Here is a 57,671-nt window from a genome sequence, read left to right on the forward strand (position 1 = left end):
TGCCTGCTTACTCTTCATCCGGTAAGCCGCTTCCTGGTGTTTACACCCTCGTGGAGAATATCGGAGTCGAACCGATGACCTCTTGAATGCAAATCAAGCGCTCTAGCCAACTGAGCTAATCCCCCGTCTGTGCAATTAGTAATGAACAATGTGTAATGAACAATATTGCTAATTGTTCACTGCTCATTTTTCATTGCCTGTGTAGTCCCGCCCAGACTTGAACTGGGGACCTCTACATTATCAGTGTAGCGCTCTAACCAGCTGAGCTACGGGACTGTAAGTACTTATAAGGCTTTGCTTCAAGCTTTAAGCCATAAGCTAACAGCCTTCCGCTTTGCTCCAGTATTATTTTAAAAAGGAAGAAGTAAGCATCCTCTGCTCTAATTTCCTCTCAGAAACCTCTCGTGTCGGCTCCAGAAAGGAGGTGTTCCAGCCACACCTTCCGGTACGGCTACCTTGTTACGACTTAACCCCAGTCATTGGTTTTACCCTAGGCCGCTCCTTACGGTTGCAGACTTCAGGTACCCCCAACTTCCATGGTTTGACGGGCGGTGTGTACAAGGCCCGGGAACGTATTCACCGCGCCATGGCTGATGCGCGATTACTAGCGAATCCAGCTTCATGGAGTCGGGTTGCAGACTCCAATCCGAACTGAGACCGGCTTTTGGGATTAGCATCCTGTTACCAGGTAGCTGCCCTTTGTACCGACCATTGTAACACGTGTGTAGCCCTGGACATAAGGGCCGTGCTGATTTGACGTCATCCCCACCTTCCTCTCACCTTACGGTGGCAGTCTCGCCAGAGTCCTCAGCTTTACCTGCTAGCAACTGACGATAAGGGTTGCGCTCGTTATGGGACTTAACCCGACACCTCACGGCACGAGCTGACGACAACCATGCAGCACCTTGTAAAACGCCCCGAAGGGAAGTCACCTTTCGGCAACGGTCATTCTACATTTAAGCCCAGGTAAGGTTCCTCGCGTATCATCGAATTAAACCACATGTTCCTCCGCTTGTGCGGGCCCCCGTCAATTCCTTTGAGTTTCAACCTTGCGATCGTACTCCCCAGGTGGATAACTTAATGCTTTCGCTAAGCCGCTGACTGTGTATCGCCAACAGCGAGTTATCATCGTTTACGGCGTGGACTACCAGGGTATCTAATCCTGTTCGCTCCCCACGCTTTCGTGCATCAGCGTCAGTTACGCTTTAGTAAGCTGCCTTCGCAATCGGTGTTCTGAGTAATATCTAAGCATTTCACCGCTACACTACTCATTCCGCCTACCTCAGGCGCACTCAAGCTATACAGTTTCAATGGCAGTTCTACAGTTGAGCTGCAGCATTTCACCACTGACTTATATAGCCGCCTACGCACCCTTTAAACCCAATGAATCCGGATAACGCTTGCATCCTCCGTATTACCGCGGCTGCTGGCACGGAGTTAGCCGATGCTTATTCCTGCAATACCGTCAAATCACTACACGTAGTGACCATTCTTCTTGCAGAAAAGCAGTTTACAACCCGTAGGGCCGTCATCCTGCACGCGGGATGGCTGGTTCAGGCTCTCGCCCATTGACCAATATTCCTCACTGCTGCCTCCCGTAGGAGTCTGGGCCGTGTCTCAGTCCCAGTGTGGGGGATCATCCTCTCAGAACCCCTAGGCATCGTCGCCTTGGTAAGCCGTTACCTTACCAACAAGCTAATGCCACGCATGCCCATCCTGTACCGCCGAAACTTTAATCCATAAACCATGCGATTCACGGAAACTATGGGGTATTAATCCGGATTTCTCCGGGCTATCCCCCTGTACAGGGCAGGTTGCATACGCGTTACTCACCCGTGCGCCACTCGTCAGCGTCCCGAAGGACCTGTTACCGTTCGACTTGCATGTGTTAAGCCTCCCGCTAGCGTTCATCCTGAGCCAGGATCAAACTCTTCGTTGTAATCAAAAAGTTTAAATGTCTATTTGCCTGGCACGATCAGTTTTTCCTCTAAAAGAAAATTGAACTTCTGGTGCTTATCTTCTTTCCTTTTCAATATTTTCAATGAACTTGTTTTTCTTTCTCTTCGCTTCCCCGGCCCAACCCTCGGTTGCCGTCGGACGGGCCGAAAAAAGCGTTGCAAAGATAGAAATCTTTTCGCGTTATCTCCAAATCTTTTTTACCTTTTTTCTTAAGGCTTCAGTACCCGGAAATCAACGCCCGTTTTTCAAAAACGTGGCGGCAAATATAAAACCTTTTATCCCGATTCTCCAAATACTTTTTCAAAAAACTTTGCGGGGTGATTTTTACGGGTAAAAACCGAACAAATCCGGCCTCTCTGTTTCCCTTTTCAACCTCCCACTGAACGCTGCTCCCCTTTCGGAAAGCGGATGCAAAGAAAGCGTATTTTTTCGTATTACTCCAAACTGGAACGCGACTTTTTTAACAAAAGAATCAAAAGTCGCTCATTTACAAGAGTAAAAATTTTCTAATACGTCAATGGATTACATGCCTTTTTCGTTAGAGGGCGAATTGTTAAACGAGATCGAAGGGCAAAAGGTTTACAGATTTCAGAAAAAATTCACCTCTGAGAAGGAAATTTTACAAAACGACTCACCACGGCATAGCTAAGTAAGTTCGGAAACCCGAACAGACATCGACTTGAAAAGACAAAATACCTTCATTCCAACTTCAAGCCTCAACCTTTCCGTTGAACTCCGGGTCAACTCGACCAATAACGGAAATCCTACATCCACCAGACAAACAACCTGACCATTCTCGTGGAGCAAACGCTTAATGTTTCCCTCCAGCTGATTTTGAATAGAAATTTCCGGAACAGGATGCAACGAGATGGCAATATCGCCTGGCGGAACCGAAACTTTTACTTCTCTCCCCAAGGCAACACCTTCATTGCAAGCTTCGCAATGCACCTTTACCTTTTTCTCCCCTTTCTCACCGGTAAGTGTTGTTATTCCCCGCTCTTCGTCGACTTCATCGACATAGAGAGAAATCACATTCAGCAATCCCTCTCCGGAACTTCGGGGCAACATTTTTCGTGATAAAACCAGATCGAGATATTTGCCGAATGCCTCCACGCGACCATCCCGAACCATGAGAATTTCATCGGTCAGGCGAAGAATATCGGGCAAGTCGTGACTCACGACCAACATAGGGATTCTGTATTTCCGGTGGATACGAACCAGGTAAATCAGGATTTGTTCCCGTAAGGCGACATCGACTGCAGAGAATGGTTCGTCCATCAGCAGTAACTGTGGTGAACGTAGCAAAGCCCTTCCCATTGCAATCCGCTGCTGCTCACCACCCGAACATTGCTCTGGCTTCTTCTTCAGAAGATGTCCAATTTCCAAAGTAGAAACCACATCATCGAATTGAATGTGTCGCTGCGACTTGGACAAAAGCTTTTCACCATACCGGAGATTCTCTTCTACCGAAAGGTGTGGAAAAAGCCGCCCCTCCTGGAAAACAACCCCCAACTTCCGGTTACGGGAAGGAATGTCTATTTTCTTTTCTTTATCAAGAACAACCTCGTCGCCGATGCGGATAAAACCGTTATCCGGACTCAGCAAACCACTGATTAACTGAAGTAACGTTGTTTTTCCATGTCCCGACGGACCATAAATCCCGGTAATACCTTCTCCAAAGACACATTCCATATCGAACTGAAACTGCCCACGTGATAAAGTTGCCTGGAATTCAATAACGTTCTTCATCCGAATAACTCTTCTTTTGATTGACTATTTTTTTGACCGCTTGATGGCTCTTCGGTTCAGGAATTCTGCCACAATCATGGCCAACAACGACAACAGAACCGAAATCATTACCAAACGGAAAGTTGCGGTGTCCTGTCCGGGAACCTGCATATAGGAAAAAACGGCCAGTGGCAGTGTTTGTGTCTCTCCTTCTATGTTTCCCGCAAAAGTGATGGTCGCTCCGAATTCACCCAGGCTTCGGGCAAATCCCAAAACAAACCCGCTGATAATGCCCGGCGAAGCCATCGGTAGTGTCACCGAAAGAAACGTCTTTAATCGCGAGGCACCTAATGTGCGGGCGGCCTCTTCATATCTTTCGTCGACCAATTCGATAGCCAGCCTGATGGAGCGAGTAATTAACGGAAAAGAAACAACCACACTGGCCAACAACGCTGCATAAAAACTGAACGCGATGCGAATTCCGGTGAGGTCATAAAGCCATTTTCCTATGACTCCGTTCGTGCCAAGGATGATGAGTAAAAGATAACCTGTTACGACCGGCGGTAAGACCAAAGGTAGATGTATCATCCCTTCCAGCAGCGCTTTCCCACGAAAGTGATTCCGCGCCAAAAACCAGCCTATAGCAATAGCAAAAGGCAGTGCAATAACCGAAGACCAGATTGCCACTTTCAGCGAAAGTGAAATGGCCGATAAATCAGAAGCAGTAAAATGAAACAGGTCGGTCATTTGTTAGTGTTGGATTTTCCCGGCTCAGCAATGGCTTTGAAACCGAACTTTTTCCAAATATAATCAGCTTCAGCGGAATGCAAATAATTCAGCAATGAATCAGCAGCGAAACCACCAAATTTTCCTTTTGCAGCCCAATATTCAACTGGTTGATGAGAGCTTTCCGGAAAAACTCCCACTGCCCTGACTTTTTTTGACTTCATGGCATCGGTTGCATACACAATCGCCATTTCACATTCGCCCAACTCGACCACCATCAAAGCAGAACGCACATCTTTCGTCTTCAGGAAACGAGACTTCAGTGTTTCATACCATCCTAATGATTTCAATGCTTCGGCGGCATATTGTCCCGCCGGAACATGAGCCGGATCGCCAATTGCCAATCGTCCTGCAAATACTTTAGGGAAATCCAGTGATGAAGAAATATTCAATGTATCGATTGGGCTGTTTTTAGGAACGACGGCAACCAACCCATTCCGGGCCACCGGAAAACAGACAGTTGAATCAGCTGAGCCATTTTCAGTGGCAAACTTCATCCATCTCGGACTGGCCGACAAATAGATGCCTGGCGTAGCTCCTTCCTGCATTTGTCTCGCCAACGTTCCGGAAGAAGCAAAATTCAATGTAACCTTCATTCCCGATTTTGCCTGATATTCTTTAGCCAGTGTTGTCATTACATCGGCTAAACTAGCTGCCGCGAAAACGCTAACCGTCTTACTCTCCTTTTCCGATGAAGTATCCTTCTTCGAATGACAGGAAAAAGCAAATATCAGCATGAGGCTAATTAGTCCGGTTTTAATGCGCATACAATCACAATTTTTACAAATATAGAAAGCTAACTGAGAAGGTTTTCTGCTCGTAAACATTTACGGCAAAATGATCGCATATTTTACATATCGAAGCAAAATCAGATTACTCTTCAGGCATTATTTATGATTAATTTTTATTATTTTTACTGTTACACGAATAATATTTTCACTGTATTTGAAGCCATTTTATTGCGATTTAAAATTCGAAAAAATGGGCTGCTAAGCCAATACAGGCCGCCGGAATTTCTTCGTGATACAGAACTCAATTAAACTTTTCCCAGATGAGCCAGATTATTCAATGTAACCTAACCACACATTCGCACCAACTAGCTTTTATTGATTTGCTGAACCACTATATTTCGGACGATATGGGGGGCGGCGATACTTTGAGCCGTTCAAAAGCTGAAGAACTTTATGAGCAATTGAATAACCAACCCAATTTCCGGGCTTTTTTCGTTTTGTACGAAGGAGAGGTGGCCGGAATGATTACCACATTCAAAAACATGTCCACTTTCCAGGTAAGGCCACTTATTAACATTCACGATGTGATTGTGAAGAAAAGCTACCGGAACAAAGGATTAGGGCATAAACTGGTAGGTTATGTGCTTGAGTTGGCACGAAACGAGAATTGCTGTCGGGTTAATCTCGAAGTACGGGAGGATAATCACCGCGCAATGGAGGTTTACCGAGACTTTGATTTTGGGCCTACCAATCCCAAAATGCTTTTCTGGGAACGCATACTTGACGACACTGAAGAGCATGAAAAATCGACAGCTACCGAAGAAGACCTGTTAAACGATTAAAATAAGAAGAGGCCCCGAATGAGGCCTCTTTCCTTTTATGCTTCGTATTTATAATGTCCGATATCTTCGAGTGATGAAGCGCGGATAAATTCAGCTCTTGAACGAACTTCAGCCTTGGCAATTTTATTGAATACGGCTGCCGAACGCAGGAAGGAATTGTCGCGGTTGGTATCGAGAACCAACAGGTAACTCATGACGATGTAACCTGCCATCTCTACCAAACGACGTGCGTGGAAATCGAGGAATTCATTATCCTCTGCATCATGCACTTTTTTCACTGCTTCTTCGTAATCTTCGGTAAGCGAAATGAGTGTACGACGGAATTTTTCAAGTTCCGGCTTTAGATCCGCCTTTTCGTATTCACGTATTTTCTTCAGATAACCGCCAGTTGTCACACCACGAATAGCAGCGACAACCTGCAACTGCGTAGTTCCTTCATAAATGGAAGTAATACGGGCATCGCGGTAGATACGCTCCACAGGATAATCCTTCATAAAACCGGAACCGCCATGAATCTGAACGGCATCGTAAGCATTCTGGTTACAATACTCAGAACTGATACCTTTAGCCAGCGGCGTAAAGAAATCTGCCCAACGCTGATATTCTTTCATTTCGTCGCGCTCTTCTTTCTCCAGTTTGCGCTCTTCGGCAATATGCTGATAAGTCTTGTAGACATCTACAAAACGGGCAGTTTCATACAACAAAGTACGCGAAGCATCGAGTTTGGCCTTCATTACCGAAAGCATTTCGTATACGGCCGGGAACTCGATAATGGCTTTGCCGAACTGCTGACGCTCACGGGCATAATCCAAAGCTTCCCGGTAGGCAGCCTCTGATACACCAACCGACTGTGCAGCAATACCCAGACGGGCACCGTTCATCAACGCCATTACGTACTTGATAAGTCCCATGCGACGGGTACCCACCAACTCGGCCGGAGCATTTTTGAATACCAATTCACAGGTTGGAGAACCGATGATACCCATTTTATGCTCGATACGGCGAACGGTTACGCCTCCCTGCTGCTTATCGTATACAAACATAGAAAGACCGCGGCCATCCTTGGTGCCTTCTTCCGAACGAGCCAGAACCAACGAAATATCGCCGTCGCCGTTGGTGATGAAACGCTTCACCCCATTCAACAACCAAACGTCTTTCTTCTCGTCGTAAGTTGCTTTCAGTTGAACAGACTGCAAATCGGAACCGGCATCCGGCTCGGTCAAATCCATTGCCATGGTCTCCCCTTTGCAAACCCGCGGCAGATAATGTTCTTTCTGCTCAGGAGAAGCGAACTCATTCAGAGTTTCAGCACAATCCTGAAGTCCCCAGATGTTTACAAAACCAGCATCGGCGCGCGAAACAATGTCGGCTGCCATGATGTAAGGAACAATCGGGAAATTGAGACCGCTATATTTCCGCGGAAGCGTGATTCCCATCAAGCCGGCATCCACCAATGCTTTGATGTTTTCAGCTGTTCCGCTCGCATAATTCACATGACCATCGACAACCTCGGGACCTTCCTGGTCGACACCTTCAGCATTTGGAGCAATGATGTCGCCACAGATTTCGCCCACCACTTCCAGTACACGATCGTAGCTATCCATCGCGTCCTCGAAGTCGATTGGTGCGTAATCAAATTTTTCCTTATCGGTGAAATTCCGCTCTTTGAGAGCCACAATCTTTTGCATCAGCGGATGCGAAAGATGGAATTTCAAATCTTTATTATCGCTATAATAATTTGCCATTTCTCTTGTTTTTTCGGGACAGACCCGGTTCAACCCTCAATTACTTGGTGTTCTTTTTATAAAACCTGATCATCTTGGGAATCACTTCGCCCACATCACCGTGAATTACATAATCGGCAATGCTGTTGATCGGCGCATCGGGATCGGTGTTGATAGAGATAATCTGAGCCGATTCTTCCATTCCTGCGCGGTGCTGAACCTGTCCCGAAATACCACAAGCGATGTACAACTTCGGCCGAACGGTTACACCGGTTTGTCCAATCTGGCGCTCATGCTCAGCATAACCGGAGTCAACGGCAGCACGTGAAGCACCGACTTCGCCACCCAGCACTTCGGCCAACTCGTATAACATTTTGAAGTTTTCTTTCGAACCAACGCCATATCCGCCGGCCACGATGATAGGTGCGCCTTTAATGTTCACCTTCTTTTTCTCCATGTGGCGCTCGATAACTGCTACCACAAAGTCTTCATCGGATACGTACTGCGCGACATCCAGCTTCTTCACCTTGCCTTTGTATTCCGGATTGAAAACTTCTTTTTTCATCACGCCTTCGCGGACAGTCGCCATCTGTGGGCGACACTCCGGATTGATGATGGTAGCAATGATGTTTCCACCGAATGCGGGGCGAATCTGATACAACAGATTTTCGTAAGTTTTACCGGCTTTCTTGTCCTCATGCGGGCCAATTTCCAGGCTGGTGCAATCGGCAGTTAATCCACTATGAAGAGCAGAAGAGACACGCGGTCCCAAATCGCGACCGATTGGCGTGGCTCCCATGAGGGCAATTTGTGGCTTTTCTTTGTCGAAAAGCTTATTCAGAATAGTTGCGTGAGGCAATGTGGTAAACGGCTCCAAACGAGGATCGTCGGCTATATGCACCACATCGGCACCATATGGAAATATCTGACTTTCGACGCCATCCAGTCCTTTACCGATGACGACCGCTTCCAGCTTGCATTTGAGTTGATTGGCCAGGCTTCGTCCTTTGGTCAGCAATTCCTGACTCACTTCGGCCACAACACCTTCCTCAACTTCGCAATATACAAATACGTTATTCATGATTTTCCGTTTTTAAATCATCAGTTTGAGCATTAACCGATGGTGTGGCTCAAAATCAATTCTTTCATTAACAAATCGATATCGTTGTCGATCGGCTCGAGAATCTTGGCATCCTTTGCTTGCAATACCACGTTCTCAATTTTTTTCACCTTCGTGGGCGAACCGCTCAGTCCAAGCTGTTCCTGCTCGGCCTTGATATCGTTCACTGTCATTTCACGAATATTGAGGTAAGGACGCGAATCATACAGGTAGAGATAATCCTCGCTGGCTTCCTGACGCTCGGTTACCGTGCGCGCGTGTTTGTATTTCATCAGCAATGTAGCATTCCGGGTACGACAGGGAGCAGCACTGCTGTTCACCGTTACCACCAGCGGCAGCGGCGCTTTAACGGTCTCGACACCGTTCTCGAGGCGACGAAGAGCCGTCACATGTTTCCCTGTGGAATCGATAATTTTCTCGACGTATGTTACTTGCGGAAATCCCAATTTCTCAGCTACCTGCGGACCAACCTGCGCTGTATCGCCATCGATAGCCTGACGGCCGGCGATAATTAAATCGACTTCACCCATCTCTCTGATAGCCTGAGCTAATGCATATGAGGTAGCCAGCGTATCCGAACCGGCAAAAGCCCTGTCTGTCAACAAAACACCGCCATCAGCCCCACGATACAATCCTTCGCGGATAATCTCAGCAGCACGGCCAGGGCCCATGGTTAATAACGAAACGGTTGTTCCCGGATAACGGTCTTTTAATTGCAAAGCCTGCTCCAGCGCGTTCAAATCCTCGGGGTTGAAGATAGCGGGCAAGGCTGCCCGATTCACTGTCCCGTCGGCTTTCATGGCATCTTTCCCAACATTTCGGGTATCGGGAACCTGTTTTGCCAAAACTATAATTTTTAAACCCTTCATAGTGATTTTGTATGAGTTTTATATTCACGGAAGTGAGCAAATATAGAATTTCAACCATATGTTATCAAGATGAATTTAAGACACTTAGGTCCGAATTAGGATTTCGTTTTGAAAAAAGGATAAAAGCACATCGGGTTCAGTACGCTCCACATCCCATGGGCCAAGAGATTAAAACAAATTAATCTTCCGGTCGAAAGTTTATAATACAGGGGAGGTCCTTCTCAATTTAGAATAATTTTATTTTTGGAAAGACTCTAAACAGGCCGAAACAGCGCGAATAGCCGTTGTGCAGCGGAAACTACTTACACTATATTATATGTCACTTTAGCTATCGGTTTTCGGAAAGTTAGTTCAAAACCGGCTTCTCACCTTTTCGCTTTATCGTTATCAGTTTATTCTCCGCCATGTAATTGGCAAACTTCTCGTAACCATGTTCCTGAATAAGTGAAATGGCTGCCGGGCGGTCGCTGTTAAACAATACCGACATTATTTTCGACATAAAACTGTTGTGGTATCGACATTCTCTTACATCGGAAAATTCATCGCAGTCGGCACAACTTTTAATGCCTTTTTCCCGGCAGCAAGCCCTGATTTTACACCAGGTCGCTTTTTCGTATCCTTCACATCCGGGACATTTTCCTTTTAAATATTTCGGACAGGAGCCACAATAAAGGCCACAATACGAAATGAGTTCGGTGTTTCCTTCCATAAATAATTGATTTAGTTGGTTTGCTGATTTGAAGTTAAGAAAACTCTTTCTAATGGTAGCAATTAAACGTGGCCCGATTGTTTACTGTCTGGAAGGGGCGGATAACCCGAAAATTGATCAGACAGAAGTGACCGATAATACCCAACTCACAGCCAGTTTCCAACCGAATCTGCTGAATGGAGTGGAAGTAATTTCAGGAAAAGACCCGTCGGTTGGTGAACAATTCACCGCTATCCCCTACTATGTTTGGAACAACCGTGGAGCCGATAAGATGAAAGTCTGGGTTCCTCAAAAATAACATCGACTATTTACAAAAAGGCTTCCCGGCAAAAACGGGAAGCCTTTTACTATCCCGGCTACGTCACCATTACCATTCTGTCCTCCTGAAAAAGACATTTGTCCACATCACTTTTCTTCGAGCGTAATATCTTGCTAACTTTAAACCAAGGAAGAATCCATACCAATGAAAAAGAAATTACTATTGATAGCTGCACTTGGTAGCATGGTGATGGCCTGCGAGAAAAACTCGACTCCGGGTGGCGGTGGAATTCAAGTTGACACAACAGCTACAGCCTCAACTGATACATTTAATATTCTTGATATAAAAGATACCTACGCCGATTTGGCTGACTATAGTCATTGGCGCGATTGGGGACCATACAATTTGCATGATCCATCGATTATGTATACCGGAGACTATTATTATTGCTATTCAACCGATGTAGCCTACGGACAAGATATCCAGCGAAGCAGTATCATGGTTCGTCGTTCCAAAGATTTAGTCGACTGGGAATATCAAGGCTGGGCTGTGGACGGTCTTCCTTCCCAGGCGGTTCAGTACATTAAGGACAACGGAGGTACCCCGTTCGATGGAGTTTGGGCTCCATACATCATGAAAGTAGGCAACCAATATCGTCTCTACTATTCCTTGTCGTCTCCCACACCGAAGTTGAGTGCCATCGGACTGCTCACCAGCACTTCTCCTGATGGTCCCTGGACCGAAAGTGGTCTCGTGGTTACCTCAAAAGAGTCGATTCAGATGACCAATGCCATCGACCCGACGGTTTTGGTTACACCCAGTGGTGACCAATATATGTACTACGGCTCAGCCTGGGATGGCATTTACATCCTGCAGCTTGACCCGGCAACCGGTTTACCCAAGAAAGCGAACGATAAAGGTGTTCGTATCGCAGCCCGTGGCTGGACCGGAAATACCGTCAATGGAAACATCGAGGGACCGGAGATTATTTATAACCAGGAACAGCAAAAATATTACCTGTTCATCTCGTATGACTGGCTCGAAACGAAATACAATGTCCGGGTAGGACGCTCCGACTCTCCCACTGGTCCGTTTGTCGATTACAACGGAGTGAACATGAATGAAAAGTCGGACAACATCCCGATGATTGAAGCGCCCTACAAGTTTATGGGACACGCCGGATGGCAGGGAACAGCTCATTGCTCCGTGTTCAAAAACAATGGCGTATACTACATGGCGAATCAAGGCAGACCCGTAGTGAACAAATACTTCATGGATATGATGGTTCGCCGCATCTTCTGGACCGACGATGGCTGGCCGGTGGTTTCGCCCGAACGATATGCCAACATCGAACAGTCGACAATCACAAAAGATGAGCTGACCGGCCAATGGGAACGGATTGTTTTAGGTTACCAGGTGGTACCCGGCTATGGAGATCAACAAACTTCCCCTGATTTGCAAGAATCTGTTTACATGAAAGTAGGAGCTGATGGCTCGTTAGATGACGACTCAGCTAATTCGTGGACATTCTCCGGCAACCAACTAACGCTTAACTGGAGCGACGGAACGACCGACAAAGTGATTGTGAGCCGTGGCTACGACTGGGAAAATCATAAAAAATGTTTGGTTTTCACCGGATTAAATAACCAGGGAACAGCCATTTGGGGCAAAAAATAAACTAACTTGATTATTCTTTCCCGGGGAAAATATGGATTCATTTTCCCCGAACAACAACCTTATAATTACCAGGGAAGTGTGTCTTTCAACGCACCCCATATGACTGAATAACTTATGAAAAATGTAATTGAGATGAAAAAAAGTCGCATTCTGCTTCTTGCTTTGATGTTCCTTTTCGGGATAAACGCTCAGGGACAAAACACCCTAACGTTACACACCGACCAGGCCAAAACCAAAATCAACAAAGAGATTTATGGCCATTTTGCCGAGCACTTAGGTCACTGTATTTACGGTGGTATCTATGTGGGAGTTGATTCGGATATTCCCAACATTCGCGGTTTTCGCGAAGATGTGGTTGGCGCCCTTCAGGATATGAAAATTCCGTTGCTTCGCTGGCCGGGTGGTTGCTTTGCCGACACCTACCACTGGAAAGATGGCATTGGCCCTCAGCACAAAAGGCCATCCATTGTAAATGTTCATTGGGGCGGCGTTACGGAAGACAACAGTTTCGGGACACACGAATTTCTCGACTTCTGTGAATTAATTCATGCCGAACCGTACATCAACCTGAATGTTGGTTCCGGAACTGTACAGGAAGCGTCGGAATGGGTCGAATATGTGACTTCATCCAACGACAGCCCGATGACGAAACTCCGGAAAGAAAACGGTCGTGATAAACCATGGAACGTAAAATACTGGGGAATTGGTAACGAAAACTGGGGCTGTGGTGGAAACATGACGCCGGAATATTACGCCGATTTATACAATCGCTTCGCCACTTATTGCCGGGGCAATTTGTACCGCATTGCCGGTGGCCCAAATGTGGACGACTACAACTGGATGAGGGTCATCATGCAGAAAACTTCCCGTCATCCATATCTCGTTCAGGGCGTTTCGCTACACAACTACACCTTCACCACCAGTTGGACCGACAAAGGTTCGGCCACAGATTTCGATGAAGGAGGGTGGTTTTCGGTATTGCAAAATACCCTGAAGATGAAAACGCTGATTGAACGACACTCCAGCATCATGGACCAATACGATCCAAATAAGCGGGTTGGTCTGATTGTCGACGAATGGGGAGACTGGTTCAATGTAGAGCCCGGAACCAATCCCGGGTTTCTGTATCAGCAGAATACGCTAAGGGACGCATTGGTGGCCGGCATCAATCTCAACATGTTTAACAACCATGCCGACCGGGTAAAAATGGCCAACATCGCCCAAATGGTGAATGTACTGCAAGCCGTTATCCTGACGAAAGGAAAGGAAATGGTGCTGACACCTACCTACTATGTATTCAAGATGTACAGCGTTCACCAGGATGCGACCATGATTCCGGTCAACCTCAATTGCGATGACTACGAATACAACGGAAAATCAGTTCCTGCGGTTAGTGCATCCGCTTCGGTGAAAGACGGCGTGGTGAGCATTACACTTTGCAATCTGAATCCTGAAAAGGCAGAAAATATTGATTTGACCTTAACCGGACAGGAATTTGCTTCTGCAAGCGGACAGGTCATTACCTCCCCCAATATGAATGACTATAACAATTTTGGACAAAACGAAAAGGTAACGCTAAAAGCTTTCGATGTGAAGAAACCAAAAAACGGCAAACTTTCGGTCGAGCTTCCTTCGAAATCCGTAGTGCTGGTTCAATTAAAATAGATTAATACCGTTTAATGAATGAAAAAGGGAATAGATGAAATACGTCATCTATTCCCTTCCATTTATAGTAACTGCGACTCTACTCATTCGCTACATTTCCCAGAACGTACTTCAATGAAAACCTCCAACCATAAAATCCAGTTGAAACCTCGTTCTCTCCATTCACGTGCCCTGAAAACTTGATATCAAAGTCGGCCTTTGGAGATAAAGGAATATTAAGCCCTGCAATTCCGGATAGTCCTACGCGAGAGATATTCACTTCACGTGCATATTCAACATAGTATTCTGTATGAGAATTAAAATTCCAGGTTCCTGCCACTCCAATATATGGCTGAATGAATTTGGGCCTATACCACTTCACTGATAACGGCACATCCAATGCATAAGTTGTATTCTTTAGATTCACTACTGTTTTAGGTTCGTGATAATCAAACGACATCATCGTCAGACACACTTCCTTTTGAAAAGAAAACGCCTTAGAAAAAGGCTTTTCCGAACCATATCCAACCTGAAACCCAATTTTAGGATTGTAATCCAGAAAATTAGGTCGCATACCATTTATTCCCAAAACAATACTTTGTTTCTTTTCCTGGGAAAAGGAGAGACAGCTAATGCCTAAAATGGCAATTAGTTGAACAATTTTTTTCATAGTCAATAGTTAGTTAGTGGATAGGATAATGAATACGCTGGTCTTCTTCAAATATATTCACAATCAATACTTAACTAAAGTAATAAATTGTTAACTATAAGAAAAATGTTCTACAGTATGCTCCTTTAATATTTTACCAACCGGAAAATGGCCGATGCATGAGGCCGCAATTCCACGCTTATCTTTCCATTCTTTACCGCCTCCGTTTTCTGCGTCCATAGATTATGGACGGCATAATCGCCTCTTGCTCCCAGCTCTGATAAACTAACTGAAATTACTTCCGGCTTTTCATCGGTTGTATTGAACAGGGCCACATATTTATCTTTTGAATCCGGAATATCAGCCGCCCAAACAATCAATCCATTGTTGTTCTTCAATTCCCTGTTGTTGATGCTGTGCTGATCAAGATCCAGCAATTCACCATTGGTAATTAGGGAATTCGTGAAATCGTCGTTGCTGGGCAAGTCGCCACCGAACATCAGCGGAGAACGGAACATCGCCCAAAGATTCATCAATGTATACTGCTCGTCTTTGGTAAAACCAGTCTTACGGGGCTCACCCCGTTCACCGCGAATGGAAATCCGCCCCAGCGGAAGCATATCGGCATCAGCCCAGTGGCCGGGACCGCTGTATGGAGCCCATTCCTTGCACAATTTAAACATCGGCTTCAGGTAGTTCCAGTTATCCCAGAAATCGTCGCAAATACGCCACATATTGGCGTGTGTCATGATGTGTTTGCCTTTGGCCAACGGCGTTGCTCCGGGCGAAGTACTCAGCACCATCGGTCGCCCACACTGGTCGATGGCTTTCCTTATCATTTCAATCTCCCCCTGATGATACGGGCGAGACAGATTATCGACCTTCACAAAATCTACTCCCCACGAGGCATACAAATCGAACAAGGAATTGTAGTAAGCCTGTGCACCTTCTTTGGTCGAATCGACCGTATACATGTCGCGCAGCCATTTGCATTGCTGCTCTTTGGAATAGATATCCCGGGCGTGGTATTTCGAATCGACAATCGGCGTGTTCTTCTTCACGGCTTCTACCGGGATTCCGCGCATGATGTGAATGCCAAATTTCAATCCTTTGCTATGAATGTAATCCGCCAACGGGGCAAAACCTTCTCCATCCGCAGCGGACGAAAACCGGTTAACTGCCGGTGTCAATCGTCCAAAATCATCCATGCAATAAATCGGGTCAGTCTGGTTGTAGCCGTGTGCCTTGGTATTTTCGACGTACCACCGAATATCGACAACGATGTATTGCCAGCCATATTGTTTCAAATGATCAGCCATGTAATCGGCATTGGCTTTTACTTCAGCTTCCGTAACGGTTGGTCCGTAACAATCCCAACTATTCCAACCCATTGGGGGTGTTTCAGCGTAAGCATAAAATTTAGTTGCGTCTTTTTTCTTCTTCGTTGCATGACAAGAGCCAAACGATAAGGCTACCAGAAAAACAATGACAAGACTGGAGATTTTGCTCAGATTCATAACGGTCTTTTATTTATCGGAAGCTAAAATAGAAAAGGTGGGATTTAGAACCAAACCCCACCTTTTACTTTCAATCAATCGCTATCCAAATATACTAAAACTAATTCTTCACTTTTTGATGTGACCTTTGATCATCGTGAAAGAGTGCGGTGCAAAGGAGTAGGTAAACTTCTCTGCATTTCTCACTTTGATATCGGGTTTTTTCTCGGTCTGTACCGTTGTCTTACCGAAATCATTTTCCGATTTTACATTCGGGCCGTTTACTTCGTAAACCTCGAAATTACCATCGAATTTGCCTTCCTCAGAAATTACGTCGGTCGGAATGGCTTTGTCCTTATTCCGGTTAACGACACAAATCGTTACTTCTCCGTTGTCGTAGGTAGTCGACACGTCGAGATAAGGAACATCCTTCTGCGTGGTCGTCGACTCCCCCAAACCAATCGGGAATTCTTTGGTGCTGTATGTACCGCAGTCAACATAGGTATCGAGCGAAGTACCTTTCACATTATTCGAGAACAACTGGAACGGGTAATAAATAGTTTGCTTAAACATTCCTTTCTCGGAAGTAAAAATCGGTGCAATCACATTGACCAACTGAGCCAGGTTCGCCATTTTCACCACATCGGCATTCCGGACGAACACATTCAGGAACTGTGCAATCACCAGCGCGTCTTCCAGGTTGTAATGCTCTTCAAGGGCACGGGTTCCGTGCATCGATGCTCCGGCGCGGGCACGGTACCATACGTTGTACTCGTCCCATGCAATGTGAATCGGCCCGCGATCGCCACGGTCAGCTTTTTCCATTTCACGGGCAATCATTCCTTTCACAATCTTCGTGCGCTGCTCACAAACCAACGGCGTCGACATGAAATCGTAGTAATTGTTTTCGGGATTTCCTACGTAAATATGCAACGCGATATAATCAACGACATCCCTTAGTTCGTGCAGAATCGTCTGATTCCAGGCATTCGGATCGGCATCCGGACGATAGTTCGAAGAACCGGCTGCTACCAGTTTAATATCCGGCGACGTCAGTTTCATCAACTTGGCAGCTTCACGCGCCTTTTTGCTGTAATCTTCAGCATTCAGGTGCCCCAACTGCCAGAAACCATCCATCTCGTTCCCCAGACTCCAGTATTTGATATCGTAAGGTTTTTCATGACCATACTTTTTGCGAAGTTCTGCGTAGTAAGGTCCGCTATCGACATTACAATATTCTACCCAGCGCTGTGCCTCCTCGATGGTACCGGTTCCCATGTTGACCGCAAAGTACGGTTCGCTGCCAATTTCCTTGGTATACTTCATGAATTCGTCGGTTCCAACCTGGTTATTTTCCAGGCGTCCCCAGGCCAGTTCAAGACGCGTCGGCCTTTTGTCTTTCGGACCAACTCCATCGAGCCAGTGATAGTTTGAGACAAAGTTTCCGCCCGGATACCGGACCAGCGAAACGTTTAGATCTTTCACTGCCTGCTTCACATCATTACGGAAACCATCTTTATCGGAAAGCGGTGATCCCGGATCGTAAATACCTCCGTAAACACAACGTCCCAGATGTTCGACAAAACTTCCGTAGATGTTTTTATCGACTTTACCGATCGTCCGATCGATATCGATTTTTATTCTGGCGTTTTGTGCCGAAAGGACTTGCGTCCCGGCCAAAAATGCCATAGCTGTCGCTGCAATGAGCAACGGCTTTCTCGTCTTCAAAATCTTCATCATCTCTTCTTAATCTATCGTTAGAAACACGTTTATTTTCAAAGTTTCACTTCAGGCCAGCCTTTATCGCTCCAGGTAATTTTCCGGATGAGCAGTTTAGGCCTTCCTCCGTCGTCACCATCATATCCATGAAAAACCAGGTAATCGACTCCATCAAAATGTACTACTGCATTATGGCCTACACCATGCCAGCGCTGATTTCCTGCCAGCACAATGCTACCTCCGCCTCTGGCCATCGGCTTTCCACTTTCATCGACATATGGCCCGGTTAATTTCTTTGCACGCCCTACAATCATTTTGTAGGTGCTGTTCACTCCTTTACAACAGTAATCGATGGAAGCAAACAGGTAATAATATCCATCCCGTTTGAAAATGAAAGGAGCTTCTATGGCATTGCCGCCTGCGTCTTTCGGATTGTCATCAACGGCCGGTGGATTCGGAGCGCTTGGGTCTGTTTTCCGCGAAGCAATAGTAGGAATGTTCGCAAGGTCGTCATCAACTGACATGGCATCTTTGCTCAGCTTCACCAGTTTTATTCCGTCCCAGAACGAACCGAAAACCAGGTAAGGTTGTCCGTGACTATCGAGCGCCATGTTGGGATCAATCGCATTCCAGTTTGTTTTCCCGGGATAGGACTGAATCACTTTCCCGTGATCCACCCATTTGAATTCCGGATCGGTAGGATCCAATGTCTTATTGGTTGCCAGCCCAATGCACGATGTGTTTTTGCCAAATGCTGACACCGAATAATACAGGTAATATTGACCATTATAGAATGAAATATCCGGAGCCCAGATATGGCCTTTAAAACCGGGGACAGCCTTCACAGCCCACTCGGGTGCTTTGGCAAAAACCGGATCTTCTTTCTTCCAATTTTTCATATCGGTTGAAGAATAAACCGTTATCCCCCATCCGGTGCAAAAGATATAGAAGGTATTGTTTTCACGAATCATTACCGGATCGTGCACAATGGTATTTTGAGCCAGAAGCGGCCCGAAAATAAGTACAAAGGCTGCAGTGAACAGCCCACTTTTCAATATTTTCAGCATTGGCTTCATACTTTGGTTTTATGATTGACTTTTCTTTCCCCAGACAGATCGCCCACTTCCGTTTAAGCCTGTGAACACAATGGTTGGAACACGTGGTGATGCCTCCCAATCGAGCTCACGAACAACGTTCAATTTCAAGGAGCCAACAGTCAGAATTCCTGTAGTTGAATTATACGACCATGTTCCGGTTACCGCACCGCTTGCTTTGTGATCCGAGCTCAACGTCATGGTTGATGAGGTTTGTTGTTTTCTGTACTGGTAATTTAAGGTGATAACCTCCCAGCTACCCGTCAGGTCACTTTCAGCAATAGCATCCTGTGGAACGGCCGCGTAACGCTCGGGTAATACAACCGGCCACCCATCCTCTGTCCATTCAATTTTTCGCACATGTCCCATCATAATAGCGTTGCTATATGCATTGCCATTGGTGTTTGCTGGAAGTCGGGCCTGCGAACAGTAATACCATTGATTGTTGGTTTCGTCTTTAAATACACAACAATGCGAGAATCCGACCCAACCAGAGTGATTATTGAATTTATACGGATGTGTAATTATCGGGAAGCAATCGCTTCCGCTGGCTGTCGATCCATCATATGAATAATAAGGTCCTGTAATACTTCTGGCCCGGCAGACTCTGGTGTTATAAGCCACCGACAATTCATCGTAGGCCAGGAACAAATAATAATAGCCGGTTTCTGCATTATACATGATTTCCGGACCTTCTGAGGCTTGCCACCTTGAACCATTTGTGCGGGTGTATATTCGGGTACCCCAGGTTGATTCATCGTTGATATCGAATTTGTGTAAAGGAAGACCAGTATCCGGGTTTAACTGAATGGCAACAATACCACTATGCCACGAGCCGTAAATCAACCAGTTTTCACCTTCCGGTGTCACAATCATGCTCGGGTCGATGGCATTGTATTTAAAGTAAGCGCTCCAGTCGTTCAAACTGCTTCGCGACCAATCAGTACCCCGATCCGATACGGAACAGACAACCATTCCATGATCTACCCACTGGTTACTTGACAAATCCGATGTTTCCATCATGCCTATAAAAGCCTTTTCAGTCCAGGAACTGTCAAAATTATCTGCAGTATTTACTTTACCTGTTTTAATATAGTTATCGACCACAACACTGTAGTACATGCGGTACTTGTTACCAACTTTGCGAATAACCGGCGCCCAGAATCCATACCTGGGCGAATCGATGGGGTTCAGGCCAACACGCGCCCGCATATTGTTCAGGGTGTCTTTCACCCAGGCCGGCTCGGTCGACATAGCCATTCCGATAAAATCCCAATGAACCAAATCTTTGGAACGACGTGCCAGAAAGTGACCATGACCAACATGCGCGTTGCCGTAAGATGCGTCGGTGGAATACATGTAATAGTATGTTCCATCGAACACCACACTCGGGTCGTGCACATTTGCCAGGTTCCATTGCGAACGGTCACTCCACGAAGCTATCGCTGAATAATCATCTGCGTAGGTTGGTGCGGTGTAATCTGTCGTCGTGCCAGGCTCCTTCGTTTTGATGCCTGTAGGTGCTATTTCGTCTTTTGTACACCCTGCAAGTGACACTGCAATTATGCCGACAGATAAAATGAGTAAATACTTTAGTTTCACGGATCATGAATTTATGTTAGAAACTCCCTTATCGACAAAAAATACGTCGATAAGGAAGTCTCTAATTTTAGAGTATGATTCCTACTTTACAACTGGATGAACACTCCATTTTGCTAAGAAAGCAGGTCCATTATCTTCGTTCTTGTTTGCCGAGTTACCTACAAGATTCGGGTTGGCATCAAGAGTAGATTGATAAATTGGGAAATATTCATGTCCCTTGTTGTAGTATTGGAACGATGAAGCGCTGGCGGTTTCAGCGGTAAGCTCATCAGTGTTGGCGGTGCCATCGAGCTTGTAATAACCGTGTTGAATCAACTGATTCATCCGACCAGCATCGTAGAAAAATCCCCAACGAAGCAAGTCGATACCACGTCCGTTTTCACAACCAAATTCTTTAGGACGCTCAACGTTGGCTATTTGCTCGAAAAGAGCATCAGCAGTCGGGAAGTCCGCAAGTTGAAGATCAGGAAGAGCCACGCGTTCACGTACCTGGTTAATGTAATCGATAGCCGTTTGTGTTGGGCCATTGATTTCATTTTCACATTCTGCTGCACGCAGTAAAACATCGCTGTAACGCATCAGGCGCAAGTTGATACCATTATGCAATCCGGTAGTAACAGAACTGATAATGTTGGCTCTTGCATAGGTCCACTTAGCGATTGATATACCTCCCTGAGCAGTGTTCGATACCGGAGTTTCGGTGATGTCTGTTTGATAAACCGTGTTGGTACGAGGATCGCCATTCGGATATGCGGCAGTTTTCACGCCGGTATCGCTGTTGTATTCATCTTCGTATGTGACCAAAGTCCAGTATAAACGAGGATCGAGACGGCCATCGGTACATTTCTCTTTTTTGAAGAGGTTATACAACCAGGGTGAGCCTGCCAGGTCACCCCAGCTACCGAATTCCTGAGAAGCATAGTTACTTTCTACAGCATTCCCCTGAGTTGCTTCCGAGCTAATATTTACCGGAGTCCACTCTTCATCGGTGCCGCCTGTACCATAGTCCATATATTGAACTTCGAAGAGACTCTCTGCATTATTTTCGTATGCCGGACCTTCTCTGAAGTTGTCACCATAGTCGGCCATCAGATGATAATTTCCGTACTTGCCGGCGATGATGTCTTTCAGCACCGTATAAGCTTCAGCGTATTTATGACGGAACATCAGTACACGAGCCAAATATCCGGCAGCAGAACCACATGTAGCACGACCTTTAGCCCATTCACCGCCATCATCCCGTGACGGTAAGATTTCCATCGCTGTTTTGAGGTCTGTCTCAACCTGGTCAAATACCTCGTCCTGAGTATTGTTGGCGGCATACATGGTATTGATGTCAGAATATGAAGCATAGTCTGTAATCAATGGAACCGTCTGGTAATAGGTAGCCAGTTCATAATATGCCAACGACCTGAGGAAGAGTGCCTGTCCTTTTATTTGATTATACGCATCTTGCGACATGTCAACCTTGTCAACTTTCGACAAAACAAAGTTTGTGCGGTTGACTACATGGTAGTTGTCACGCCATGGCCACAAGTTACCGATTGCGTCCGTAGCTGTAGCATTGAGGTTATCATATCCCAAATACCACTGTTGAGATGAGTTCCAGACTTCATCGCCACGTACAGCATCCAAAGTATAGCCAACGCGGGCAAATGTACCCTCGAGGCGAATACGGTTGTAGCACGCAATGATGGCCTCCTGAAGATCTGATTCTGTATTACCAAAATCGTAGGTTGTCTGATTGTTCGGATTCACAACATTGAGTTTGTCATTGCAGGATGACATGCCTACAATAAGCGCCAACGTTGCTAGTATTATAGTTAATCTTTTCATATCGATATCCTATTTATTATAGATAGATTACATTTTTAGAATGAGAAGTGTACTCCGGCCATTATGGTTCGTGGTGTTGGATACGAAGCATAGTTGTAACCAGGAGTGAATGTACCTCCTGCGAAGTCTACGTTGTAACCTTTGTATTTAGACAGTGTGGCCAAATTTTGACCCGATACGTACACGCGAACGCCATTAACGTAACCTCCGAACCATTTGTCAGGTAGGTTATAGCCCAACTGGACGTTGCCAATCTTCAGATATGATGCGTCTTGAATGAAACGCTGACTGAACATATCGTTGGTGATTGATCCCGTCGATTTGTACGCTACGCGAGGCACATTGGTGTTGTTGTTATCCGGTGTCCAGGCATTCAACAGATCAACGCTCTTGTTGAGTGCACCATAGGAACTGTGCAATGTGAGGTCAACAAAATCTACTGCTTTGAATTTTAAAGCTCCAAATGTTGATACGCTCAGGTCAAAACCTTTCCATTCAACCCGTGCATTCAGACCGTAATTAATCTTAGGTAAACCACTTCCGAGGAATGTTTGGTCATCGGCGGTAATTTCACCATCGTTGTTGAGGTCGGCATACGCAATATCACCCGGTTGTGCACCGTTCTGATTGACGTGATTACCTTTCGAGTTAACACGATTATCTATCTGGTCCTGTGACTGATATATACCCTGAGAAACGTAACCATAGAATGATCCAACTTCACGACCTACCTCTGTGCGGCTGTAACCATCGGTACGAGGTTCGTCTGAAACACCCAACTTCGTTACCTCGTTCTTGAGGGTGGATACGTTTGCAGAAATGTCATACTTAACAGCATGTTGATGATTGTGATATGCAAGCAGGAACTCAAGACCTGAGTTGATCATCGTTGCAGCATTCATCGTTACTGTGGTATTGGTAGCACCTGCACTACTAGGTACCGCTACACTGTAAAGAAGGTCTTCTGATGTTGCCTTGTACCAGTCGAAAGTAAACTCCAACTTATTGTTGAACATACCGAGGTCGAGACCAACGTCAACAGTTTTCTTCTTTTCCCAATGAATGGCTGTGTTTACATAGTTCGAGATTGCTGATCCGGTAACCTTATTATTACCAAAACTATAGGTATAGTTACCTCTCGACATCACATCCATGTATTGGTATTCACCGATGTTCTCATTACCAAGTTCACCATAGCTACCGCGAACCTTGAGTAGGTTGATAATCGATTTGGGTACAGGGAAGAAGTTTTCACGCTCAATACGCCAACCTCCTGATACAGATGGGAACCAACCCCAACGGTCCGTTGCAGAAAGACGGCTTGAACCATCACGACGTGCAGTTGCCGAAAGAAGGTATTTCTGATCGAAATTGTAGTTGATACGACCGATATACGATGCCAATACGTGTTCAGTCTCATGGCTGGTTGATGACGTCGTCGCTGCGTTGTTTACTTGCAGGAAGTAAGGTTCCGGCAAGTTAACACCTTTGCCTGTGAGCGTGTGAAAAAGCTCGTGCTCGAATGTTTGCCCCACAACTACATTGACGTGATTGCGGCCGAATTTACCATCGTAAGTCACCGTGTTTTCTATCAGTGCATCACTATAGTTACGATACCCCTCTGACAGATTCTCGTTACTCTTTGCCAGGTAGTTTGTTGTACTCTGAATAAATGCAGGCACAAATGTCAAATCCTTGGCAATGGTTTTGCTATACGACAGGTTCAGGTTGTAATTTAACTTGTGGTTGCTGCTCTGGAGGCCAATCATGTTGATCAGGTCAACATTGGCTGACCCTGAAGCCACAATGCGATCAACTTTTGTGTTCCTCTTTAGCAGATTATTTTCGAGCAGAACGTTCGTTACACGCAGGTCTCCATGAACGTCATCGTAGTAAGTACCATAACCGTAAGAATCGTAATGGTATTCTGTTGCAGCGGGAAGTTTGTCATCAAGAACCCAGGTAGATGGATCATAAGCCTTGATGGTTGGAGGCAAAAGCAACACCGAAGCCATCACAGGATATTGTGCACCATATAACCCTTGCACATACTCGTTAGCATTGCTGAGCGCCATATTATCCTGATCGCTGTGGCTATATACTACGTGCGTTTGGATTTTGACAAACTTCGTATCCATGGTATTGTTGATACGGGCCGTATAACGGTTGAAGTTAGGACCTGCACCTTCCATGGTTCCTTGCTGACCATAGTAGTCGAGTGCAATATTATACGTATTGTTTTCGCCACCTCCCGAGAGGTTAACGTTGTGATCCTGACGAATACCTGTTTTAAACGCCGCATCGAACCAATCAGTGTTCACTTTTGGCGTACCATCGGCGTTATACAAAGATTTTGGGCTTGTAGGATCGTATCCCGCAGGCACATCCATACCGCTGTTATTATATGCCATGGTGACGTACTGGCCATATTGTTTGGCGTTCATCACATCATACACACCTTTCTGCACCTGGTCAAATCCATAGTAGCCGCTGTAGTCTATCTTCATGGGCTGGTTCTTCTTACCCTGCTTTGTGGTGATGATAACCACACCGTTGGCAGCACGCGAACCATAAATTGCGGCAGCAGAAGCATCCTTCAGTACCTGAACACTTGCGATGTCGTTCGGCGAGAAATCACGGATGGATGTTCCCATGGGTACACCATCGACCACGTAAAGCGGTGCGGTGCTACCGAACGAACCTACACCACGAATACGTACGGTAGGGTCAGCTCCAGGTTGTCCGTCCGATGTAATTTGAACACCGGCAACTTTACCTTCGAGCATGGTTGAGATGTTTGAGTGGGATGTCTTCTTCATCTCGTCAGTGTTGACAACAGCAACTGAACCGGTGAGGTCAACCTTTTTCTGTGTACCGTAACCGATTACCACCACTTGATCGAGTTTTTGTAAATCCGAAACCAATGTGATGTTACCGAGTTCTGTTTTTCCTCCAACGGCTACGTCCATACTTTTGTATCCGATAAAAGATATTTGTAGCGTAGCATCTGAAGGTACAGGAAGAGAGAAGTTACCATCAATATCAGTAACCGTACCTTTGGTAGTACCCTTTACGGCAATAGTAGCACCGGGAATGGGTTGTCCTTTTTCGTCAACAATTTTACCTTTTACTGTTATATTGTCTGGCTGAGTCATTGACATCTGGCCGGCATTGCCGTTGCCATCTGCATAGGTTGCCGGTGCGAGCGCAAGCAATCCCGCCAGTATTAAAAATAAATATTTCATAGTATAAGTATTGTTATCTTATTGATTATTGAACAATTACGAGGTAATCCCCCTCTGTTACGAGTGCGCAGCTCAAATCAGCACTGTCGACTGTAATACCTGCATACTTTTGGAAATGCGTTTCGCCCGTGGCGTAAGTAACATTGTAAAGTACATCTGCAGTGTTGTCACCATTGTTTGTAACCGTGATGACTACTTTAGAGCCACTTATGCTTGATGCAAAAATGTCCCAATTCCAGTCCGAGGTCTTGACAAGGTTGGTATCCCAGCCGGCTTGGCCCCATCCAAAATTGTCCATTCGAACCACAGCATTAGCAGCATCAGCAGCATTAGTGTCAGTATTCAAATTGCCAGCTTTACCAAGAGTCACACTAGGGCTGTGCCAATTTGAAGCATTGTCGGAGTAACAATACATTGTATATGTTTTACTCGAACCTGATGCGACGACTGCGGTATCCCCGTAAGTTGGCCATGGTGTCGAGAAGTCAGTAGCACCGATTTGACTTAGACCTTTTACAAGAGTCAACGGGCAAGTTGTAGTAACTGTGTCGTTTGCACCATAATAAGATATGACAGCAGACTGAGAACCGTCGGCAGCGGGTATCTTACTAAAATGAAGAGATGAGTTTGGTATAACACCTGTTGTATTATCTGAATATGTACCTGTTACTTCAAGACCTTGCGTATTGAATATGATAGAATCGCTGTTAAAGTAATAGTATGTGGAAATGTTTGGCTGAGTAGTAACCGCCAGACTTGCAACAGGCATTTTCACCTCTATATTATAGTAGGTTGATACAGCCTGGGTATATGCACCTTGCTTGGTTTTGTTATAAGACACAATAACCGTCTTTTGACCAAGTGTAGTCAGATCAGGAATAACGTTGAATGTTAAATCTGTCGTATCAACTTCGGTAGAAGATCCATCAGCAAAATAAACAGTAGCTGTTGCATTACCCCAAACATCTGCATTGCCTAACTCAGTAAAAGTAGGAGTTCCTTTAACAACAAGTGAGTCCGGATTAACGTCTTCTACTGTAGTTATTTTAGAAGGTAACAAGTATGCCTGTTTCATCACGAAATGACTGTTATCGCAAATTAAGTAAGCCACGATATCATCAGTGGCAGAAACCGGTTGTTGATAGGTTTCGACCAGTGTTGTACCATTTGTTCCAACAGCAGTCGCTGTTACGAATGCATTGCCGGTCACCGAGTGATCAATATCGATTGAAACAGTAGCACCATCCATCGTTTGGCGGAAGTCGTCCCAAATATCGCCGTTACCGTTGGTATCGGGATAATTTTGGGTAATCATGTTTAAGTCGAAATCACTGTTACCCCAGCCGTAAGCATCAGAACGGAGAACAAAGTATTCTGAATAGGCGGCATTGTCGTCGGTACTATGAGCTGCTAAATTGGCAACACATAGGTTCCAGTTGTTCCAGTTGTTTGCCTCAGAACCGTGGTTAACAAACTCCAAATGCAAGAGCTTGTTTGCCGGAACGGTAAAGTAATCAGAGAATGCAGTATGCCATGCGGAACTGTTATCTTCAGCTCCTACTATCGCTGTAGTGATAGTAAGGTAAGTCGTGTCACCTGTATCCATACTTGCTTTTGCAGCTGCAATTGAGTCGATCCTGCTCTGCAGGTCGGCGGGGGCACCAATTGAATAAGTATCCAACTTCTGGCACCCGGCAAAGCCAAATGCTGCCAAAACTGATGCGAACAAAACGCACCTCATCAGTTTAGTTGTTTTCATAGATTTAAATTTGATTGAATTCATCCTGTTTTATATTTATATGCGGTTCGTTTGTGTCGTAACCAACACGATGATTTAGTTTCCTGAAATAGCGAATTTTCCAACCGTCAACGTCAGCAGGCAGTTGGTCGTGCTGCTTTTTCCCATTTGCATGGATGAGTTGATGGAATTACCAGCTCCATCATTGGCGATGGTTCGGTCTGCGGCATTCAATCATGCCCAATCAACAGATTCATATTCCAGGCAGTCTCTTAAGGGAGTTACTGCCGATCTGACGATCAATGTATGTTCTTATTGGGATTGGTTGTGCCACAAGCGGACATGCCTGTAGCCGAAATAGCAGACCTGCAGAAGCAAAAAGCAGGTGCGTAACAACAGCTTTCAGTTTCATCATAGGATTGGTTTGAATCGTTTAATTAAGTAGGGTAAAAATAGATTAAGGAAGTGTGCTTAATGAGGACGAAAGGATATTTGAAGTGGACAAAACAGGAATTCATTCGTGCACTCCTAAACGAACAAACACAAACAAGATGTAAATCAAACACTTATTTTTTAGCTTGAAATTCTGAAGGACTCATCCCATAGAATTTTCGAAAGATGCGGCTGAAGTATTTGGGGTCGTTAAATCCAACCCGAAAAGCAATATCTGAGATCGGTTCGTTACTTTGCCGGATCATTTCCACCGCTTTTTTCAGTTTGTAGGAATTGATGAAATCGGTAATATTCTGATCGGTCAGCGCCTTGAGTTTTTTGTACAACAGACTGCGACTGACAAACATTTCGCCGGCAAACTGAGCTGCAGAAAACTCCGGCTCGGTATACTTCTTTTCTAAAACATCGTAAGCCCTGTTCAGGAATTCTTTATCCAACGGATTGCTGGCAATTTCATTCACAGGAGCTTCATGTGTTGTGCTGAACATTTTCTTCAATTTCCTGCGACCTTCTATCAGGTTTTTCATTCGGGCCTGTAAAACCTGCAGATTAAAAGGTTTTGGTATGTAATCATCTGCGCCGGTCTCCAAGCCTTCAACCAGGTTTTCAACCATTGTCTTAGCAGTCAGTAATATCACAGGAATGTGACTCGTTTGAATTTCCCTCTTCAAACGACTGCACAACTCGATACCATCCATAACCGGCATCATCACGTCACTAATGATTAATTCCGGCGAATATTTTTTTGCCAATGCGAAACCTTCGTCTCCGTTTCCGGCTCCAATGATTCGGTAATCATTTCTCAATGTTTGAGTAAGGAACGTGCGCAAATCAAAATTGTCTTCCACAATCAGAACCAATGGCTTCGATTTGGCTTCCTCATCTTCCACCGTCGCGTCCAAATCTTCCTCAACAGCATCATAGTTTATGTTCTGAGCCAGCACATCCACTTTTCCCTGCAAATTCACCTCCATCGGAACAGCTGTTTGATCCAGCTCCTTCTCCTCAAACCGATCTTCCGTGTAGGGTAATAAAACTTCGAAACTGGTTCCACTTCCTTTTTCGCTTTCCACTTTAATTTCGCCGTGAAGGGCCTGGACCAGTTCGAACGTCAGTGCCAACCCGATTCCGGAACTTTTCAGGTTCGCGCCTTTCTCTTCACTAACCTTGTAAAAACGTTCGAAAATAAACGGCAAATGCTCTTTGTCGATTCCTTTTCCTGTATCAATCACCTTAATGCTAACGTACGGAATAGGAAAATCACCGGTCGCTTTTTCATGCACAAAGCTGACCTCCATTTTGATGTTTCCTTTGGGCGGAGTGTTTTTAAAGGCATTCGAAAGCAGATTGTACAAAATGTTCTCCAGCTTTTCGCCATCGAACCAGGTCTCTGCGGGAGCCTTTTTAGAATCGAACACATAATCCACTTGCTGATGCTGGGCCAAATCCTGGAAAGACTCAAATATCTGGAATAAAAATTCGTGTAGATTTCCCTTACTTACCCGGAGATCCATCTTACCCGACTCTATTCGCCGGAAATAGATAAGCTGATTGATGAGATGCAGTAAGCGTTGCGCATTCCGATTAACAATCTTCAATGTATGCAACGTTTTCTTATCCCCTTTCAGGGTCTTCATCAACTCCTCAACTGGATCGATTATTAAAGTCAACGGCGTTCTGAATTCGTGCGATATATTGGTAAAAAAACGTAGCCGGAGCTGATTGACCAGTTTCACCTTCTCGTTCAACGCGATCAATTCGTCACGCTGTTGTCCAATTTTTTTGTTCTGTTTTTCCAGTGCCTGCTTCTGTCCCTCAATCAGTTTCTGTCGTTCACCCAATTCCTGATTAATATGTCGCAGGTTGTCCGCCTGATGACGAAGGGTTTCTTTCTGTTCTTCAATTTTCTCGGTCCGCTCTTTCACCTGAAGCTCAAGCTTCCGCTTCTGTTCCTTGAGAAAACGGGTGCGATAGCGTATGTACGCCATCACAATCATAATAACAAATACAACGAACAACACCCGGAACCAGGCCGTATCGTAAAAAGGAGGATGAACGATGATTTTCAGTTCTGCCGGTTTATCCGACCAAATGCCATCGCTATTGGTTGCTTTGACCTTGAACGTGTACACACCTCCGGACAAATTGGTGTAGTTAGCAAACCGACGGGTAGCCGGAACTTCCACCCAATCCTGGTCGACACCTTCCATTTTGTAGGCATATTTTATCTTTTCAGGGAGGAAATAATCGAGCGCGGAAAACTCGATGGAGAAGACAGCATCTTTGTATGATAGCTCCACCTGTTTTGTTTCCGAGATTGACTTCTTCAGAATAATGTTCGAATGGTATTTTTTTCCAATCTTAACCGGCGTGTTGAACACCGAGAAATTTGTAAATGTTGGGGTGGTCGATTGGCGGTATAATTCAATGTCGGCCGCATTGAAATAATTCAATCCGGCAATACCTCCAAAATACAGATTGCCTTCAGCGTCTGCATCGGAAGCCGACCAATAGAACTGGTCGCTCAACAATCCATCTTTCACAAAGAAATTCTGGAATTCATCCGTATTCGGATTAAACTTCGACAACCCTTTATCGGTACTAATCCACAGGTTCCCCTGAAGATCCTCTTCGATGGCATAAGCCACGTTGTTGCAAAGTCCGTTCTTTTCATTAAAATGAACAAAGTGCCCTTTCCCGTTCCTCTCATCGACATATTTGCAGATGCCATCGCCGTAGGTTCCGATCCAAATGGTTCCATTCCTGGCTTCGTGCAACGAAATCACATAATTCCCCGGAAGGGAAAGCGAATCACCCGGTTCATTAAAGTACACCTGATAGCGGATGGAATCGAGTTGAGCAATGTTTTCAAGCTGACTGGTAGCTATCCGGTAAAGTCCGTTTCGTGTGCCAATCCAAAGGCGTTTATGGTGGTCCACCAGAATGCAACCAACCTGCAACGGTTCCGTTAGGTTCATCTTGTCATGGACATGGGCAAATACGTCATTGTTTAGGTTAAGAATATCCAACCCCCCCAACGTTCCCAGCAACAGTCTATTCTTATCCAGCTCGGTAATCGATGAAATGAAATCGGAACATATGCTCTGTGAATCCGCATCATTGTGGCGAAACGTTTGAAATTTCCCCTGACTCAACGAAACCAACCGGTTCAAACCGCCTCCCCAGGTTCCCATCCACAGCTGATGTCGGCTGTTCCGGAAAATGGAAGTGACAAAATTGCTTCCAATCGATCCCGGATCGTTTACATCGAACTCGAAGCGTTCAACCTTCTTTCCGTTATCTGTTACCCGGTTCAGTCCACCTCCGGCAGTTCCTACCCACAGTACATTCTTTTCCTTCAATATAGAATTGATGGTGTTGTGACTTAAACTGTTAGGATTGGCGGGATTATTTACCATCGAATGAAATGGCTTCTGATAAACATTGTAATAGTTTACCCCACCCTTATCGGTGCCAATCCAAACGTCACCCTCACCATCCGTTAAAATACTGTTTACAAACGGATTGTTCAGGTTCTCATTCTTCTCGGCATTTCCACTCAAGTGGGCAAATGTATGAGTAGCAGGCTCAAAATAGTTCAATCCCCCGAGCGTTCCGACGATAATATTCCCCAGTTTATCTTCCGCGATAGCGGTAACCCTGAGGTGATTCAGGTCCGTCGGATCATTCACCTGGTCGGAATAGTAATAAACGCGTTCTTTAGAAGCATCATATTCATACAATCCGATGTCGCTTCCCAGCCAAATATTGTCATTCGAATCGACGAAAACGCTGGAGATACTCACTCCCTGAACAGCATTCCTGATTTGCTTGTATTTTGGGGAATCTTGCAATGTTTTCAAATTGATCACGGCCAGCCCTTCACTCGTACCTACCAGTGCAAGGTCTTGGTAAATATTGATCTCATTGGTATGACGATTGGGTAATAAACCATTGTCCAGCTGGTGCGCTGTTGTATCGGTAGCTGAAAAGCTGATGTACCAAACTCCGTGGCTTGCTGTTGCCACCCAAAGACGATTCTGCTGGTCGAACGCCAGGTGACTTATGGAATAATTGCTAAAAGTAGATGCGATGTTATGGGGCGTGTAAAACTGGTCCTGACTGAAAAGATAATGTGCAAGGCCATTCCGGGTTCCCACCCAAATATCTCCTTTTTCATCTTCGCAGAGCGCCTGGACAAAGTTATCGGGCAAACCAGCCGGCTCTGATTCCTTCCGGTAGGTTTTGAAACTGTATCCATCGTACCGGCACAATCCATTCCATGTACCGAACCACATGAATCCACGCTTGTCTTTCAGAATGTAATCGACGGTATTTTGAGGTAACCCATCGTTGGCTGTTAAAAACTGAAATTTATAGTCAACGTTCTGTGCCGCCACAGTTTTTCCACCATCAAACAGAAGCAGAATGAAAAGCAGACCCAATGACCATATCGTCGATACCCTCGTCATCATCTGTTGTCAAATATAACACAAAGCCCCTACCATTTCACCAGAAGGTCTTTCACACGCAGCCTGTTTTAAAATATAAAAACTACAATCTGATTACAAGTGTATTTTTGACACCTTTTAGTATCTTAGTCGATTTTTTATGATACCACAAGCATTCATCGGGTGGTCAAACGGTCAGGACTCAAATAAAAAAAGCCATCCCTCACTGCTGAAGGATGGCTGAAATTCAGTTCAATTTAGTATCAGGCCAGGAATGTCATCAACACACCGGCAGCAACAGCCGAACCGATAACTCCCGATATATTACTGGCCATGCAGTACTGCAAAATATGATTACCCGAATCATGCTTCAATGCAATCTCATTCGCCACGCGTGACGCCATCGGAACAGCGCTCAATCCGGTAGCTCCCACCAATGGATTAATTTTCTTCTTCGAAAATACATTGTACACTTTCACTGCCACGATACCTCCTCCGATGGAAATAGCGAAAGCCAGAAAACCACCAACGATAATTCCCAGTGTCTTGGGCTCCAGAAATACATCAGCTGTCATGGTTGCGCCTACGGTTAAGCCCAGAAAAATAGTAGCTGAGTTCATGATGGTTGTGGTAGCCGCATCAGTCAGTCGGCCCACCGTACTTCCAATTTCCTTCACCAAATTACCGAAGAACAACATACCTAAAAGCGGAGTTGCTGTCGGCACCAGGATAGCAATCACGATGATCATCGAAATCGGAAACAGGATTTTCACCAGTTTCAGATTCTTGATCTTATGCTTCGGCGGGAACAGTTTGTCCTGCTCCTTCATGTTAATCTTCAACTCATTCTTCGAAACCAGACCTCTTACAACCATTGGGATAATCACCGGCACCAGCGACATATAAGAATAGGCCGCAATAGCGATCGGTCCCAGCAAATGCGGAGCCAGTTTAATCGTTGTATAAATGGCTGTCGGGCCATCGGCACCACCAATAATTCCGAGCGAACCGGCTTCTCGAGGTGTAAAACCGAGCGAAATGGCTGCCAGAAAAACGGTGAAGATGCCAATCTGTGCAGCAGCCCCAAAGAAAGCCAGTCTCAGGTTACGCAGCATCGGACCAAAATCAGTTAATGCCCCCACTCCCATAAAAATCAGTGGCGGTAATAAACCAGTTTTAATCAGCGCGTAATACAGAAAGTTCATGATGCCAAACTTGTGGGCAATCTCGAACAGGTTCATATAGTGCTCGTGTCCCAATTCGATGCTCTCACCGGGCACAACGCCCATCTGTCCACCGGGAAGGTTGGCCAGAATGATACCAAAAGCAATGGGAATGAGCAGTAAAGGTTCATATTTCTTCCGGATTCCGAGGTACAGGAGCACCGAGCCAATGAGCAACATCAGCAACACAGCGGGGTGCTCGAAGATCGCCTGGAATGCGGTCATTCGATACAGACTTTTTAAAATTTCCATGTTAATCAGGTTTCAGGCCTTACTTAATCCGGACCAGTACATCATCCTCTTCCACATCACTACCACTATTTTGAACAAGTTCCACAACCTGTCCGCCCGCATCGGCTTTAATGGCATTGTATGTTTTCATGGCCTCGACATATCCCACCAAGTCACCGGCACTAATGGTATCTCCGACCTTAATGCCCGTTTCAGAGGAATCTTTCGTTAAGTAAAATTTCCCTTCCAGCGGAGCAAGAATCTCCCGAACTTTTCCATCAACGGCAGGTTTCGCAGCGGGCTGACTACTTGTTGCTGCTGGCGCAGCAGTTGCTTCAGCAGCTGGTTGTTCGTCGCCATATGAAACGGTTACTTTAAAATTCTCTCCGTCAACATTGATATTCATGGAAGTTGGCGCAAAATCAGCTGATGCAACAGGAGCCGAGGCTGCCGGTGCAGCTGATTCAGGCTTGGTGTTCACTCCACTGCCTTCCGCTTTGCGCTTCGCTAAATCTTCGTTAAACGCTTTTTTGGCTTCGCCTGATTTATAGGCTCTGTATTGTTCGGGGTGCATGGCCAGTTCGAGCAGTTCTTCTTCATCCTGGCCGTAATCCCAACCTTTTTCGTCCATTTCCTTGCGGAAAGAATCGAGCGCATCTGGATACGGATCCTGCGGATGTCCGGTATAAAATTCTTTGCCCGCTTCTTTGGCAAGTTGTGCTAGTTCCGGAGCCAATTCTCCTGGTAGTTTTCCGGAATAACCCAGAATCATGTCCCAGATGTTATCGGCAATCATCGACCAGCGTTCTTTGCCTTTCTCCATCTGCATTACATTCATCAGCGCTAAATTCTTCACATACTGACTAAAGGGCGTCACCAGTGGCGGATATCCCAGTTTGGGCCAAATGTACTTCACTTCATCGAAAAGTTTGATGAGCAAATCGTCTTGCGAAAGTTGCGGTTGGTTGCGTTTTGCTTTCCATTTGTTCAGGCTCGCCAGGTTATTTTCCAGGTCAGCCATCAAACTTCCCATCATTCCGCCGGGAAGACCGGGACCAATCAACAGGGAGTTGATATAGCGGTTACGCGGAGTAATATAATATCCGAGGAAATCGTCCATGAATTCCTGTGTCAGGCTGCGCACCTTCATGTACTCTGTCATGTTGATATCCGGCACGTCAAAGCCGTCGTCCTTCAACATTTCGTGAACAGAGAGCAGATCGGCATGCCCTGTTCCCCACGAAAGCGGTTCCATACCTACGTCGATAATATCAGCTCCTGCGCGAGCTACTTCCAGTATGGAAGCCATGGTGAAACCCGGGGTAGTGTGTCCGTGGTATTCAATGATAATTTCGGGGTGTTTTTCCTTGATACCGGCGGTAATTTTCCCCAACCATGCCGGACGTCCAACTCCTGCCATGTCTTTCAGACAGATTTCATCAGCTCCTGCCTGAATTAAATCATCCGCCAGGTTGACGTAGTAATCCACTGTATGAACATCGGAGTAAGTAAGCGAAAGTGCTGCCTGAGCAATCATTCCGCCTTCTTTCGCATATTTAATGGAATCTTTAATGTTGCGCGGATCATTTAATCCACAAAATGAGCGGGCAATATCGGTTCCCTGTTTTTTCTTCACTTTGAACATCAGACGACGCACATCAGCCGGGACGGGGCTCATTCGGATGCCGTTCAGGGCACGCTCGAGCATATGAGTTTGGATTCCTGCATCGTTGAAAGGCTGTGTCCACTCACGAACTGATTTATTAGGATTTTCACCAAAAAGGAGATTGATTTGCTCAAACCCACCACCGTTGGTCTCTACTCGTGCAAAACATCCCATATTGACGATATGCGGAGCTACTTTCATCAACTGATCCACCCGGGGAACATATTTCCCCGACGACTGCCACATATCACGGTACAACAGTGAAAATTTGATTTTTCGCTTCATAGTTAAATTCTTTTTGCCGAATCGGCACAGTTGTTTTTATTGTTTTAAAGGTTTATTGGCTTGGGCTGGCGTGGGCGTCAGTCAAGTCAAAGTTTTTCGATATTGGTAATTTTTCCTTTGCCCCGGGTGGCCATGTTCACTGCGGCAGTAATGGCTGCCAACTTTTTTCGACTAATTCCTTCGCCCGTATTGGATGATAAGACCTTTTCTGCTTCCGGAAAATACTTATTAACCAGGCGGATAATTACATTTCCGAAAACTACGACGAGGAAAAGAATCAGAAAAACAGTGATCATACCGACTCCAAGAAGCTTAAATGCCAAAGCATATTCACCACTCATAATCTAGATATTTAATGTTTTACATTTTTATATAAAAGTTTTCCCACGAAGGCCAATTTTAGTGATTAAAACATTCAAAATGAAACTAAATAGTGGCGCCAAAATTCACTTTTTGTTCAAACAAAAAAAGGCCCTTCCGATTCGGAAGGGCCTTTAATATTCTGTATCAATTAATCAGCTAAGCTTCACCTTTGGGACCGAAATTCATCGGTATGCCCGGCTCGTGACCTTCAGCAATATTCTTGATGGGGCCATGAAGCGACTCATACTTTTGAATATTATCCTGTAAAGCCTTCATCAGCCTTTTGGCGTGCTCGGGGGTAAGAATCACCCTCGATTTCACCTTGGCTTTTGGAAGTCCCGGCATTACCCGGATAAAATCCACAATAAACTCGGTAGGCGAATGGGTGATGATGGCCAGATTGGAAAAGGTTCCCTGGCCTACTTCATCACTCAATTCGATGTTCAACTGATTTTGTTGATTTTTATCTTCATTCATGGTAATACACTTTATTCAGCATCTACATTTTCGGATGCCTTGATGTCTACCAAACGATCGTACTCCTCACGTGAGCCAACTACCAGGTTGCGGTATTCACGCTTACCGGTACCGGCCGGGATGAGGTGTCCGCAGATGACGTTCTCTTTCAAACCTTCGAGGTAATCGACCTTACCGTTGATAGCGGCTTCGTTCAATACCTTGGTAGTTTCCTGGAACGACGCAGCTGACATCCACGACTTGGTTTGCAGTGCAGCACGGGTAATTCCCTGGAGTACCTGGTTTGATGTAGCCGGTACAGCCGGACGTGCTTCCACAACCTTTTTATCGCGACGTTTCAGTTGCGAGTTTTCATCGCGCAAACGACGGGCAGTGATAATCTGTCCCGGACGCAGCGTTTCGGAATCTCCCGGATCATTTACAACCATTTTGTCGTAAATCCAGTCATTCTCCTGGTTGAATTCGCTCTTGTCGACAATCTGTTTTTCGAGGAAGCGGGTATCTCCCGGATCATCGATATCGACTTTGCGCATCATCTGACGAACGATTACTTCAAAGTGCTTATCGTTGATCTTCACACCCTGCATACGATAAACGTCCTGTACTTCGTTCACGATGTACTCCTGAACTTCTGTCGGACCTTTAATCCTCAGGATGTCTGCCGGCGTAGTAGCACCATCGGAAAGCGGTGTACCTGCACGAACGTAGTCGTTCTCCTGAACCAAGATCTGACGTGACAGCGGAACCAGGTATTTCTTCACGTCGCCTACGCGGGAAGTGATGATAATCTCGCGGTTACCACGCTTGATTTTTCCCAGTGAAACTTCACCATCGATTTCCGATACAACGGCAGGATTCGAAGGATTACGTGCCTCGAACAGCTCGGTTACCCTCGGCAGACCACCGGTGATATCGCCCGCTTTACCTGAAGCACGCGGAATCTTCATCAATACATCACCCGCTTTCACCGTAGCCCCTTCGTCAACACTCAAGTGACCACCTACCGGGAGGTTGTACGAACGCAACACCTCGCCATTCTCATCGAGAATACGCAGAGTCGGATTCTTGGTTTTATCACGGGTTTCAACGATTACTTTCTCCTTATATCCGGTCTGCTCGTCGGATTCTTCACGATAGGTAATTCCATCAATCAAATCCTGGTATGAAACGCGACCTTTGAATTCGGTAATAATTACACCGTTATACGGGTCCCATTCACAAAGTTTACTGTCCTTGGTAATAGGCTCGCCTTCCTTAACGTAGAGTTTAGAACCATAAGGCAGCGCGTGTGTCGACAATGGAATACCCGTATTCTTATCAACAATTTTCAACTCGGCCAGACGGCTAACAACGATATCCATGTCTTCGCCGGCATCGTCTGTCCATTCAACCGAACGCAGTTCTTCGAACTGTGCGATACCATCGTAACGGGCCACTACAGTAGACTGTGAAGAAACGTTACCGGCAATACCACCCACGTGGAAAGTACGCAGTGTCAGCTGAGTACCCGGCTCACCAATCGACTGGGCAGCAATTACACCAACCGACTCACCAGCAGAAACCATGTTACCTGTAGCCAGGTTTCGGCCATAACATTTGGCACAAACCCCCACTTCAGATTCACAGGTCAATACCGAACGAATTTCAACACGCTCGATAGGAGACTCGTCGATAACTTTTGCTATTTCTTCTGTAATTTCCTCTCCCGAACGGATGATTAGAGCACCGGTCATCGGGTGGTAAATATCATGAACAGTGGTACGACCCAAAATACGTTCATACAGCGATGCAACGATTTCTTCGTTGTTTTTGATAGCGCTGGCTACCAATCCACGCAATGTACCACAATCACTTTCTGAAATAATCACATCCTGCGCAACGTCAACCAAACGACGGGTCAAATAACCAGCATCGGCAGTTTTCAGAGCGGTATCGGCCAAACCTTTACGAGCACCGTGAGTAGAAATAAAGTACTCCAGTACCGAAAGTCCCTCCTTAAAGTTGGCCAAAATCGGGTTCTCAATAATCTGAGCACCTGTTGAACCAGACTTCTGAGGTTTCGCCATCAATCCACGCATACCGCACAGCTGACGAATCTGCTCCTTCGAACCACGGGCTCCCGAGTCAAGCATCATGTAAATCGAGTTGAACCCCTGCTTATCGCTGCTCAACGTCTGCATTACATTCTGCGTCAACTTGGCGTTAACGTGTGTCCAGATATCAATTACCTGGTTGTAGCGCTCGTTGTTGGTAATGAAACCCATGTTGTAGTTGGCCATCACCTCTTCAACTTCGGCATAACCTTCGGCAACCATATCTGATTTTTCGTCAGGAATGATCACATCATCAAGGTTGAATGACAAACCTCCACGGTATGCCATCTTATAACCGGTGTGCTTGATATCATCGAGGAACTGAGCGGTAACAGCGTTACTGGTACGTTTCAGGATCAACGAAATAATTTCGCGCAATGCCTTTTTGGTCAACAACTTGTTGATATAACCGGCTTCTTTCGGCACGAGCTCGTTGAAGATGATTCGACCAACAGTCGTCTCAATCATCGTCTCGGTCAGTTCACCGTTATCATCTAGGTCGGTTACTTTACAGTTGACAATTGCGTGTATTTCGGCTTTGCCTTCGTTGTGTGCAATAATTGCTTCTTCCGGAGAGTAGAAAGTCAAGCCTTCGCCCCGGGCACCTTTCCGTGGTTTGGTCATGTAGTACAGACCCAACACCATATCCTGAGAAGGAACGGTAATAGGAGCACCGTTAGCGGGGTTCAGCAGGTTGTGCGATGACAACATCAGCAACTGAGCCTCCAGAATGGCGGCGTTACCCAACGGAAGGTGAACAGCCATCTGGTCACCGTCGAAGTCGGCGTTAAAACCGGTACATACCAACGGGTGCAGACGGATAGCTTTACCTTCGACCAATACCGGCTGGAATGCCTGAATAGAGAGTCGGTGAAGCGTAGGAGCACGGTTCAGCATAACCGGGTGTCCTTTCATCACGTTCTCCAGAATATCCCAGATAACCGGGTCTTTCCGGTCGACAATTTTCTTCGCTGATTTAACGGTCTTTACAATACCGCGCTCAATCAATTTACGAATGATGAACGGTTTGTAAAGCTCGGCAGCCATATCCTTCGGAATACCACATTCGTGGATGCGAAGCGTTGGTCCCACCACAATTACCGAACGGGCTGAATAGTCGACACGTTTACCCAGAAGGTTCTGACGGAAACGTCCCTGCTTACCTTTCAGCGAGTCGGAAAGTGATTTCAGTGCACGGTTGTTATCCGTTTTCACTGCATTGGACTTACGGCTGTTATCGAAGAGTGAATCGACAGCTTCCTGAAGCATACGTTTCTCGTTACGGAGAATCACTTCGGGAGCTTTGATTTCAATCAGTCGTTTCAAACGGTTGTTACGGATGATAACCCGACGATACAGGTCGTTCAGGTCGGAAGTGGCGAAACGTCCACCATCCAACGGAACCAACGGACGCAGATCCGGCGGAATAACCGGAACGACTTTCACAATCATCCACTCCGGACGGTTACGACCTTTCGACGCACGGAAAGCTTCAACTACCTGGAGACGTTTCAATGCCTCGTTTTTCCGCTGCTGCGAAGTTTCGGTGTTGGCTTTGTGGCGAAGATCGTACGACATTTCATCCAGATCCAGACGCTCGAGCAGACGGTATAGTCCTTCGGCGCCCATATCAGCGATGAATTTGTCCGGATGATCATCATCCAGTCCCTGATTTTCCTTCGGCAAAGTCTCGATAATATCGAGATATTCTTCTTCCGTAAGGAAATCGAGATATTTTACACCATCATTACGTTTGATACCCGGGTTGATAACCACGTAGCGTTCGTAGTAAATGATGGAATCGAGTTTCTTGGTTGGCAAACCAAGCAGGTAACCGATTTTGTTCGGAAGTGATTTAAAATACCAGATGTGGGCTACCGGAACCACCAGTGAGATGTGTCCCATGCGCTCACGACGTACTTTCTTTTCTGTCACTTCCACACCGCATCGGTCACAAACGATACCGCGGTAACGGATGCGTTTGTATTTCCCGCAATGACATTCATAGTCTTTTACAGGCCCGAAGATCCTTTCACAGAAAAGACCGTCACGCTCGGGCTTATAGGTGCGGTAATTAATCGTCTCTGGCTTCAGTACTTCCCCGTGTGAACGTTCCAGAATTTCTTCCGGAGACGCCAAACTGATGGTGATTTTCGAGAAGTTACTTTTGACCTTGTTGTCTCGTCTGAATGCCATAATTTATCGAAAGAGTTTGTAAAGAATACAATATCTGAAGTATGGTGCTTCGGGAATACCGGGCATGTGAAACATACCCGGTTTACCCAAAGCTTAATATTCTACTACTCGAGGTTTACGCTCAATCCGAGTCCCCTGAGTTCGTGCAACAATACATTCAACGATTCGGGAATACCCGGACTTGGCATCGGATCGCCTTTTACAATGGCTTCGTAGGCTTTTGCCCTTCCGATGACGTCGTCGGATTTCACCGTCAGAATTTCCTGCAGGATGTGTGATGCACCGAATGCTTCGAGTGCCCAAACCTCCATCTCTCCAAAACGCTGACCACCAAACTGTGCTTTACCACCAAGCGGCTGCTGCGTAATGAGTGAGTACGGACCGATTGAACGGGCGTGCATCTTATCTTCAACCATGTGGCCCAGTTTCAGCATGTAGATAACACCTACAGTTGCCGGCTGGTCGAATGGTTCACCGGTTTCGCCATCATGCAGAACAGTTTTACCGAAGCGTGGTACACCAGCTTTATCCGTATATTCCGAGATTTCTTCCAGCGATGCACCATCGAAAATAGGAGTGGCAAATGTCAGTCCCAGTTCTTTTCCGGCCCATCCCAGAACGGTTTCGTAAATCTGTCCCAGGTTCATACGCGATGGTACACCCAGCGGGTTCAATACGATATCTACTGGGGTTCCGTCGGCCAGGAACGGCATGTCTTCGTCGCGTACAATCCGCGATACGATACCTTTGTTACCGTGGCGACCAGCCATCTTATCACCAATCTGCAGTTTCCGCTTTTTAGCGATATAAACTTTGGCCAGTTGGAGAATTCCGGCAGGAAGTTCATCACCGATGGTTACGTTGTAACGCTTACGACGGGCAACAGCTTCCGCTTCCTTGTACTTCATAATATAGTTGTTCACAAGGTCGCGAATCATATCGTTCTTATCCTTATCGGTCGTCCATTTGTTTGGATTTACGTTCAGATAATCGATTGCCTGCAGTTGTTTCAGGGTGAACTTGGTTCCTTTCGGAATGATATCCGTATTGAAGTAATCTTTTACACCCTGCGATGTTTTACCATTAACAAGGGTAAAGATTTTATCGTACAGAATTTCGTTCAGTTTTTCAATTTCAGCTTCAAACTCGCGGTCAATTTGTTCGAGCAAAGGCTTGCTGGTAATCTTGCCTTTTTTCTCTTTCATCACGCGGGAGAAAAGCTTCTTATCGATAACTACACCACGAAGTGAAGGAGAGGCTTTCAACGAAGCATCTTTCACATCACCGGCTTTGTCACCGAAGATAGCACGGAGCAGTTTTTCTTCCGGAGAAGGATCGGACTCTCCTTTCGGAGTAATTTTACCGATCATGATATCGCCGGGCTTCACATTCGCTCCAATGCGAATCAGACCATTTTCATCGAGATTGCGGGTAGCTTCTTCACTTACGTTCGGAATATCGGAAGTGAATTCTTCTGCACCACGTTTGGTGTCACGTACTTCGAGTGAGTACTCGTCGATGTGAACCGAGGTGAAGATGTCTTCACGGACAATCCGCTCGGAAACCACAATCGCATCCTCGTAGTTATATCCCTGCCAGGGCATGAAAGCAACTTTCAGGTTGCGTCCCAGTGCCAACTCTCCTTTTTGAGTTGCATAGCCCTGAGTCATCAGTTCGCCTTTCGTTACCCGCTGGCCCTTAAAAACCATCGGTGTCAGGTCGACACAGGTACCCTGGTTAGTTTTCTGATATTTTTGTAGATAATATGTTTTCGTATCCGAATTGAAGCTCACAAAGCGCTCCTCATCGGTCATATCATATTTAACAACGATTTTGTTCGCATCAACATAGTCGATAACACCGTCGCCTTCAGCAGCAATCTGAACGCGGGCATCACGAACCACGTAGCCTTCCAGTCCGGTTCCTACAATCGGAGCTTCCGGACGCAACAGTGGAACAGCCTGACGCATCATGTTCGATCCCATCAATGCACGGTTGGCATCATCATGCTCGAGGAAAGTAATCAATGATGCAGCAATCGATGCAATCTGGTTAGGACCAACGTCCATCAGAGCAATCTCTTCAGGACCGGCAACCGGGTAATCGGCGTCGAGACGCGATTTAATACGGTTGTTAACAAATTCGCCGTCTTCTTTCAGTGGTGCGTTTGCCTGAGCGATGATTTTACCCTCTTCTTCTTCAGCTGTCAGGTAAACGACATCATCGTTGCTCAAACTTACTTTTCCGGTTTCCACCTTGCGGTAAGGAGTCGAAATAAATCCGAGGTCAGTAATCTTCGCAAATACACATAGCGAAGAAATCAGACCAATGTTCGGACCTTCCGGGGTTTCGATCGGACACAGACGACCATAGTGCGTATAGTGAACGTCACGAACCTCGAAACCGGCGCGTTCGCGTGACAGACCACCAGGACCAAGTGCCGACATACGACGTTTGTGCGTCATTTCGGCCAGCGGGTTGGTTTGGTCCATGAACTGCGAAAGTGCATTGGTACCGAAGAAGGAGTTGATAACCGAAGAAAGAGTCTTCGAGTTAATCAGGTCAACCGGGGTGAATACCTCGTTGTCACGAACGTTCATTCGCTCACGGATGGTACGCGCCATACGAGCCAGACCTACACCAAACTGGTTGTACATCTGTTCACCCACTGTACGAACACGACGGTTCGACAAGTGGTCGATATCATCGACATCAGTTTTCGAGTTGACCAACTTTATGAGGTACTTGATGATTTCGATAATGTCCTCTTTGGTAAGCACGCGGGTATCCATATCAATGTTCAGCCCAAGCTTCTTATTGATACGGTAACGTCCTACTTCTCCCAGATCATAACGAACTTCTGAGAAGAACAATTTTTCGATCACATCACGTGCGGTTGCATCGTCCGGCGGCTCAGAGTTACGCAGCTGACGGTAGATGTGCAATACCGCTTCTTTTTCAGAGTTACAAGGGTCTTTCTGCAAGGTATTGTAAATGATGGCATAGTCACCAACATTCTGCTCTTCCTTGTGCAGAAGGATCGTTTTTGCACCCGAATCAAGAATTTCATCAACGTGTTCGGGTTGAATAACCGTCTCACGATCGATGATTACTTCGTTACGTTCGATGGATACCACCTCACCGGTATCTTCATCAACAAAATCCTCTACCCATGTTTTCAGAACACGAGCAGCCAGTTTACGACCAACAACCTTTTTAATTCCCGACTTCGAAACCTTCACTTCATCAGCGAGACCGAAGATTTCGAGAATCTCCTTATCGCTCTCGTATCCAATCGCACGCAAAAGGGTGGTAACTGGTAGTTTTTTCTTCCTGTCGATGTATGCAAACATCACATTGTTGATGTCGGTTGCAAACTCGATCCAGGAACCTTTGAAAGGAATAATCCTTGCTGAATAAAGTTTGGTTCCATTAGCATGTACACTCTGACCGAAGAATACGCCTGGTGAGCGGTGCAGCTGCGATACAACTACCCTTTCAGCACCGTTAATGACGTATGAGCCACTGGGTGTCATGTATGGTACGGTGCCAAGATATACATCCTGAACCACCGTATCGAAATCTTCGTGCTCGGGATCGGTACAGTAAAGCTTTAATTTGGCTTTCAGGGGGACACTGTAAGTGAGCCCACGCTCGATACATTCGGTAATCGAATATCGGGGCGGATCGACCTGGTAATCGAGAAATTCGAGGACGAAATTATTTCGGGTATCAGTTATTGGGAAGTTCTCCTGGAAAACGCTACTCAATCCTTCGTTTTTCCGTTCTTCAGGAGAGGTTCCCAACTGGAAAAATTCTTTGAAAGATTTAATCTGCACCTCCAGAAAGTCGGGGTACTCGAACCTACTCTTGGTAGATGCAAAACTAATTCTTTTATTTACAGTATTTGAAGACATTATCGACCAAATTAAGGAACCTAAAATATAAACATAAAAAGGCTTAGAATCCCTTTTCGGGATTCTAAACCGTATATAACCTCAGAAGTACAGGTCAAAGTCTTATTTGAGTTCAACTTCAGCTCCAGCTTCTTCAAGTTGAGATTTAAGAGATTCTGCTTCTTCTTTCGAGACTTTTTCTTTGATGGCTTTCGGCGCACCGTCAACCAATTCTTTGGCTTCCTTCAGACCTACACCAGCTAATTCCTTAACCAGTTTTACTACGGCCAATTTTGAACCACCAGCAGCTTTCAGGATAACATCAAACTCAGTTTGAGCTTCTTCAGCGGCACCTTCGCCACCAGCAGCAGGACCAGCAACGGCTACAGCAGCAGCTGCAGGCTCGATGCCATATTCTTCTTTCAGGATCTCAGCCAGTTCAGTAACATCTTTTACAGTCAGATTTACCAGTTCTTCTGCAAGCTTTTTAAGATCTGCCATTTTCCTCGAGATTTAAATATTAAGTGATTAAATTTTTTAACTCTAAATTGTAATAATAATTAGGCGTTACGCTCTTCCAATGTTTTCAATACACCAGAAATTGTTGAACCTCCAGACTGAAGAGCCGAGATAAGATTCTTGGCCGGTGACTGGAGCAGTGCGATAACGTCTGCAAGCAATTCTTCTTTCGATTTGATATTTACCAATACTTCCAACTGATCGGCACCAACGTAAGTTGATTCTTCAACATAAGCACCTTTCAATACAGGTTTCTTGTTTGCCTTAGCGAACTCTTTGATGAGTTTTGCCGGTGCATTACCTGTATTACTAAACAGAATGGATGTATTTCCTTTCAGTACATCATAAAGCGTCTCAGTTTCTTTTTCAGAATTCTCGAGGGCTTTACGGAGCAGCGTATTCTTAACTACAATCAGTTTTACTTCACGCTTGTGACACAACCGCCGTAAGTTGCTTGACTTTTCGGCATCCAGGTCAGCTATATCGGCCAAGTAAAAATGACTGTATGAATTGATCTGCTCGGTTAATTGATCAATAACCTCTATTTTTTCGGATCTTTTCATCGCAATTATCTTTTACTTAGTCCAAGCAAGACTTAGGTTCAACCTGAATCCCTGGGCTCATGGTACTTGAAACATAAATGCTTCTAATGTATGTACCTTTTGCAGCGGCGGGCTTTAATTTCTGAATGGTATGTACAAACTCGCGGATATTCGCCTCGATTTTATCCGATTCGAATGATACTTTTCCAACTGAGGTATGAACAATACCATATTTGTCAACTTTGAAGTCGATCTTACCCATCTTTACTTCCTGGATAGCCTTACCAACTTCCATGGTAACGGTTCCACTTTTGGGATTGGGCATCAGACCACGAGGTCCAAGAACACGACCCAACTGACCTACTTTTCCCATTACCGGAGGCATGGTGATCACAACGTCTACATCGGTCCAACCGCCTTTGATTTTCTCGATGTATTCATCCAGACCAACATAATCAGCACCTGCTTCTTTGGCTTCGGCTTCCTTATCAGGAGTTACCAGTGCCAGCACTTTTACTGATTTACCGGTTCCATGGGGCAAAGTCACAACACCGCGTACCATTTGGTTGGCTTTCCTGGGATCGACCCCGAGACGGACGTCTATATCAACCGAAGCATCGAATTTGCTACTGGTAATTTCTTTCACCAGCGATGACGCTTCTTCCAAAGTATAGACTTTCCCGGCTTCGAGTTTCTCCAAAGCAGCCTTTTTATTTTTGGTAACTTTTGCCATTTGGACGTTTACTTTTTTAGTTATTAAATGGAGAGTCTCCTGTTACGGTAATCCCCATACTCCGAGCGGTACCGGCAACCATACGCATCGCCGATTCCACGGTGAAACAGTTCAGGTCAGTCATTTTGCCTTCGGCAATTTCCTTCACCTGATCCCATGATACCTCTCCCACTTTGTTTACGTGAGGCTCCGAAGATCCTTTCTTAACCTTTGCTGCATCAATAAGCTGAACTGCTACAGGCGGTGTTTTTACGATAAAGTCGAATGACTTATCGGCATACACGGTAATTACTACCGGTAATACTTTGCCTGCCTGCTCCTGCGTTCTGGCATTAAACTGCTTGCAGAACTGCATGATGTTCACCCCTTTGGCACCAAGGGCCGGACCTACGGGAGGTGAGGGATTAGCTGCACCACCTTTAATCTGTAATTTAATTAATCCAGCAACTTCTTTTGCCATAACGTTTTTTTAGAAAAAGTTACGTTACTCCTTTTCTACTTGCATAAAGCTAAGCTCCAAGGGAGTTTTTCGACCGAAAATCTTCACCATTACTTTCAGTTTCTTCTTCTCCTCATTGACTTCTTCAATGATTCCGTTGAAACCGTTAAATGGTCCGTCGGTCACTTTGATGGTCTCTCCAACAACGAACGGTACTTCAAAACCTTCGCCACTTTCCTGAAGCTCGTCGACCTTACCAAGAATCCGGTTTACCTCTGACTGACGCATCGGAACGGGATCGCCGCCCTTTGTGTCACCCAGAAAACCAATCACATTGGTAATATTCTTTAGCATGTGTGGAATCTCTCCCACCAATGCTGCTTCAATCAGGACGTAACCCGGGAAGAAGTTGCGTTCTTTTGCCACTTTCTTTCCGTTGCGGATTTGATATACCTTTTCCGTCGGGATTAAAACCTGTGAAATGTAATCCTGAAGACCAGCATTCGCAACTTCACTTTCGATATATTCTTTTACCTTCTTTTCTTTTCCTCCGATGGTTCGAAGAACATACCATTTGCGTTGAATTTCACTCATTACGGTCCTCCAGAATCAAATTAATAGAATAAACTGTAAATAAATTTCATCGCATTCTCGAAAACGAGATCGATTAAAAATATAAACAGTGCGATTATTAAGGAAGCAACCATTACTACTACTGCACTATTCTGTAATTCCTTCCAGGTTGGCCATGTTACTTTGTGCACCAACTCTGTGTAGGCTTCAGAGAAATAAGATTGTATCTTCATATCCGAATTTAATTCGTTTTGTTTCTCTTTGCGAGATTGTCGGGTAGTAAGAATCGAACTTATCATCAAAAAAATTGCCCCAAACCGGCATACCCGTTGTAAGTACAGTCCCGGACATAACGTCCGGGACTGCTTTATTGTTTAAGCTTTATGCTTTCAAATTACTCTACAATTTCAGTAACCTGACCGGCACCTACGGTACGACCACCTTCGCGGATTGCGAAACGCAGACCGAGGTTCAATGCTACCGGGTAAATCAGCTCAACAGTAATGGATACGTTGTCGCCAGGCATTACCATTTCTGTTCCTTCAGGAAGAGAAATTTCACCGGTTACGTCAAGCGTACGCAGGTAGAACTGCGGACGGTATTTGTTGTGGAAAGGAGTGTGACGACCACCTTCTTCTTTCTTCAGTACGTAAATCTCAGCTTTGAACTTGGTGTGAGGAGTGATTGAACCCGGCTTAGCCAGAATCATACCACGCTTGATTTCTTTCTTGTCAACACCACGCAGCAACAAACCTACGTTGTCACCAGCCTGTCCGTCATCAAGAATTTTACGGAACATCTCAACTCCGGTACATACAGTCTTACGACCTTCGGCACCCAAACCAATCATCTGCAGTTCGTCACCAGTGTGAACAACACCAGTTTCGATACGACCTGTAGCAACAGTTCCACGACCAGTAATAGAGAATACATCCTCTACCGGCATCAGGAAGTCTTTGTCGATGTCACGCGGAGGCAGCGGAATCCAAGTATCAACTGCATTCATCAGTTCCATTACTTTTTCTTCCCACTCTTCTTCACCGTTCAGTGCACCCAAAGCAGAACCCTGAATAACAGGAGTATTGTCACCGTCGAATTCGTAGAATTCGAGCAGTTCGCGTACTTCCATCTCAACCAGCTCCAGCAATTCCTCATCGTCAACCATGTCAACTTTGTTCATGAAAACAACGATACGAGGAACGTTTACCTGGCGAGCCAACAGGATGTGCTCACGAGTCTGAGGCATAGGACCATCAGTAGCAGCTACTACAAGAATAGCTCCGTCCATCTGAGCAGCACCAGTTACCATGTTCTTCACATAGTCGGCGTGACCAGGACAGTCAACGTGCGCATAGTGACGGTTTTCAGTCTGGTACTCTACGTGAGCAGTATTAATAGTAATACCACGCTCTTTCTCTTCAGGTGCATTGTCAATAGAATCGAATTCTTTTATTTCAGACAATCCCCTTTTTGCCAAAACTTTAGTGATTGCAGCTGTAAGTGTTGTCTTACCGTGGTCCACGTGGCCAATGGTACCAATGTTCACGTGGTCTTTGGACCTGTCGTAATGTTCTTTAGCCATAACTCCAAAAATTAGATAGTGTGTTTTAAATTTTCTATTTGTTAATCATCTAATCTTTTTACGAGCCGATGACGAGAATTGAACTCGTGACCTCTTCCTTACCAAGGAAGCGCTCTACCCCTGAGCTACATCGGCAAAATTAGAGCGGGAGACGGGATTCAAACCCGCGACCCTCAGCTTGGAAGGCTGATGCTCTATCAGCTGAGCTACTCCCGCAAAAATTTCACGTGGGGAGAGCAGGATTCGAACCTACGAAGGCATAAGCCAGCAGATTTACAGTCTGCCCCAGTTGGCCACTTTGGTATCTCCCCAATTCATAAAAATTCCAATGAACTTTAGCACTGTTTTCCTGATAAATCGAGCGGTTTTAAGCCAAGCAAAACACTCTCGACCATCTATCAAACAGTTGTTTACCCCCGATAGTTACGTTTAATTCAAAGCTACCTGCCCAAATTACGTCCCTATACACAGAACAAACCATTTCTAAGGAATTCCTCCTTAAAAATGGTTTGCAAATGTAAAAATTTTTTTGCCTAAAAAGCAAATTTACCACACTTTTTTTAAATTATTTAGCCTTTAGTTTTTCCTTGTATTTCTTGAGCTGACGACGCAATGCATCGATCGCCAAATCGGTCGCTTCCTCGAAGGTTCGGGCCTGCTTTTTGGCAAAGAGGTTTTCATTGGAAGGAACGGACAGTTTTATCTCCGATACTTTGTTTTCCTTTTCCTCGTCGTTTACCAGTTTCAGCACTATATCGGCACCGATAATCCCGTCAAAGAACAAGTCCAACTTGTTTACTTTTTTTTCACAAAATTCGATCAGCTTCTGATCGGCTTTGAAATGAACTGCTTGTACTTTAACGTCCATAATAGATCCTCCATTCATTTAAGCTCTGGGGTGAGCTTGTTTATAAACTTCTTTTAGCTTCTCAAAAGATGTATGGGTGTAGACTTGCGTTGCTGCCAGGTTAGCGTGCCCCAACAACTCCTTGATTGCATTCAGGTCTGCCCCATGATTCAAAAGATGCGTGGCAAAAGTGTGCCGCAGGATATGCGGACTTTTTTTATCGAGTGTGGTAACTTTAGCCAAATGTTTTTTCACAGAACGATAGACCAGCTTATCGTAAACCGGTTCACCGGCTGCTGTCATAAATAAAAAACAAGACCCTTCTCCGAAAAGTTCACGCCGTTTGGCAATATAGGTGGTCAAATCGCGATTTATTTCACGTGGGTACGGAACTAACCGCTCCTTGTTTCTCTTCCCCAGAACTTTCACCATACATTCGTTTAGGTTCAGATCTTCCGTTTTTATGGCTCGAAGTTCCGCCAGGCGAATTCCGGTCCCGTAGAAGAGGCTTATCATGGCCTTGTCGCGCAAGCCTTCAAAATCATTACTGAAATACTTTCCGTCCAGCAACCGGTTGATTTCGGTTTCCTGAAGGAATGAAGGAAGACGCTTGCTCACCTTGGGTGCAATAACCCGATCCATCGGATTGGTCTCCAGCAACTCTTCCCGCATCATGAATCTGAAATAGGTCTTCAGCGTCGAAAGCTTCCGATTAACGGTCCGGGCCGAAATATCCTGCTCCATCATGGAAATAATCCATTGCCTGACCAGGTGAAAATCGACCGCCTCTAAACAAAAATCCTCCACCAATTCATTCCCGAAAGAAATAAACTGATCGAGGTCTTTTTTATAGGCCGCCAGCGTATGTGGCGAATAACGCTTTTCGTATTTCAGATAATTCAGAAATGATTCCTGATTAAACATTGAAAAGGGTTAAAGAGATTTAAATTCAAGATACGAAAAATTTCGCACCCATTTTACATATCTCAGCCCTTAACATGCCTTAATCTTCCTCACGCTGCATTTGCTGAATATAGATCGCTTTTTTAATCTCCGTGCGACGCTCAACCGAAGGTTTGGTATAAGCCTGACGGCTACGCAGTTCTTTTACTACTCCGGTTTTTTCAAATTTTCTTTTGAAACGCTTGAGAGCACGTTCGATGTTCTCTCCTTCTTTCAAGGGAATTACAATCATACCGTTTCCTTATTACTTATTTATTCGAGTTTCTTTATTATTCCTGATTTCGGGTCGCAAATTTATGAATATTCCGTTACGAATCAAACTGTCAGCACCAAATAATTAGCGCAACAACAAATTATGCTGCCGAAAATTACGGCGCAAAGATAATGTAAGGTTGTAGTTTTTCAACTTTTTCAGGAAGGAAAATATCACCCAGCGCTTCGAAACCTTTAATCTTCCCCTCTTTTTCCCTTCTGTTCACTACCGCTTTGGCTTCACGGTAGTTGATATACGGATGACGGGCCAAATCGCCCAGCGAGGCAAAATTGATTCGAATAGGATGCAAACCTTCTTCTGACACCTTTATATAAGGCAAGGCTCTATTGTAATGCTCGTCTCGCAAACCATAAACTTCTTTCAGCTGTCCGGTGGAATAATATCCGCCCAACAGCCTGCGGTATTTCACAATTCGTCCGGCCAGCACCGGTCCTATCCCCGGCAGCTCTTCCAGGCTGACAGAATCGGCACTGTTTAAATCGAGAACAGGAATTATTTTCTGCTTTGCCCGAGTTGATTCCCGCACAAGGGGCTTATCAGTTACCACAAATGTTCGGGCGGGTTTAACCTCTCTGCTTTTTTTAGTTCGAGGTATGGTATCTTGGTTCATCCGGACAAAAGGAATAAGTTTTTCACTGATTGAATCAGGTAAACCATAAATTTTGCCAATGTCTTTCGGCTTCCGAAAATGTCCACCTTTCTTCAGGTAGTTCACCCAATTCGATGCCGGCTTTTCCGCAATTCCCATTGCCAACAACTCCTTTCGGGAAACCTTGTTGGGATTGAACGGAACAGGATGCAGCCGATACTTCTCCCTCAAAAGACTGTCGCGTTTTTCCTGATAAGCCGTCACCTGCTGTTCCCATTCGGTGAAATCGTATTCCGGAGATGGAACAATAACAGGCAACAACAGATTAATCGCCACCATTACCAATAAAATGGCGAGCAAAATTAAAACTCCGTTTTTCTCTCTTTTCGAGAAACTAAAATATGTACGCAGAAACGGAAATTTCATGTATCAGATGTCCTGGATTGGCAACTTCAATATTAAAGTTACAAAAAAAGCTTCCTGATAACCAGAAAGCTTTTCCCTAAAGTTGATATTTTCAATTTAGAATTTCAGAATTCCAAGACTATTCAAAAAGACAAAGGCAATGGCCACCGGTGCCAGAAACTTGATGATGAAATAATATACCTTAAAGAGCATTTCATGTCCGCTTTCCCCTTCAACGCCATCTTTCACCACCGCCTTCTTAAGAATATAACCGGCAAAAATGGTAATCAACAGTCCGCCGAAAGGCAACAGAATGTTGGACGAAACATAATCGAACAAATCAAATGCTGTCTTATCAAACAGGGTATTATCTTTTAACGGACCATAGGACAAGGCACTCAACACTCCCAAAACACCAACTGTAGCCCCCGATAACCAGGTGGCTTTCTTACGGCTAATCTTTAACTCCTCAGTAAAATAGGCCACAATCACCTCCAGCAATGAAATAGAGGACGTAAGTGCGGCAATGACAAGCAGAACAAAGAATAACAATGCAAAGAAGTATCCTCCCGGCATCTGCTGGAAAATATTAGGCAATGTAATAAATACCAGTTTGGGTCCTGCATCCGGCTCGATATTGAAAGCAAAAACGGCTGGAAAAATAGCTACTCCGGCCAACACCGCTATCAGTGTATCGGCTAACGAAACGGAAGCCGCAGTACTCATCAGTCTTTCCTTCCGGTTAATGTAAGAACCATAGGTTATAATGGTTCCCATCCCCAGACTAAGCGAAAAGAAAGCTTGCCCCAAGGCTTCCAAAACCGTGTTGGCACTTAGCTTGCTGAAATCGGGTTTGAATAGAAAATCCAGCCCTTCGCCTGCGCCGGGAAGCGTAATCGCACGAATGTCGAGGATAATGATGATCACCAGCAAAACCGGCATCAGAATCTTTGTATACTTCTCAATCCCTTTCTGAACGCCTGCCACAACAATCGCCGCTGTCAGAAAAAGAAATATCAGCATCCAAACCACCGGCCAAACAGAACCTGAGACAAAATCATTATACATCGCATTCAACTCTACCGGCGTTTTCCCCGTAAAGCCATTTTTAACGGCCTGAAGCGTGTACTCCAACGTCCATCCGGCTACTGCGCTGTAAAAAGACAAAATAAGAAATGCAGCAGCTACGCCCATAATACCAACTGCCGGCCATCCGGTTTTCGGGGCAAGGAATTTAAAGGTACCGTAAGCATTACACTGGGCACTTCTTCCCAGTGTCATCTCGGTTAACATTAGCGGAATACCAATGAGAACAATGAAAAAAAGATACATCAGGAAAAACGCTCCTCCTCCGTTTTCTCCCAGCACATAAGGGAATCGCCAGATGTTACCGAGCCCAATGGCCGAACCGGCCGCTGCAGCGATAACGCCAAAGCGGCTTGTAAAGCTGTCTCTGTTGCCTTGCATAAGGTGGTCAGTGTTAGTTTGAAGAATGAGACTACAGGTAATCTCTATTTAGAATAAATAAAGCTATTTATAATCAAGTTATTATAGCGGGCAAATTTGTCACTTTTTTTCGGATTGCCCAAGAGCCTTCACATGCTGCACAATGCATATAAACACAAAAAAAACCACCCGAAGGTGGTTTTCATGATATAAGAGAAATAAGAAAATTTTGCTATTAGTTGCGATCCAAAGCGTTCAGTGCTTCGAAAGCTTCTTTCAGGCGATCGATAACACCTTGCTCGCCGGCACGCAGCCATACACGAGGATCATAGTACTTTTTGTTTGGCTTTTCGTCACCTTCCGGGTTACCAATCTGTGATTGCAGGTAATCGTGGTTTTTAGCTTCGAATTCACGAACACCATTCCACATAGCCCACTGAGTATCGGTATCGATATTCATTTTGATAACACCATAACCGATAGCTTCGTGGATTTCTTCCGGCTTGGAACCTGAACCACCGTGGAATACAAAGTTAACCGGCTTCTTGTCTTCAAGACCCAGTTTCTCAGCAATGTAATCCTGAGAGTTTTTCAGAATAATCGGACGCAATACGACGTTACCTGGCTTGTAAACTCCGTGTACATTACCAAATGAAGCTGCTACAGTGAAGTTCGGAGATACTTTGCTCAATTCAGTGTAAGCATAGTAAACGTCTTCCGGCTGAGTATACAGCAGTGAGTTATCGATTCCGGTATTATCAACACCGTCTTCTTCACCACCGGTGATACCCAACTCAATTTCGAGGGTCATACCCATTTTGCTCATGCGAGCCAGGTATTTTTTCGAAATCTCGATGTTTTCTTCCAGTGTCTCTTCTGACAGGTCGAGCATGTGCGAACTGAACAACGGTTTTCCGTACTGCTCAAAATGCTTTTCACCAGCATCGAGCAATCCGTCAATCCAGGGCAACAGTTTTTTTGCTGCGTGGTCAGTATGAAGAATTACATGTACTCCGTATGCCTCGGCAACAGTATGAATATGTTTGGCAGCTGAAATACCACCCAGAATGGCAGCTTGCTGTCCTTCGAGTTTTAACCCTTTACCTGCATAAAAAGCAGCACCACCGTTTGAAAGCTGGATGATAACCGGTGAGTTAACAATTTTGGCAGCTTCCAAAACTGCGTTAACAGTATCGGTTCCGGTTACGTTTACTGCCGGAAGAGCGAAGTTGTTTTCTTTGGCTACTTTAAAAATGGTCTGAAGGTCGTCCCCGGTTACAACACCAGGCTTAATGTTTTCAAATAATTTTGCGCTCATAGCTCTTATTTTACAGGTAGATGGAACTTACTATAAATAACCTAATTCTCGTGGTTATCATGTTAAATAACCGGTTGCAAAGGTACGAATAAAAAATGGAATAATGTTTTACAACACCTGTTAAAACAACGTTAAAAGGGATAGCCAATTGCGAAGGTAACATTGAAATCATCAGATGTTAAGGGGCGGCTGCCAACGATCCATCTGGAGCCTTGCGGCAAGGATGGATCGCGTAATTTCATACCAATATCCAACCGAAAGATAACATAGGAAAAATCGAAGCGGAAACCGGTTCCCGTTCCAACAGCCAGCTCCTTGTAAAACTGCCCTAAACGGAATTCGGTTCCGGGGCGGTTATCATTCAGCGACCAGATATTTCCCACGTCGAGGAAAAGAGCCCCTTCCAGCATGCCAATCATCTTGTAACGGTATTCGATATTGCCTTCCAGTTTAACATCTCCCGTTTGATTTGGGAAAGCATTCGGATCGGCTTTGTAAGTACCCGGACCAAGTGAACGGACCGGCCAGGCACGAATATCATTGGCTCCACCGGTGAAATATTTCCGTTCGAACGGAACCTGCTTCGAGTTACCATACGGAACAGCAATTCCACCAAAACCACGAATGACTACCGTATTGTATTTATCGAGCACCCAGCCCTGACGATATTCCAAATCGGTTCGGAAATACTGGGCAAACGGTGTTCCCAGAAATTTGTACTGCCCACCGGCCAGCGAATCGGTCAGTTCCTGTGGGCGATTCGCCAGTTTACTGTATGCATACAAAGTGTTTCCCGCCGTTTCGAATGAGGCCCGCAGATACTTGTAGTTGGTTCTCTTCTGCAGACGCTGAGTATTGTATGTATAAATATAATTAAGCGACGAAATAGAGTGGTCAGTATATGAACTGCGGATATACAGGTTCTCGATGGAAGCTATAAACTTCGGATCGTAGGAGAACATTTTCACCAGGTTAAAATCGAGCAAATTAATCCGGTGCGTCGAATATTCTGATGATTTCCACTGGTATCCAAAACTAGCCCGGGCAATGGTACGCGTATAATCAGGGCGACGCTGATAATTGTAAGCCAGGTTGAAAAGTGTCTTGGGAGTGGAGTATTGAAACAGCCGCGTAGAACGAAAGGGTGCTAAAAATTTAGGCAACGTAAGTTTCGTGTCAATCCCGGTTTCCAGTGTATTAAAGAACTTGACTGAATCCTTCACACCGTAACTTTGCCGCTCAGTTGCGCCTCTTAATTGAACATCGAGAATTTCTCCTCCCTTGAATAAATTACGATGCTGATAATTCAGGTTACCGGCGACTCCCAGGTTGCCCGACGAGTTGGTTCCTTCCAGGGCAAATGAATACGACTGCTTGGACGAAGGGGTCAACTGAATGACACAATCGAGCATAGGATTCCCCAACGAATCGCGCTTTCCGGTTTCTTCAAACTGAATGTTAATCACTTTGAACAGACGCAACAACGATAATTCATTGTATGTACGTTCTACCTCACTCACTTTGTAATAACCCGCATCACCAATGTGATTGGCGTTTATAAGTAAATCGGGACGGAAACGCAGCGAATTCTTGTAGATGAAGTAATAATTGTCAACTTTCAAAGTATCCTGCGGAACCATATCCAGATTCAAATGCTCACCGAACAAGGCCTTCCGCGGTTCATATTCCGTCAGGAAATAAAAATTCCGAAATGTAAATTTTTGATGAGGCTGGTACTCCACGTTACCGAGCGAATCCTGAAACTCTCTTTCTCCTACCAGCATCGTTACTGCCGATTGCCGTTTCCCCATTGTGGTATCGGCTTCGTATGAAATACTATTCCGGTTCATCCGGTAGTAGCCTTGGTCTTTCAATGTCCGAACCATTCGCAGCCGCTCGCTGGCTAGCTTGTCCATGTCGAGGTTTTCGCCCTCATGAATGGTCGACAGTGACGAATCTTTGTGAACAATGGTCCGGAGCGAGTCGTCCAGTACATCGACTTTGTAACGATCGATGGTATACGGTTGATTGGCGGTAATCCGGTAAACAACTTCGGCCTTTTTCTTTTTCCGGTAAACGGTATCGGTCACCACAGCATCGTAATAACCTTTGTTGTGCATGTACCGTTTCAACTCCTGGTCGGAGCGTTTGGTCAAAAACGGATCGTAGATAACCGGCGCTTCACCGATTCGTTTCAGCCAGCCATCACTCTTCTTTCGTGAAGACAAATTGTAAAGGGCCAGGTGAAATTTCCAGAATCCGAGTATGGATGTATTGGGAGTTTGTCGCAGATAATTTTTTAAATCCTGTTTATCAACCTGCTTCGTATCGACATCGACTTTCACTTTATTCAACAGGTATTCATCCTGCGGAACAAATTTGGTTGTCCGGCATGAAAAAAGCAACAAAACCAGGAAGGCCAATCCGGAAATTAGCTTTATTATTCTCAACAAATCCTTCAATACTTTAAAAATTGGAAACCTCACAAATATAGTGAACTCAATAATTTAAAATCGTTTATTTTTGTTCAAGTTTAATGTCGAAAACAGTATAGTCGTTTGCTCTCAAAAAACAAAATAAAACAACTTCGCTCGCTCCATCTGAAAAAATTCAGACGCAGTGAAGGTCTTTTCGTTGCTGAAGGCCAAAAGCTTGTTCTCGATCTTCTCGATTCGAAGAT

Annotated in this window: 42 protein-coding genes, 5 tRNA genes and 1 rRNA gene (1 of these 48 running past the window's edge); 5 read left to right on the top strand and 43 right to left on the bottom strand. The window is 45.3% G+C overall.

From position 1 onward, the window contains the following. Window positions 1-51: 51 nt before the first annotated feature. From AC060N_RS16120 to modA, 6 genes are all read right to left on the bottom strand, one after another. Window positions 52-125: transfer RNA gene (locus tag AC060N_RS16120), tRNA-Ala, on the bottom strand. Between the two features lie 77 nt (window positions 126-202). Next, a tRNA-Ile gene (locus tag AC060N_RS16125) sits at window positions 203-276 on the bottom strand. 141 nt (window positions 277-417) lie between these two features. After that, window positions 418-1,939: ribosomal RNA gene (locus AC060N_RS16130) — 16S ribosomal RNA — on the bottom strand. Window positions 1,940-2,604: 665 nt separating this feature from the next. Then, window positions 2,605-3,708 (bottom strand): molybdenum ABC transporter ATP-binding protein, encoded by a 1,104-nt coding sequence (gene modC, locus AC060N_RS16135; RefSeq protein ID WP_479524712.1) that lies wholly within the window; start codon window positions 3,706-3,708, stop codon window positions 2,605-2,607. A gap of 24 nt (window positions 3,709-3,732) precedes the next feature. Continuing rightward, a complete protein-coding gene (gene modB / locus AC060N_RS16140; RefSeq protein ID WP_479524713.1) occupies window positions 3,733-4,434 on the bottom strand; it encodes a molybdate ABC transporter permease subunit in 702 nt (233 codons plus the stop codon). Then, on the bottom strand, window positions 4,431-5,240 hold the full coding sequence (modA, locus tag AC060N_RS16145; RefSeq protein ID WP_479524714.1) for a molybdate ABC transporter substrate-binding protein: 810 nt from the start codon (window positions 5,238-5,240) through the stop codon (window positions 4,431-4,433). Before modA ends, modB begins: the two co-directional genes overlap by 4 nt. Before the next feature lie 284 nt (window positions 5,241-5,524). Between modA and AC060N_RS16150 the strand changes: the two genes are divergently transcribed. Next, the gene (locus AC060N_RS16150) at window positions 5,525-6,046 is read left to right on the top strand and encodes a GNAT family N-acetyltransferase (RefSeq protein WP_463232937.1); all 522 of its coding nucleotides are present in this window, start codon (window positions 5,525-5,527) and stop codon (window positions 6,044-6,046) included. A gap of 35 nt (window positions 6,047-6,081) precedes the next feature. Here the strand turns inward: AC060N_RS16150 and AC060N_RS16155 are convergent, their stop codons facing one another. The 4 genes from AC060N_RS16155 to AC060N_RS16170 form a co-directional block, all read right to left on the bottom strand. Beyond that, window positions 6,082-7,791 (bottom strand): acyl-CoA dehydrogenase family protein, encoded by a 1,710-nt coding sequence (locus AC060N_RS16155; protein ID WP_463232936.1) that lies wholly within the window; start codon window positions 7,789-7,791, stop codon window positions 6,082-6,084. A 40-nt stretch (window positions 7,792-7,831) separates the two neighbouring features. After that, window positions 7,832-8,851, bottom strand: coding sequence for an electron transfer flavoprotein subunit alpha/FixB family protein (locus AC060N_RS16160; protein ID WP_463232934.1), 1,020 nt, complete (start codon window positions 8,849-8,851; stop codon window positions 7,832-7,834). A gap of 32 nt (window positions 8,852-8,883) precedes the next feature. Next, window positions 8,884-9,735 (bottom strand): electron transfer flavoprotein subunit beta/FixA family protein, encoded by an 852-nt coding sequence (locus AC060N_RS16165; RefSeq protein WP_463232932.1) that lies wholly within the window; start codon window positions 9,733-9,735, stop codon window positions 8,884-8,886. Between the two features lie 370 nt (window positions 9,736-10,105). Beyond that, a complete protein-coding gene (locus AC060N_RS16170; protein ID WP_479524715.1) occupies window positions 10,106-10,468 on the bottom strand; it encodes a DUF3795 domain-containing protein in 363 nt (120 codons plus the stop codon). A gap of 52 nt (window positions 10,469-10,520) precedes the next feature. On the opposite strand from AC060N_RS16170, the gene AC060N_RS16175 reads away from it, so the two are divergent. From AC060N_RS16175 to AC060N_RS16185, 3 genes are all read left to right on the top strand, one after another. Beyond that, window positions 10,521-10,766 carry a hypothetical protein gene (locus AC060N_RS16175; protein WP_479524716.1) on the top strand — a complete coding sequence of 82 codons (246 nt, stop codon included), beginning with the start codon at window positions 10,521-10,523 and terminating at the stop codon, window positions 10,764-10,766. 165 nt (window positions 10,767-10,931) lie between these two features. Then, window positions 10,932-12,404: a family 43 glycosylhydrolase gene (locus AC060N_RS16180; RefSeq protein ID WP_479524717.1), complete on the top strand. Its 1,473-nt coding sequence runs from the start codon at window positions 10,932-10,934 to the stop codon at window positions 12,402-12,404. A gap of 132 nt (window positions 12,405-12,536) precedes the next feature. Further along, complete coding sequence (locus AC060N_RS16185; protein WP_479524718.1) at window positions 12,537-14,069, top strand: alpha-N-arabinofuranosidase; 1,533 nt, start codon at window positions 12,537-12,539, stop codon at window positions 14,067-14,069. A 79-nt stretch (window positions 14,070-14,148) separates the two neighbouring features. On the opposite strand, the gene AC060N_RS16190 is transcribed toward AC060N_RS16185, so the two are convergent. From AC060N_RS16190 to tamL, 33 genes are all read right to left on the bottom strand, one after another. Next, the gene (locus AC060N_RS16190) at window positions 14,149-14,718 is read right to left on the bottom strand and encodes an outer membrane beta-barrel protein (protein ID WP_479524719.1); all 570 of its coding nucleotides are present in this window, start codon (window positions 14,716-14,718) and stop codon (window positions 14,149-14,151) included. Window positions 14,719-14,843: 125 nt separating this feature from the next. Next, complete coding sequence (locus AC060N_RS16195) at window positions 14,844-16,214, bottom strand: glycoside hydrolase family 27 protein (protein WP_479524720.1); 1,371 nt, start codon at window positions 16,212-16,214, stop codon at window positions 14,844-14,846. A 108-nt stretch (window positions 16,215-16,322) separates the two neighbouring features. Continuing rightward, window positions 16,323-17,933: an alpha-N-arabinofuranosidase gene (locus tag AC060N_RS16200; RefSeq protein ID WP_479524721.1), complete on the bottom strand. Its 1,611-nt coding sequence runs from the start codon at window positions 17,931-17,933 to the stop codon at window positions 16,323-16,325. 35 nt (window positions 17,934-17,968) lie between these two features. Beyond that, a complete protein-coding gene (locus AC060N_RS16205; RefSeq protein ID WP_479524722.1) occupies window positions 17,969-18,988 on the bottom strand; it encodes a family 43 glycosylhydrolase in 1,020 nt (339 codons plus the stop codon). 9 nt (window positions 18,989-18,997) lie between these two features. Further along, window positions 18,998-20,608: an arabinan endo-1,5-alpha-L-arabinosidase gene (locus AC060N_RS16210; RefSeq protein WP_479524723.1), complete on the bottom strand. Its 1,611-nt coding sequence runs from the start codon at window positions 20,606-20,608 to the stop codon at window positions 18,998-19,000. An 81-nt stretch (window positions 20,609-20,689) separates the two neighbouring features. Beyond that, window positions 20,690-22,444 carry a RagB/SusD family nutrient uptake outer membrane protein gene (locus AC060N_RS16215; protein ID WP_479524724.1) on the bottom strand — a complete coding sequence of 585 codons (1,755 nt, stop codon included), beginning with the start codon at window positions 22,442-22,444 and terminating at the stop codon, window positions 20,690-20,692. Between the two features lie 35 nt (window positions 22,445-22,479). Further along, a complete protein-coding gene (locus AC060N_RS16220; protein ID WP_479524725.1) occupies window positions 22,480-25,689 on the bottom strand; it encodes a SusC/RagA family TonB-linked outer membrane protein in 3,210 nt (1,069 codons plus the stop codon). 25 nt (window positions 25,690-25,714) lie between these two features. Further along, the gene (locus tag AC060N_RS16225) at window positions 25,715-27,448 is read right to left on the bottom strand and encodes a hypothetical protein (protein ID WP_479524726.1); all 1,734 of its coding nucleotides are present in this window, start codon (window positions 27,446-27,448) and stop codon (window positions 25,715-25,717) included. 75 nt (window positions 27,449-27,523) lie between these two features. Further along, window positions 27,524-27,661 (bottom strand): hypothetical protein, encoded by a 138-nt coding sequence (locus AC060N_RS16230; protein ID WP_479524727.1) that lies wholly within the window; start codon window positions 27,659-27,661, stop codon window positions 27,524-27,526. Window positions 27,662-27,993: 332 nt separating this feature from the next. Continuing rightward, window positions 27,994-32,355 (bottom strand): two-component regulator propeller domain-containing protein, encoded by a 4,362-nt coding sequence (locus AC060N_RS16235; protein WP_479524728.1) that lies wholly within the window; start codon window positions 32,353-32,355, stop codon window positions 27,994-27,996. Window positions 32,356-32,594: 239 nt separating this feature from the next. Continuing rightward, window positions 32,595-33,806 (bottom strand): sodium ion-translocating decarboxylase subunit beta, encoded by a 1,212-nt coding sequence (locus AC060N_RS16240; protein WP_479524729.1) that lies wholly within the window; start codon window positions 33,804-33,806, stop codon window positions 32,595-32,597. Between the two features lie 19 nt (window positions 33,807-33,825). Next, a complete protein-coding gene (locus tag AC060N_RS16245; RefSeq protein ID WP_479524730.1) occupies window positions 33,826-35,736 on the bottom strand; it encodes a biotin/lipoyl-containing protein in 1,911 nt (636 codons plus the stop codon). Window positions 35,737-35,822: 86 nt separating this feature from the next. Next, complete coding sequence (locus tag AC060N_RS16250) at window positions 35,823-36,077, bottom strand: OadG family protein (RefSeq protein WP_479524731.1); 255 nt, start codon at window positions 36,075-36,077, stop codon at window positions 35,823-35,825. Between the two features lie 178 nt (window positions 36,078-36,255). Continuing rightward, window positions 36,256-36,576, bottom strand: coding sequence for a DUF3467 domain-containing protein (locus AC060N_RS16255; RefSeq protein ID WP_106540145.1), 321 nt, complete (start codon window positions 36,574-36,576; stop codon window positions 36,256-36,258). 11 nt (window positions 36,577-36,587) lie between these two features. Next, a complete protein-coding gene (gene rpoC, locus AC060N_RS16260; RefSeq protein ID WP_479524732.1) occupies window positions 36,588-40,865 on the bottom strand; it encodes a DNA-directed RNA polymerase subunit beta' in 4,278 nt (1,425 codons plus the stop codon). A 104-nt stretch (window positions 40,866-40,969) separates the two neighbouring features. Then, window positions 40,970-44,782 carry a DNA-directed RNA polymerase subunit beta gene (rpoB, locus tag AC060N_RS16265; protein WP_479524733.1) on the bottom strand — a complete coding sequence of 1,271 codons (3,813 nt, stop codon included), beginning with the start codon at window positions 44,780-44,782 and terminating at the stop codon, window positions 40,970-40,972. Between the two features lie 102 nt (window positions 44,783-44,884). Further along, the gene (gene rplL / locus AC060N_RS16270; protein ID WP_106540148.1) at window positions 44,885-45,262 is read right to left on the bottom strand and encodes a 50S ribosomal protein L7/L12; all 378 of its coding nucleotides are present in this window, start codon (window positions 45,260-45,262) and stop codon (window positions 44,885-44,887) included. A 59-nt stretch (window positions 45,263-45,321) separates the two neighbouring features. Further along, a complete protein-coding gene (gene rplJ / locus AC060N_RS16275) occupies window positions 45,322-45,843 on the bottom strand; it encodes a 50S ribosomal protein L10 (RefSeq protein WP_106540149.1) in 522 nt (173 codons plus the stop codon). A gap of 16 nt (window positions 45,844-45,859) precedes the next feature. Further along, window positions 45,860-46,555, bottom strand: coding sequence for a 50S ribosomal protein L1 (gene rplA, locus AC060N_RS16280; protein WP_106540150.1), 696 nt, complete (start codon window positions 46,553-46,555; stop codon window positions 45,860-45,862). A 16-nt stretch (window positions 46,556-46,571) separates the two neighbouring features. Next, window positions 46,572-47,015: a 50S ribosomal protein L11 gene (gene rplK, locus AC060N_RS16285; RefSeq protein WP_106540151.1), complete on the bottom strand. Its 444-nt coding sequence runs from the start codon at window positions 47,013-47,015 to the stop codon at window positions 46,572-46,574. Window positions 47,016-47,039: 24 nt separating this feature from the next. Beyond that, a complete protein-coding gene (gene nusG / locus AC060N_RS16290; protein ID WP_106540152.1) occupies window positions 47,040-47,588 on the bottom strand; it encodes a transcription termination/antitermination protein NusG in 549 nt (182 codons plus the stop codon). 20 nt (window positions 47,589-47,608) lie between these two features. Continuing rightward, entirely contained in the window at window positions 47,609-47,800 is a 192-nt protein-coding gene (secE, locus tag AC060N_RS16295; protein ID WP_106540153.1) for a preprotein translocase subunit SecE, read from the bottom strand. 161 nt (window positions 47,801-47,961) lie between these two features. Continuing rightward, window positions 47,962-49,149, bottom strand: a complete 1,188-nt coding sequence (gene tuf / locus AC060N_RS16300; protein ID WP_463230782.1) for an elongation factor Tu — start codon at window positions 49,147-49,149, stop codon at window positions 47,962-47,964. Between the two features lie 63 nt (window positions 49,150-49,212). Then, window positions 49,213-49,284 (bottom strand) — tRNA-Thr (locus tag AC060N_RS16305). Between the two features lie 8 nt (window positions 49,285-49,292). After that, window positions 49,293-49,365: transfer RNA gene (locus AC060N_RS16310), tRNA-Gly, on the bottom strand. A gap of 12 nt (window positions 49,366-49,377) precedes the next feature. Continuing rightward, window positions 49,378-49,460 (bottom strand) — tRNA-Tyr (locus tag AC060N_RS16315). Window positions 49,461-49,714: 254 nt separating this feature from the next. Beyond that, on the bottom strand, window positions 49,715-50,017 hold the full coding sequence (gene hpf / locus AC060N_RS16320) for a ribosome hibernation-promoting factor, HPF/YfiA family (protein ID WP_106540155.1): 303 nt from the start codon (window positions 50,015-50,017) through the stop codon (window positions 49,715-49,717). Window positions 50,018-50,035: 18 nt separating this feature from the next. Then, complete coding sequence (locus AC060N_RS16325; protein WP_479524734.1) at window positions 50,036-50,920, bottom strand: tyrosine-type recombinase/integrase; 885 nt, start codon at window positions 50,918-50,920, stop codon at window positions 50,036-50,038. Between the two features lie 79 nt (window positions 50,921-50,999). Further along, complete coding sequence (rpsU, locus tag AC060N_RS16330) at window positions 51,000-51,191, bottom strand: 30S ribosomal protein S21 (protein ID WP_106540157.1); 192 nt, start codon at window positions 51,189-51,191, stop codon at window positions 51,000-51,002. Window positions 51,192-51,327: 136 nt separating this feature from the next. After that, a complete protein-coding gene (locus AC060N_RS16335) occupies window positions 51,328-52,248 on the bottom strand; it encodes a helix-hairpin-helix domain-containing protein (protein ID WP_479524735.1) in 921 nt (306 codons plus the stop codon). 96 nt (window positions 52,249-52,344) lie between these two features. Continuing rightward, entirely contained in the window at window positions 52,345-53,694 is a 1,350-nt protein-coding gene (locus AC060N_RS16340; protein WP_479524736.1) for a sodium-dependent transporter, read from the bottom strand. A gap of 214 nt (window positions 53,695-53,908) precedes the next feature. After that, the gene (gene fbaA, locus AC060N_RS16345; protein ID WP_463230778.1) at window positions 53,909-54,991 is read right to left on the bottom strand and encodes a class II fructose-bisphosphate aldolase; all 1,083 of its coding nucleotides are present in this window, start codon (window positions 54,989-54,991) and stop codon (window positions 53,909-53,911) included. A 131-nt stretch (window positions 54,992-55,122) separates the two neighbouring features. Continuing rightward, window positions 55,123-57,444 (bottom strand): translocation and assembly module lipoprotein TamL, encoded by a 2,322-nt coding sequence (gene tamL / locus AC060N_RS16350; RefSeq protein ID WP_479524737.1) that lies wholly within the window; start codon window positions 57,442-57,444, stop codon window positions 55,123-55,125. Between the two features lie 105 nt (window positions 57,445-57,549). Here tamL and AC060N_RS16355 point away from each other — a divergent pair, with 105 nt between their 5' ends. Continuing rightward, window positions 57,550-57,671: the 5' end (the start) of a TrmH family RNA methyltransferase gene (locus AC060N_RS16355; RefSeq protein ID WP_153640086.1), read on the top strand. The gene runs 658 nt beyond the window's last position; the window shows 122 of its 780 coding nt (coding positions 1-122); it begins with the start codon at window positions 57,550-57,552; its stop codon lies beyond the right edge, outside the window.

The organism is Prolixibacter sp. DSM 2831 (assembly GCF_056493735.1).

Excerpts from the sequence above, each read along its gene's own strand:
- modC (WP_479524712.1), bottom strand. The coding sequence starts at position 3,708 with ATGAAGAACGTTATTGAATTCCAGGCAACTTTATCACGTGGGCAGTTT.
- modB (WP_479524713.1), bottom strand. The coding sequence starts at position 4,434 with ATGACCGACCTGTTTCATTTTACTGCTTCTGATTTATCGGCCATTTCA.
- modA (WP_479524714.1), bottom strand. The coding sequence starts at position 5,240 with ATGCGCATTAAAACCGGACTAATTAGCCTCATGCTGATATTTGCTTTT.
- AC060N_RS16150 (WP_463232937.1), top strand. The coding sequence starts at position 5,525 with ATGAGCCAGATTATTCAATGTAACCTAACCACACATTCGCACCAACTA.
- AC060N_RS16155 (WP_463232936.1), bottom strand. The coding sequence starts at position 7,791 with ATGGCAAATTATTATAGCGATAATAAAGATTTGAAATTCCATCTTTCG.
- AC060N_RS16160 (WP_463232934.1), bottom strand. The coding sequence starts at position 8,851 with ATGAATAACGTATTTGTATATTGCGAAGTTGAGGAAGGTGTTGTGGCC.
- AC060N_RS16170 (WP_479524715.1), bottom strand. The coding sequence starts at position 10,468 with ATGGAAGGAAACACCGAACTCATTTCGTATTGTGGCCTTTATTGTGGC.
- AC060N_RS16175 (WP_479524716.1), top strand. The coding sequence starts at position 10,521 with ATGGTAGCAATTAAACGTGGCCCGATTGTTTACTGTCTGGAAGGGGCG.
- AC060N_RS16180 (WP_479524717.1), top strand. The coding sequence starts at position 10,932 with ATGAAAAAGAAATTACTATTGATAGCTGCACTTGGTAGCATGGTGATG.
- AC060N_RS16185 (WP_479524718.1), top strand. The coding sequence starts at position 12,537 with ATGAAAAAAAGTCGCATTCTGCTTCTTGCTTTGATGTTCCTTTTCGGG.
- AC060N_RS16190 (WP_479524719.1), bottom strand. The coding sequence starts at position 14,718 with ATGAAAAAAATTGTTCAACTAATTGCCATTTTAGGCATTAGCTGTCTC.
- AC060N_RS16195 (WP_479524720.1), bottom strand. The coding sequence starts at position 16,214 with ATGAATCTGAGCAAAATCTCCAGTCTTGTCATTGTTTTTCTGGTAGCC.
- AC060N_RS16200 (WP_479524721.1), bottom strand. The coding sequence starts at position 17,933 with ATGATGAAGATTTTGAAGACGAGAAAGCCGTTGCTCATTGCAGCGACA.
- AC060N_RS16205 (WP_479524722.1), bottom strand. The coding sequence starts at position 18,988 with ATGAAGCCAATGCTGAAAATATTGAAAAGTGGGCTGTTCACTGCAGCC.
- AC060N_RS16215 (WP_479524724.1), bottom strand. The coding sequence starts at position 22,444 with ATGAAAAGATTAACTATAATACTAGCAACGTTGGCGCTTATTGTAGGC.
- AC060N_RS16220 (WP_479524725.1), bottom strand. The coding sequence starts at position 25,689 with ATGAAATATTTATTTTTAATACTGGCGGGATTGCTTGCGCTCGCACCG.
- AC060N_RS16225 (WP_479524726.1), bottom strand. The coding sequence starts at position 27,448 with ATGAAAACAACTAAACTGATGAGGTGCGTTTTGTTCGCATCAGTTTTG.
- AC060N_RS16235 (WP_479524728.1), bottom strand. The coding sequence starts at position 32,355 with ATGATGACGAGGGTATCGACGATATGGTCATTGGGTCTGCTTTTCATT.
- AC060N_RS16240 (WP_479524729.1), bottom strand. The coding sequence starts at position 33,806 with ATGGAAATTTTAAAAAGTCTGTATCGAATGACCGCATTCCAGGCGATC.
- AC060N_RS16245 (WP_479524730.1), bottom strand. The coding sequence starts at position 35,736 with ATGAAGCGAAAAATCAAATTTTCACTGTTGTACCGTGATATGTGGCAG.
- AC060N_RS16250 (WP_479524731.1), bottom strand. The coding sequence starts at position 36,077 with ATGAGTGGTGAATATGCTTTGGCATTTAAGCTTCTTGGAGTCGGTATG.
- AC060N_RS16255 (WP_106540145.1), bottom strand. The coding sequence starts at position 36,576 with ATGAATGAAGATAAAAATCAACAAAATCAGTTGAACATCGAATTGAGT.
- rpoC (WP_479524732.1), bottom strand. The coding sequence starts at position 40,865 with ATGGCATTCAGACGAGACAACAAGGTCAAAAGTAACTTCTCGAAAATC.
- rpoB (WP_479524733.1), bottom strand. The coding sequence starts at position 44,782 with ATGTCTTCAAATACTGTAAATAAAAGAATTAGTTTTGCATCTACCAAG.
- rplL (WP_106540148.1), bottom strand. The coding sequence starts at position 45,262 with ATGGCAGATCTTAAAAAGCTTGCAGAAGAACTGGTAAATCTGACTGTA.
- rplJ (WP_106540149.1), bottom strand. The coding sequence starts at position 45,843 with ATGAAAAGATCCGAAAAAATAGAGGTTATTGATCAATTAACCGAGCAG.
- rplA (WP_106540150.1), bottom strand. The coding sequence starts at position 46,555 with ATGGCAAAAGTTACCAAAAATAAAAAGGCTGCTTTGGAGAAACTCGAA.
- rplK (WP_106540151.1), bottom strand. The coding sequence starts at position 47,015 with ATGGCAAAAGAAGTTGCTGGATTAATTAAATTACAGATTAAAGGTGGT.
- nusG (WP_106540152.1), bottom strand. The coding sequence starts at position 47,588 with ATGAGTGAAATTCAACGCAAATGGTATGTTCTTCGAACCATCGGAGGA.
- secE (WP_106540153.1), bottom strand. The coding sequence starts at position 47,800 with ATGAAGATACAATCTTATTTCTCTGAAGCCTACACAGAGTTGGTGCAC.
- tuf (WP_463230782.1), bottom strand. The coding sequence starts at position 49,149 with ATGGCTAAAGAACATTACGACAGGTCCAAAGACCACGTGAACATTGGT.
- hpf (WP_106540155.1), bottom strand. The coding sequence starts at position 50,017 with ATGGACGTTAAAGTACAAGCAGTTCATTTCAAAGCCGATCAGAAGCTG.
- AC060N_RS16325 (WP_479524734.1), bottom strand. The coding sequence starts at position 50,920 with ATGTTTAATCAGGAATCATTTCTGAATTATCTGAAATACGAAAAGCGT.
- rpsU (WP_106540157.1), bottom strand. The coding sequence starts at position 51,191 with ATGATTGTAATTCCCTTGAAAGAAGGAGAGAACATCGAACGTGCTCTC.
- AC060N_RS16335 (WP_479524735.1), bottom strand. The coding sequence starts at position 52,248 with ATGAAATTTCCGTTTCTGCGTACATATTTTAGTTTCTCGAAAAGAGAG.
- AC060N_RS16340 (WP_479524736.1), bottom strand. The coding sequence starts at position 53,694 with ATGCAAGGCAACAGAGACAGCTTTACAAGCCGCTTTGGCGTTATCGCT.
- fbaA (WP_463230778.1), bottom strand. The coding sequence starts at position 54,991 with ATGAGCGCAAAATTATTTGAAAACATTAAGCCTGGTGTTGTAACCGGG.